Source organism: Rhizobium sp. SVR5-9E (assembly GCF_056755095.1).
On record NZ_JBNDHS010000053.1, the window covers coordinates 1 to 44,588 of the forward strand.

Genomic DNA, 44,588 nt, shown 5'->3' on the forward strand with positions numbered 1-44,588 from the left:
GTGTCAGCACCGTTCCGAACGCCATGGAGACTGCGCCTGCAAGGCCTGCGGCAACACCGATCGGATCGAGCGAAGCCTTGGGTGTCAGCACCAAGAGCGCCACGCCGGCCATGCCCACCAGCCCTGCACCGACTGCCAGCAGCCGTACCGGCCGTCCAAGAAGAAGGCGAGAGAGCGCAATGACGATCAACGGCTGCACAGCACCGACCGTCGCTGCCACGCCGCCGGGCAAGCGGTAGGCCGAAACGAAAAGCATCGCCCAGAAGAACGAGAAGTTCAGCGCGCCGAGAATGAAGGCCCTGCCCCACCAGATGCCGGATGGCAGGCGGCGGACGATGGCAAGCAGCAGAAGACCGGCAGGCAAAGCGCGGAGCATTGCGACAGTCAGCGGATAACCGGCAGGCAGGAATTCGGTCGTCACGAAGTACGTGCTTCCCCAGATTGCCGGTGCAAGGGCGGTCGCCAGGACATCGGCCGCATACAGGCTGCTTTTCTTCATCTCAAGAATCTCTACGTCAAGATAAATATAGAATAGCGTCATTTATCTTGACGTCAAGAGATGTCGTGCTATCGCTTTTCCATGAATGAAAAAGCAACAGACCGCGTCGATAAAATCCTGTCGCAATGGCGTCACGAGCGGCCGGACCTGAATGTCGAGGCCATGGGCATACTGGGACGGCTGAATCGGCTGACGACGCATCTTGGCCGCGAGGTCGAGCAAGTCCTGCTGCAGTATGGGCTCTCATCGTCCGCCTTCGACGTGCTGGCGACGCTTCGGCGTTCCGGCGAGCCTTATCGCCTTTCGCCAGGCGATCTGCTGGCGATGACGATGGTGAGCTCCGGAACGATGACCAACCGCATCGATCAGCTCGAGAAAGCGGGTTTCGCCGAACGCATTCTCAATCCGGACGACCGGCGAAGCGTGCTGATTGCATTGACGGATAAGGGTTTCGCAGCGGTCGAGGCCGCGGTTGGCGCGCATGTCGCCAATCAGCAGCGGCTCACGGAAAACCTGAGCGATGAAGAAAAAGCGGCGCTCGACGCCCTGCTCCGCAAATTTCTGGCGAAATTCGAATAGTCAGGCGGCGTGCAGCCCCTTGCGAACAGGGTCCTGACGCTAGAAAAGGCTGCCCTGCTTCGGCGGAGCGGATGGCTCTTCCGATTTCGGAGAACGCTTCCGCGCTGCGGGTGGCGCGCCGCCTTCGGTCGTGACGGCACCGACGCTCCCGTCGGCGAACTCGATCGCAATGGCGGCCCCGGGCGAAAGCGCTGCGGCCTGGGAGACCGGCCGGTTTTCATCGTCCCGGATGACGGCATAGCCGCGTTTCAGGACATTCTTATAGGACAGCGACTGCAGCACGCGATCGTGTGCCGCAAGCTCTCCCTTCGCCCGCACCAGCTGATGGCGGACGGCGGTGTCAGCGTGACGGGAAAGATTTGCGAGGTGGTCGCGCACCCGCGCCGTCTGAGTCCGCAGGCGCCCCGGTAGCGAAACAAAGACGGCATCGGCGCGGGCAACGCGGGATTTCGAACGATCGATCAGCCTCTCGACCATGCGCTCGGCTCGCGTCATCCGCTCTGCAAGCACCTGGCGGCGCTCAACGATGCGGCTGGAAAGAACCTCCGGCCTCAAATGCGACCCGATCCGCTCGAAGCTGCGGCGCTTGTTGATGGTATTCAATTCCAGCCCGCGGCCAAGGCCTGCGGCCGCCTCGTCAAAACGACGGCGCGGCAGCGCAAGCAGCTGGTCAAGCGATGGAAACGCCCGCATAAGCGCGCGAACGGACTGACGCCGGTGGTCCATCTGCCGGCTTGTGCAGACCTGCAGACGGGCTGAAAGCGCCGAAACCTGCGCTTCGAGTTCAGCCCTGACGGGAACGGCCATTTCCGCGGCCCCGGTCGGCGTAGGCGCCCGTACATCCGCGGCATAATCGATCAGCGTCCAGTCCGTTTCATGCCCGACCGCGGAGATAAGCGGAATGTCGCTTTCTGCCGCTGCGCGTACGACGATTTCGTCGTTGAAGGACCACAGATCTTCAAGGCTTCCCCCGCCGCGGGCAACGATCAACACGTCCGGCCTCGGCATCTCGCCACCCGACTGAAAACCATTGAAGCCGCGGATGGCGTTCGCCACTTCCGCGCCGGAACCGTCGCCCTGCACCTTGACCGGCCAGACGATGACATGGACCGGGAAGCGATCGGAGATGCGATGTAGGATATCGCGAATGACGGCGCCGGTGGGCGAGGTCACGACGCCGATGACCTGCGGCATGAATGGCAAACGCTTCTTGCGCGTTGCGTCGAAGAGACCTTCGGCGCCGAGCTTGCGCTTGCGCTCCTCGAGCAATGCCATCAGTGCGCCGGCACCCGCGGGCTCCAGCGTTTCGATGACGATCTGATACTTCGATGAGCCCGAAAAGGTCGTGACCTTGCCGGTGGCAATCACTTCCATGCCCTCTTCCGGACGGAACCTCAGCCGCGAGAACGTGCCCTTCCAGACGACGGCATCGATGCGCGCGCGGTCATCTTTCAGCGAAAAATACGCGTGACCGGATGAATGCGGCCCACGGTAACCGGAGATTTCGCCCCGTACCCGCACCTGATCGAAAGCAGTTTCGACGGTGCGCTTGATCGATCCCGAAAGTTCGGAGACCGAATATTCGGTCAGGTTCGTGGGCGAATCGGTATCAAAGACGTTGCTCATCCCTTCTTTCTAGCGAAAGCGAAGGGAAAGATCAGCAAGCATCGGATTGCCGATCAATTTTCCGGTTTAAAAAGGAAGAACTGCACACCGGAACCCTCGGCCTTGGGAACCGGCTGAAGGTACGATGGCACATTCCCCTTCGCCAATTGCGAATAGAGGCCCTCCGGCTTCAGTTTCGCAAACTGCATGGTCGGAATGTCGCTCGGGCAGAAAGCCAATACACTGACACCTGCCCCTTTCAAAAAGGCCTCCGCATCGTGCGGCTCGGAGAGGCCGATATGCATCTCCGTCAGCATGCCTTGCGGATTGCGATGGTACGGAGCGGTCAGAACGTGCTGGCCGGTGAAGCGAAGAATCGGCACGCCGAGTTCAGATGAGGCCGCCACCATGCCGACAGGCATTGCATTGAGCGGCGCAAGAGCCTCTCTCGATCTGCATGAAGGCTTGTTTTCGTCCTCTTTCGCCTCCTGCGTTTGCCTCTGCATTTCGATGAGGGCTCCGCCGACGGCCCAGACGGCCGGCACGCTCGCAAGTACCAGCGTGATGTAGCAAAACGCGACCACGACATTTTCGCGGTCGTTGTTCGAAATGCGGCGGATATCGATGACGAGCAGCGCGAGCGGCAGAATCGCGATCAGGTTTGCAAAAGGGACCCCCCGCACCTGCACGAGACCGATGCCCCAGCAGACGGCAAGCAGGAAAAGCAGAATGGCGTGGACTCGCACCCTGTCGCGATAGAGAATCCTGAACGCGCAAACAGCAATGCCCAGGAGGCCGACCGCATAAAGGGCGCCGACGCCAAACGGCTCGGCGCGGGTCATGGCAACAACAGAGCGCGCCTCGGAGATATTGTTCAGCCAGAGCTTGACCAGCATCGGGTCAAGATCATCCAGCGGATTATGCAGGCACTGGGGTGCAATCACGACGGCGGAGGCCGCGACCGCGATGCCGATGCCGCCGAGCGCAACGAAACGGCTCGTTCGTGATGACCGGCTTGCCAAGGTTGCGGCAACCGCAAGGAGGCCGCCCCCGATTGCCGCAAGGCTATAGAATCCAAGCGAAAAATTGTCGCAAGTCACGGTCGAGTACAGATGCGGCGCTACTGTTGAAAAGAACAGGACGCTGATGGCCAGCGCAAGCGTCAGTCCGAAAGCGCTGGCCGCATTGCGGAAGGCTTGTCCTTCTACGGCCCAATGAAGAGCGACGACGATGCAGACCGCAGCGACGAAAGGCGTTGTCTCGACCCCGATGGCGATCGCCAGCGCCGCAGTCAGGCCGGCGATGACATAGCTCCGGATGCGATGCCTCTCATCGAGAAGCATTGCCGTCATCATCGCAACGAGCCCGATCTGCGCGTTGTGATGGTCGATCGCGCCTGGCATGAAGCGGCTGGTGGTCCAGACCCCCAACGCTGTCATCCCCAGCGAAATGTGCATGGCAGGCGCACCGCCAATCCGGCGGCCCGCAATTGCCATTGCAAGCATGAGCGGGATGATGAGCGACACGGGCCAGATCGCAAGTGCGACAGCTTCTGCCTGCTCGCCAGCCAAAAACAACCCGAAGAATTTGATGAGTGCCGCGATCGGCAGATCGATGAGCCGCGACCAGTGCATCGGCGTCCCGTCGACACCCAGGCGGTATTGCATCAAATCAAACCAGCCTTGGCCGGAAAGAAAATCCCGCACTTCGACGAGCCGCATGCCATCGTCATTGTCCGGTCCAACATAGTCCTTCGCGCCGATCAGCTTCACCGGCAAAATGCTTGCGATCAGCACGGCACTGTAGATGAACACTGACGGGCACAGGCGCGTGAGCAGCTTGCGCGCAGTTGCAAGCCACCCGACGGACGGCGGAGTTCTGGAAGTTGAATTGCCGGTCATTCCTGCGACGTTCGCCATTCAAGCTCATCCCGCCCTAAGCCGCGCGAAACTTAGCTCTTGCAGATCAAGAAAGTGTAAAGCGTGCGGTCTGGCAGCCGACTTCTTTCTGGACCGTAGGGTCTTATTAACGCCGTGTGTTTTAGACTATGTGCCAACCAATAGTGGCGAGCACGACAATGACGCGATCGCAGACCCTGAACATTGCCGTACTGCTGCCTTGCTACAATGAAGCGGCGACGATCGGCGCGGTCGTTCGCGGTTTTAAGGCAGCACTGCCCCATGCGCAGATCCACGTCTACGACAACAATTCGACTGATGGAACCGCGCTCCACGCCATGCTGGCCGGTGCTTCCGTCGTGCGCGAACGGCGGCAGGGGAAGGGTCATGTCGTGCGCCGCATGTTCGCCGATATCGACGCAGACGTCTATCTGATGGCCGATGGCGACGGCACCTATGCGCCGGAGGACGGCGAAGAACTGATCCGCACACTGGTGACAGAACGCGCCGATATGGTGATCGGAACGCGACGCGGCGTTCACTCGGATGCAGGACGCAACGGGCATGCTTTCGGCAACCGCATCTTCAACATTCTCTACCGCACGATCTTCGGGCCGGATTTCACCGATATTTTCTCAGGTTACCGGGCTTTCTCGCGTCGTTTTGTCAAAAGCTTCCCGGCCGTTTCCGGTGGTTTCGAGATCGAGACCGAAATGTCCGTGCATGCATCCCGGCTCAAACTGCCGGTCGCTGAATTGGAACTCGATTACGGCCGACGTCCCGATGGCTCGCACTCGAAACTATCGACCTTCAAGGACGGCGGCAAAATCCTCTGGATGTTCGCCATGCTGATGAAGGAAACGCGGCCCTTTGCGTTCTTCGGCCTCATCAGCGCGTTCTCCATGTTGTCGAGCCTTGGCTTCATGGCGCCGGTGCTGGCGGAGTATTTCGAAACGGGCCTTGTCAACCGCATGCCGACATGGGTTCTTTCCATGGCGCTGATGATGATCTCTTTCATGGTTTTCACGGCAGGCCTGATCCTTGATTCAGTCGCGCGCTCGCGTGCCGAGCAGCTGCGGATCCACTACCTCGACATTACCGCGCCGAGCCAGAGTACAAAGCCAGAAAAGCCCATTGATGCTGCGCAAGGCGGCCGGGCCGCCCGTATCGCATAGTTGATTCCGCTTAAAGGTGACGCCGTTTCCATGAACAGAGAAACCACAAACCGCATTCGTTTCGTGCTGGAAGACATTCTGCCGCCGTTTGCGCGCGATTCCGGAGCTTTCCGCTGGGCCGCGCAGCGTGTCTGGGGCGACCACATCAAGCATCTGGCGAGGTTTCGCGAGCGTGCGCCGTTCCTTTCGGCAGAGGAATATGCTGAGCTTTACCGCAACCACCCTCGCGTTCACGAAGGCACCGACAATTCGGCGGCGTGTATCAGCCGCATTCTCGGATCTATCGCGGGAGAGAGTGTCTGCGACATCGGCTGCGGCACGGGCGCACTGCTCAGCCGCATTCAATCGGCGCATTCGAAGCTCCGCCGGCTCACGGGCGTCGATTTCGTGATAGACGACGCATCCCGCCTGTCCGGCATCGAGTATGTTGCGGCCAAGGTCGAAACCCTCCCCTTCGCCGACGCGGAGTTCGACACGGTTATCTGCACGCATGTCATCGAACATATTCTCGACTACCGGCAGGCAGTCGCAGAACTACGACGGATCGCAAGACGCCGCCTCATCATCGTCGTGCCGCGGGAACGCGAGTACCGCTATACGTTCAATCCACACTTCAACTTCTTCCCCTATACGCATTCGTTCCTGAGAGCGGTTCAGCCCGTGCCGCCAGTTTACGTCTGCGAGGATATCGGCCGTGACATCTTCTATTTGGAAGAGAGGGACACAGCCGATTGAAGGACGGTTCGATGCTTTCCACATTTTCAGCGGGTACCTGGATTGGGCTCGTCGGCACACCGCTTCTGATCGCTTCGGGTCAGGTGCTGTTCAAACTGACGAGCGCCACTGCAGGTGAGCTCAGTGCCCGTAATATCCTCGCGCTGCTTCTCAATCCCGTGCTGCTCGCAGCACTGCTCCTCTATGGGCTTGGGACAGTTATCTGGATTTACGTTCTGAAAGCCGTCCCGCTGACGATCGCCTATTCCTTCATGGGATTGACATTCTGCTTCGTGCCTCTGCTGGCGCAAGTTTTTCTTGGGGAAGCCCTCACTGTGCGTTACGTCATTGGCGCGGCTTTCATTGTTGCCGGCATGCTGGCGATCAATGGCTGATGATATCTCTGCCAACCGAAGTGAGTTGCTTCTGCGCTTTGCCGCATTGTTGCTGCTCGGACTGACGGCAGATGCGCTATTCTTCCATTTATTACTGAATGCTGCGTTCGGCCCGCTCCTGACGCGGACAGTGAGCCTTCTTGCGAGCCTTTGCATTATGCTTGCGATGCTGCAACGCATCGATCTCACGCTTGGAAAGCGGCTGTCGATCGGACGCCCCGGCATCTTCGCGATCCTGCTGATTGCGGCTGTCTTGAACTATGGCCTCTACGCCGCCCTGCTGCTCTTGCTTCCGGCCCTGCAGCCGCTGGCGGCGATGGTGCTAGCCACCGCCGCATCGATGGTCTTCAGCTTTTTCGGTTATTCGCGCTTCGTCTTTCGCAGCGAATAATCAGACGGGTTCCCAGCCGTCCTTCTCGCTGGCGCGGTAGATCGCGTCGATCACCTTCTGGTTCAGCTTCGAGCTTTCGAGCGTTACAACCTCTTCCTTTTCGCCTTTTGCAGCGCGGGCGAAAGCTTCGGCCTCACACTTGTACTGGCGGCTATCGGGGAAACGGAAAATCTGCGACTCCGAATGGTTGCGGTTGGTGAGTTCGATTTCCTCGGCGCCATAGCGGTCCGCATTGAAGGGCGACTTGACCTCGATGAAGCCATCCGTGCCGTGGAAGACCATGACCTGACGCGCTGCCATCTGGGTGGAAATATAGAAGCTCTGCTCGAAATCGCCGAAATCGGCCTTCACGCTCGAATAGATATCGGTACCGAAGTCCGGATCGCGTTCGGTCACGGCCTGGATGCGCAGCGGCTCCTTGCCGGTGACGAAGCGCGTGCTGATCGTCGGGTACACGCCGATATCGGGCAGTCCGCCGCCACCGAGCTCGGGAATGTTGCGCATGTTGCCGGCATCGCGGTTGAAATAGGTGAATGCGCCCTGGACATGGCGCAGGCGGCCGATGGCGCCGTCGGCCAGCAGAGCACGAACCTTCCGCCAGACCGGCGTGTAGGTGACCATATAGGCCTCGGTGATCAGGACCTTGTTGCGATCGCGGGCGGCGATCAGGCTGTCGATCTCATCGGCCTTGAGTGCGATCGGTTTTTCGCAAAGCACGTGCTTACCGGCGTCGGCCGCCTTGATCGTCCATTCGACATGCTGCGACGTCGGCAGCGGAATATAGACGGCATCGATCGCGTCGGAAGCGAGCATCTCTTCATAAGAGCCGAAGGCGTGCGGTACGGAAAAACGATCGGCCATTTCCCGCGCCTTTTTAAGGTCGCGGCTGGCAATGGCGGTGACAACACAGTTTTCCGCATCCTGAATGGCGGGAACGACAAGTTCGCGGCCGATCTTTGCCGTCGAGATGATACCGAAACGTAGCATGGCTTGAGCCTCCCTGAGCTTGAATGAGGGCAACCTTATTCAGCGGGTTGAGTTCACGCAATGGCGCTGGCGCAATTCACGGAAGTTTGGTTTCGCGCGCTTCGAAACTGCGCTAGTTTACTCCCGGCGGCGTTCTGTCGCGTCTGCACTTTCAGTTAAATCAGTAATTTAGGAGCGCGCCATGGAAATGCGCCGGCTTGGAAAAACAGGTCTTTCAATCTCCCCGATCGTCTTCGGCGGCAATGTCTTCGGATGGACGGCGGACGAGAAGACCTCCTTCGATATTCTCGATGCCTTTTTCGACGCGGGTCTCAACACCATCGATACGGCCGATGTCTATTCCTCCTGGGTGCCCGGAAACAAGGGCGGCGATTCAGAGGAGATCATTGGCAAATGGCTGAAAGAGAAAAAGGGCTCGCGTGACACAGCGATCATCGTCACCAAGGTCGGCTCCGACATGGGGCAAGGCAGGACGCTCAAGGAACAATATATCCTTAAGGCCGTCGAGGATTCTCTCCGCCGCCTGCAGACGGATTATATCGACCTCTATCTGTCCCATTGGCCCGACGAGAATACGCCTTATGAAGAGACGCTTGGCGCCTTTGCCAAGCTGAAGCAACAGGGCAAGATTCGCGCGATCGGTTCTTCAAACCTCGATGCCAGCCAGCTTCGAGCCTCTCTTGATGCCGCCGAGAAGGCCGGTGTTCCGCGCTACGATGTGCTGCAACCTGAATACAATCTCTATGAGCGCTCAAGCTTCGAGGGTCCGCTTGCCGATCTCTGTGTCAAGGAGGACATCGGCGTCATCACCTATTTCAGCCTGGCAGCCGGGTTCCTCTCCGGTAAATATCGCAGCAAGGCCGACACGGAAGGCAAGGCGCGCGAAAACCGCGTCTCGCAATATCTCGATGACAAGGGCGTGCGCATCCTGGCCGCCCTCGATCAGATCTCCGCTGAGACCGGCGCCAAGCCTGCGGAAATCTCGATCGCCTGGCTTCTCAACAAGAAAGGCGTGACGGCGCCGATCGCCAGTGCTACGAGCCTTGCGCAGCTTGAGAGCCTTGTGAAGGCGGCAACGCTTCAGCTTTCAGAGGAAGCGATGAGGGTGCTCGACAAGGCGGGAGCCTGAGGAGTGACGCGATGACCGTGACGATCCGTGATGCGAGGAGAGACGATGAAGCGCGCTGGCGCGAACTCTGGAAGGACTACCTCGCGTTCTACGAAGTCGCGGTCGACGAGGCCATCACCGATTCGACATGGCGCCGGGTTTTCGATCCGGCGTCGGCAATCTTCATGCGCGTTGCGGAAGTCGACGGCAAGGTGATGGGCTTCACATTGTCACTGACGCATGAGGGCACATGGATTCACGGCAAGGACTGCTATCTCGAAGATCTCTTCGTCGATCCCGCCGCCCGCGGCAGAGGGGCGGGCCGGGCTTTGATGGATGACCTCGTTTCGCTTTCCAAGAAGAACGGCTGGTCGCGGCTTTACTGGCATACGAGCGAAGAGAACAAGACGGCGCGCGCGCTCTACGACAGCTACGTCGAGAACGACGGGCACATTCGCTACCGCATCAATTTCTGACCGTCGGAAAGCCCTCGTAGAATTCTGAATGGTCGCCTTCCCAGTTCGCCATGCCGGGCTTGGTCAGGATGCCTCGCGGCCGGACGTAGCTTTGGATCACACGCTTCGGCCGTTCATGCCACTGAATGTTGAAGGCCCATAGCTTCGGAAAGAAGCAGAGCGCGGCATAAGGCAGGTGGTCGTGGATCCACCACGCAAGCTTCTGCCAGTCCTCCTCATTGCTGTAGTTATCGACCATCCACGGCACGACAATACAGGCTGTCGCACCCATACAGCCATCGAAGTCGCGCAGGTCCCAGATATGGTCCGCGGCTGTCGAGGCATTGGTCGAGCAATTGAGCTTGTTTTTGTTTCCGAACGCATTGACGGCGGCAGCGCGGTAGCCGGAGCGGATATGCAGCCGGCCGAAGGTCGCCTGTAACGGCTCCAGCAGTTCCTCGCACAGCCGTTTTCCTGCCTCGACCGCAAGCTCCGGCTCGTCCGGAATGTTCGGGATGCGATAGAAATCCGCGATCTCCGAATGCAGAAAATCGCGGAAGAAAAAATTCTTTGAGAGCCGCACTCGCCCCATGTCCTCGAGAGATTTCATCGATCCCGGCTTCTTCATCCGACTCTCCTCATCGCCGGCACGAGCCTACCTCGCCGCTCGGCCGGAGCCACCCGGAAATTGCGCACTTTACGGAACAATTTCGAAGCCGATCGCTTCTTTTAGGGTTCCTCAAACCCCACACAGCAAGGATCGAAGAAATGGCCAAGGAAAAAACACTCGAAGATCTCTTTCACGATACCCTGAAGGATATCTACTATGCCGAGCGGCAGATCCTGCGCGCCTTGCCGAAGATGGCACGAGCCGCCCAATCCGCCGAGTTGAAGGCGGGCTTTGAAAAGCACAAAGAACAAACCGAGGGCCACGTCGAGCGCCTGCAGCAGGTGTTCGAGATGGCTGGCAAGCGTGCCCAGGGCAAGACCTGCGAGGCGATCCAGGGCATCATCGCCGAAGGCGAAGAGATCATGGACGAATTCAAGGGGACGGCCGCCGTCGATGCGGGGCTCATCTCTGCGGCACAGGCCGTCGAACATTACGAAATCGCCCGCTACGGCACGCTGAAGACCTGGGCGCAGACCCTCGGCTACAAAGACGCCGTCGCCCTGCTCGACCAGACGCTGCAGGAAGAGACGGCAACCGACAAGACGCTCACGAAACTCGCCGTCACCGCCGCGAACCAGAAGGCCAATCGCGCGGCGTGATGCAAATGGAAGAGCGCTCTTTTTCCGGAGCGACAATTGTAAAAAGCCGGCAATCGCCGGCTTTTCTTTTTATGGGAGCAATCAGCTTCGCAGCACGCCACCGGTGAATTTCGTGACATTCGCCACGATCTTCTCAGTCAGGGCTTCGAAATCCTCGTCCGTCAGCGTCCGCTCGACCGGCTGGATCTGCACTTCGACAGCGACCGATTTCTTGCCTTCGCCAAGCGAAGCACCCTCGAATATGTCGAAGACGTTGACTGCCGTCACCAGCTTGCGGTCGGCGCCGGAAGCGGCCTTGATGATGGAACCGGCTTCCACCGACTTGTCGACGACGAACGCGAAGTCGCGCTTGACTGCCTGGAAGGGCGAAAGCTCCAGCGCCGGCTTGGTCCGCGTCGCCTTCTGCTTCGGCTCGGACATCGCGTCGATATAAACTTCGAAGCCGCAGAGAGCGCCGGACACATCGAGCGCTTCGAGCGTCGACGGGTGGAACTCGCCGAAATAGCCGAGGATGACCTTGGGTCCCATCTTGATCGTGCCGGAGCGTCCGGGGTGGTACCATTCCGGTCCACCTTGCTCGATCTGGATATTGCTCATCGGCAGGCCGCAGGCTTCTATGACAGCCAGCGCATCCGCCTTGGCGTCGAAGACATCGACGGGCTTGCCGCCGCCCTTGCCATTGTTCGACCACATGCGGCCTGCGCCTGAAAGCGAGGCGGTTCCACGGCGGACACCGCCGGCGACGCGGCGCTGGCCTTCGAGACGGTCGCTCTCATAAGCGCCGGAGACTTCGAAAATCGCGACGTCGCCATAACCCTTGTCGGCATTGCGCTGAGCGGCCGTCAGCAGACCCGGCAGCAGCGACGGGCGCATGTCGGACATTTCAGCCGCAATCGGGTTCGCAAGCTTCAGCGCCGACGATCCGCCGCCGAAGAGCTTCGCCTGCTCTTCGGAAATGAAGGACCAGGTGACTGCCTCCAGCATGCCGCGCGAGGCAAGCGCACGCTTGGCAGTGCGGGTGCGGATCTGCAGCGTCGTCAGGATCTTGCCGTTGACGGCGGCATGGCTCTCCAGCGGCGCAGGCTTGATGTTGTCGACCCCGTGGATGCGCATGATTTCCTCAACGAGGTCGGCCTTGCCATCCACATCCGGGCGCCAGGAAGGAACGGCGACAGAAACGCGCTCGCCCGAACCGGACACCTTAAAGCCGAGACGCGTCAGGATCTCGGTGCTCTCTTCAGTGGAAACCTCAAGACCTGTCAGGCGTTTGACCTCGGAGAAGGGGAAGTCGACGATCTTGGGCTCATAGCCCTTATAACCGACGACATCGGCCTTGGCGGCCGTACCGCCGCAGAGTTCGAGCACCAGTTCCGTCGTGCGCTCCAGACCAGGTCGCATGTATTCCGGATCGACGCCGCGCTCGAAGCGGTAGCGGGCATCGGTGATGATGCCGAGCCCACGGCCGGATTTCGCAATGTTCATCGGATCCCAAAGCGCGGACTCGATCAGCACGTCCGTTGTGGCCTCGTCGCAGCCCGAATGCTCGCCGCCCATGATGCCGCCGATCGACTCGATACCATCCGCATCGGCGATGACGACATTGTTCGGTCCAAGCTTGTATTCACGCTGGTCGAGCGCCAGCACGGTCTCGCCTTCCTTCGCGCGGCGGACGGTGAGATTACCGCTGACCTTGGCGGCGTCGAAGACGTGCATCGGCCGGCCTTGGTCGAAGGTCATGTAGTTGGTGATGTCGACCAGCGCATTGATCGGGCGCAAGCCGATCGCCAGCAGACGCTGCTGCATCCAGCGGGGGCTCGGACCATTCTTGACGCCGCGCACGAGGCGAAGCGCAAAGCCCGGGCAAAGCTTTTCGTCATCGAGATCGAGCTTGACCCTGACAGGCGTCTCGCCGTCGACGGCAAAAGAGGGGGCTGCCCGCGTCTTCAGCGTGCCGAGGCCGGAAGCGGCCAGATCGCGCGCGATGCCGTAGATGCTCGTGCAGTCCGGACGGTTCGGCGTCAGGTTGATCTCGATGACCGGGTCGTCGAGATGGGCGTATGCGGCGTAGCTCGTGCCGACCGGCGCATCTTCTGGCAGGTCGATGATCCCATCGTGGTTGTCGGAGATCATCAGCTCCTTCTCGGAACACATCATGCCATGGCTTTCGACGCCGCGGATGTTGCCAACCGAGAGTGTAACATCGATGCCGGGAACGTAGGTTCCGGGAGCCGCAAACGCGCCGACGAGCCCCGCGCGCGCATTCGGCGCCCCGCAGACGACCTGGATCGGCGCGCCCTTGCCGGTATCGACCGAAAGAACCTTCAGGCGATCGGCCTGCGGATGCTTTTCCGCCGACAGGACCCTTGCAATGACAAATGGCTTGAAGGCCGCCTTGTCATCGACGTCCTCGACCTCCAACCCGATCGCCGTAAGGCGCTCGCAGATCTCGTCGAGTGTGGCGTCGGTTTCCAGATGATCCTTCAGCCAGGAAAGCGTGAATTTCATGATCTCAATCCTCCCTTAAGCGCTCAGGCCGCCGAACAGCGTCGGCATGTCGAGCGGGCGGAAGCCGTAATGGGTCATCCAACGGATATCGGCGTTGAAGAAGTCGCGCAGGTCGGGCATGCCGTATTTCAGCATGGCGATGCGGTCGAGCCCCATGCCCCAGGCAAAGCCCTGATATTCGTCGGGATCGAGACCGCCATAGCGGAGCACGTTCGGGTGAACCATGCCGCAGCCGAGGATTTCCATCCAATCGGTGCCCTCGCCAAACTTGACGATCGGACCGGAGCGGTCGCACTGGATGTCGACTTCGAAGGACGGCTCGGTGAACGGGAAGAACGACGGGCGGAAGCGCATCGTCACGCTGTCGACCTCGAAGAACGCCTTGCAGAACTCCTCGAGGACCCAGCGCATATTGGCGACATTCGCCTTCTTGTCGATCACGAGGCCCTCGACCTGGTGGAACATCGGCGAATGCGTCGCATCCGAATCCTGGCGGTAGGTCTTGCCGGGGATGATGATGCGGATCGGCGGTTTTTGCGCCTCCATGGTGCGCACCTGCACCGGCGAGGTATGCGTACGCAGCACCCTGCGCTCGCCGTTCTCATCCGGATTGAAGAAGAAGGTGTCGTGCATCTCGCGGGCGGGGTGGCCCTCGGGGAAATTCAGCGCCGTGAAATTGTAGTAGTCGGTTTCGATGTCCGGGCCTTCGGCAATGGAGAAGCCCATATCGCCGAAGATCGCGGTAATCTCGTCCACGATCTGGCTGATCGGGTGAATGCGTCCGCGCTCCGCCGGAGAGGACCGGACCGGCAGGCTGATATCGACCGTCTCGGCCTTCAGACGGGCATTGACGGCCGCTTCCTTGAGCGTCGCCTTGCGGGCGGCGATCGCATCCGTCACCTCGTTCTTGAGGCTGTTGATCGCAACGCCTTTGGTCTGGCGCTCTTCGGGGGTCATCGCACCAAGCGTCTTCAGGAGCTCGGAAACAGAGCCCTTTTTGCCGAGGGCGGCGACGCGTACGGCCTCGAGCGCTGCTTCGTCATTGGCGGCAGCAATTTCCGCAAGCAGCGATGATTTGAGCTGGTCGATATCTGACATCGTCAATTCTTTCCGTCCAGGATCAGGCGGGCAATTGGAGGCTGGCGGACGCCGGCCGGGCAAAGGAGTACAGAGAAAGAAAAACCCGCGCCAGCCCAAACCAGCGCGGGTTTCCCAAAATCATTGAAGCATAAAGCCTGGGAAGCGCTGGTTACTTGACCGCGCCTTCAAACTCGTTCTTCGTACCGGCTTCCTTAAGGTATTCGAGAGCCTTCTTGGAGGCTGCGACGAGCGCGCCGAATGCTTCCGGCTCATGGATCGCCATGTCGGAGAGAACCTTACGGTCAACTTCGATGCCAGCCTTGTTCAGGCCGTCGATGAAGCGGCCGTAGGTCAGGCCGAATTCGCGGACGGCAGCGTTGATGCGCTGGATCCAGAGAGCGCGGAAGTTGCGCTTGTTAATCTTGCGGTCGCGGTAAGCGTACTGCTTGGAACGATCGACAGCGGCCTTCGCGGCGCGGATGGTGTTCTTGCGGCGGCCGTAGAAGCCCTTAGCGGCCTTCAAAACCTTCTTGTGCTTGGCGTGGGCGGTGACGCCTCTTTTTACACGTGCCATTTCATGATCTCCTTAATCTAAAGCGTTCGCGGAATAGTCTTAGAGACCGTTCGGCAGGTAGTTCTTGACGACCTTGCGGCCATCGGGTTCTGCGAGAACCATCGTGCCACGTGCGTCGCGAATGAACTTGTTGGTACGCTTGATCATGCCATGGCGCTTGCCAGCAGCGGCAGCCTTGACCTTGCCGGTCGCGGTGATCTTGAACCGCTTCTTGGCAGAGGACTTCGTCTTCATCTTGGGCATTTTGCTACTCCGTTTCTGTCCTCCCTGCGCGCTTCTTCAAAAAAGCCCTCCTGCGATGTCCGGTCATCCGGCCGTCGCAACAAGGCGCGGGAGCGTTTGTTGTTGATCCGCGGCTCCGGTGACGAAACCGGTCCGCAAGCATTCGAAACTGCCACGGCATGCCCTGCCGGTCAGTTCGGACGCGCGCTTATACCCGCAGTGCCGTGAAAGTGCAACGGGGCGGGAAAGGAATCTTCGGCCTCACTGAAACACGAAAGCCGCCCTTGCGGACGGCTTTGATGTATCGACGAGGACCGCGCTCACTTCGGCGCGAGCACCATCATCATCTGGCGGCCTTCGAGCTTCGGTTCGGCCTCGACCTTGGCAAATTCGGTCGTATCGGCCTTCACCTGCTGAAGCAGCTTCATGCCGAGTTCCTGGTGGGCCATTTCGCGGCCGCGGAACTTCAGCGTCACCTTCACCTTATCGCCGTCCTCGAAGAAGCGACCCATCGCCTTCATCTTCACCTCATAGTCATGGGTGTCGATGTTCGGACGCATCTTGATTTCTTTGACTTCGACAATCTTCTGCTTCTTGCGCGCCTCGGCGGCCTTTTTCTGGTTGGCATATTTCAGCTTGCCCAGATCAAGGATCTTGCACACAGGCGGTTCGGCGTTGGGAGAAATTTCCACGAGGTCCAGGCCGGCTTCTTCAGCCATTCTCAGGGCCTGATCGGTGGGCACCACGCCCAAATTCTGTCCTTCAGCATCAATCAACTGAACCTTAGGAATACGGATTTCCCGGTTCGAACGCGGCCCTTCCTTCACGGGCGCGTCGGTTTTAAAAGGTCTGCGAATGGTCGTACTCTCCTCGAGTTGTTTCGGATTGCTGCAGTTTCGCACTCCCGTCGGGGGGCACAAACAAGGTCTTGTTATTGCTGCAACGGAGTCATTAACACGCTTTAGCGGAAAAATCACCTGCTGTCAGCCTGTCAAGAATCTGTTTTATAGGCGCAAAGCAACAGGAGTTTCCGCATATGTCTGAAGCAAGTTCCACAACCGAGCCGCAGTTCCTGGCGGTGGGCGAAGGCGATGCTGAGCGGAAGATTGCTTTCATCATCCGGGAGGCGACGTCGAACAATCCGGGCACGACCTTCGTCTGGCTCTCCGGCTACCGGTCGGACATGAGTGGCACGAAGGCGGTCGAGCTCGATCGGCTGGCGGGCGAACTTGGACTCGCCTGCATTCGTCTCGACTATTCGGGCCACGGACTTTCCGGGGGCAAATTCACCGACGGAACGATCTCACGCTGGCTGGAAGAGGCAGTCGCCGTCATCCTGCATGCAAAGCCGGAGAGCATCATCGTCGTCGGCTCCTCGATGGGTGGTTGGATCGCCCTGCGGTTGGCGCAGGAACTCGCAAAATTGCAGAATGCGCCGAGGCTTGACGGCATGGTCCTGATTGCGCCGGCGCCTGATTTCACTTCTGAACTCATCGAGCCGCACCTCAAAAAGAAGGACCGCGCGTCGCTCGCCGAGCGAGGCTATTTCGAAGAAAAGTCCGAATACAGCCCGGAACCGAACGTCTATACCCGTGCGCTGCTCGAGGACGGCCGTGAGAACCGGGTTCTGACCGGGATCATCGAAACAGGCTGCCCCGTTCATATTCTGCAGGGAATGAAAGACGCGGACGTCCCCCACTCTCACGCTCTGAAGCTGACCGAACACCTGCCCGCCGATGATGTCGTGCTGACCTTCATTCGCGACGGCGACCACCGGCTTTCCCGGCCGCAGGATATTGAGCAGATGCTGTCCGCGGTCAAAGGCCTTATTCGTTAACCCAAAATCCCCATCAGCCGCTTCAACAAGCGCTTCGAAGTTGAATATAGGCCGCAAACTCCGGTTTGTGTGCCATTTTAACCATGTCAATGAGTCGCACGATCCTAAGGATTGACACCTCAAGCCCCCGTCCGTTAACTCTTTGTTAAGAATTAAAGGGCGATGCAAGGAATAGGGCGTGCGGATCAAGGGTTACCTGGTGGCCATGATGGCCACCTTTGCGATGTCTTCGGCCGCCTTACCGGCCCCAACCAAAAATCTCTCGATGGTCACCGGCGGCGCCACCTCGCAGCCCATCGGCCATTATGATTTCTGCCAGGTACACCGTGCTGAATGCGGCGCCGACCGCAATGCGGCGCCGATGGAAATGACTGATGCCAAGTGGGCTCTCGTCCGCTCCGTCAATTCTACCGTCAACAACACCATCACCCCGATGACCGACAAGGAAATCTACGGCAAGGACGAAGTCTGGGCCTATCCGACAACGGCGGGCGACTGTGAAGACTTCGCCCTCTTGAAGCGCCGCATCCTGATTCAGCGCGGCTTTGAGCCGGCGAACCTTCTGATGACGGTGGTGCGCAAGCCGGATGGCGAAGGTCACGCCGTGCTGACGCTGCGCACGGGCGAAGGCGACTTCCTCCTCGACAATCTCGCTTCGACTGTGAAGCCCTGGTTCGATGCGCCCTATTCCTTCGTCAAGCGCCAGTCGAGCTACAATGCCGGCCGCTGGGTAACCATCGAAAACGGCCGCGACGTTCTGGTCGGCGCTCTGCGATAGGAAATCTCGTTATTCGAATGGAAAAGGCCGGCTCGATGCCGGCCTTTTTGTTTGAGGCGTTACTCCTGGGTGTCCTGGGAAAGACTGCGCTCACCCATTGCCGATCAGGATGCCGGCAGCGAGCACCAAACCGCCGCCTACCACCACCTGGAAGGCAGCGCGCAGGAATGGCGTTTCCATATATCTGTTCTGGATGAAAGCGATCGCCCACAGTTCGAAGAAGACGATGACGGCTGCCGTGATCGTCGCGGTCCAGAATTGTGGAATGAGATAGGGCAGCGCATGACCGAGACCCCCAAGCGCGGTCATGACGCCGCAAGCGAGACCGCGCTTGATGGGCGAGCCACGGCCTGAAATCTTGCCGTCGTCATGTGCAGCCTCCGTGAAACCCATGGAAATACCCGCGCCTACCGAGGCTGAGAGGCCAACCAGGAAGGTCTGCCACGTGTCCTGCGTCGCAAAGGCGGCCGCGAAGATCGGAGCCAGTGTCGAGACGGAACCATCCATCAGCCCCGCAAGACCGGGCTGCACATAAGTGAGCACGAATTGCCGCCGCGCGGTTTCGTCTTCCGCATGCTTGACGTCCTCCGGCGTATGTTTGTCGCCGAGCATTTTGGCAATGTCTTCATGGCCTTGTTCAGCAAGCGCCAGATCGCCGAGCAACTGGCGCGTCGAGGCGTCCGAGGTCTGCTTTGCCGCCTCGACATAGAAGCGATAGGCCTGCTCCTCCATCGCTTCGGTTTCCTGCCGCATGGCTTCCAGCGACTGGTTGGCGCGCAGCCAATCCGGTTTGCGGTCATAGAAGCCGTCGACATGGTCGCGGCGAATGAGCGGAATGCGCTCGCCAAAGCGCTGCCGATGGAGCTCGATCAACGACTTGCGATGCGTGTCTTCGACCTCCGCCATGTCCTCGAAAACTTTGGCCGAAGCGGGATACGCCGCCTTCAACTGGTCGGCGTAGGCGAGATAGATGCGGGCGTCGTCCTCTTCAGATGCGATTGCGAGCGCCAGGATTTCCTGCTCCGACAATGACTTGAATGAACGTTTGGATGACCTGAAAAACCGGGGCAGCATGACGAAACTCCATTTTAGAATAATTCTAAATCTAAAGAGCGCGCTGCAAGGCGTCAAGGACACTGGCAGCTGATGTAACAGATTGCTGCGAGACGAATTGCCCCTTTGGCCTGAAGCAGCGGATGCCTATATGAGGGTCTGCCGTAAGAGGCGGCGAAGCCGGGGTTAGATATGGATCATGAACTACAGGGACGGGCGGCGCATGTCGCCGCAATCCGCGAGCGCGCGGAAGCGGACATGAAAGCCATGGGAATCGACCACGCCTTCATCGACAGGCTGGTTGAGACCTTTTACGGCCGTGTTCTTGCGCATCCTGAACTCGGTCCGGTTTTCGATGCGAGGCTCGCCGGCCGCTGGCCGGAGCATATGGCGAAGATGAAGAGTTTCTGGTCGTCGGTCGCCTTCCGCAGCGGCGCCTACGGCGGCAAGCCGGTCCAGGCGCATCTCGGCGTCGCCAACATCACACCAGGGCTCTTCCCGCAGTGGCTGGAGCTATTCGCCGCAACCCTCGACGATATTGCCCCCAATGGCGAGGCAAAGGCGTGGTTCATGGCAACGGCGGAACGCATCGCCAAAAGCCTGACGCTATCGCTGTTCTACAACCCGGCACTCGACGATCCGGCGCGCAAGCCCGTTTAAGTCAAGCTTTTTCCGCCGAGAAGGTCGCACCTGCGCTTGCCGCAACCACGAGAGCGGTGCCGAGTATCTGCAACAGCGTCATGGCCTGCGCCAGGATGAGGAAGCCCGCGAGCGCGCCGATGGCCGGTTCCAGGCTCATGAGGATGCCGAAGGAGGCCGTCGTCATCCGCCTGAGCGCGATCATTTCCAACGTGTATGGCAGGAGCGGAACCAGGATCGCCAGGCCCGCCATTTCGATAAGGCCGTAGCCATCAAGATTCGGGACCGCGCCGGCAAAACCGAAAGGAGTTGCCACGACCGCTGCGACGATCAGCGAAATCGAGAGGCCTTCCAGCCCCTTGAACGCCGCTCCGACTTTCTTCGTCAACAGGATATAGCAGGCCCAGCCTGTGCCGGCACCAAAGGCGAAGAGCACACCCGGCAGATTGCCTACCCATTCCTCTCCATCATAGGCAAGGAAGAGAACGCCCGCCGCGGCGATCACCGGCCACACAAGGCGGCGGGTCAGGCCGTAACCGAATGTCGCGAGCGAAAGCGGGCCGAGGAAATCGATCGCGACCGCAAGCCCCAACGGAATCCGCTCGATCGCGGCGAAAAAGGATATGGTCATCAGCGCCGTCGTCGTGCCGAGGACCAATGCGCCGACCCACTGCTCGCGGCTGTAGCGGAGCAGCGGCGGACGGACGACGATCGCGAGGATGACGGCCGCGAAAGCAAGCCGCAACCAGGACGCGCCGGCAGCTCCGTAAGTCGCGATCGCGCCAGAGGAGAATGCCGCGCCGAACTGAACGGACGACATCGACAGCAGGCACATCAGCGCGCCGCCGGCAACACCGCCGGACAATGCGGGTGCCGCTGCAGTCAGCGCCGCAGCACTTGCGTTCGCCACTGGTTCGCACGTCTTCTGGTCCATTTGCCCGCTCCGAAATTTGCGCCATTGATATGGTCGCAACACCAAAGCGGCAAATGCAAACTTCTGATCCGGGCATAAGCAACCTTGATGACGGAAGACGCTAAAGCGCCCGCCTGGCTTCGAGCACCTCATCCGCTTCGTCGAGGCTCATGTCAAAGACCTTCTTGCCGATTTCGAAGCTGAAGCCGTTCCGGGCGAAGGCTGAGAGCTCCTTGGCCTTTCGCTTCTCATCGAGCTCGCCGCGCCGATACGGCCCAAACGCCCGTTTACGCGCAAAGACGACGGCGGCGAACAGGTCGTCGGCATGCTCGAGTGCGGTCTCGACGATATCGCTTGCCACTCCCTTCAGGGAGAGTTTCTGGGCAATAAGCCGTTTCGACTTGCCGCCACGCACGGCCGAGCGGGTACTCACCGCCGCGTAAGCCACATCGTCAAGAGCCTGCTGATCGTAAGCGAATTTGACAGCCGAGTCGGCAAGCGCTTTCAGCTGCGCCTGGCTGATGTCTTCGAACTTCTGCTTGGCCTTTCGCGTAATCGCATCGAAAAGCTGCTTTTCGGTCATCATGCGGCGTTCGAGACGATAGATCGTCGAGTTGCGTGCCCAGGAGAGCATGCGCTGCGTCGGAACGTCCGATTGCTGGATTTCGTCTTCCACTGTGAGAGCCAGCCTTTAAGCTTCCAGCCCCATCAGCACATTGGCGACATTGAGCCCGATTTCCGGCACGCCGTAGCCACCCTCCATGCAGGTCAGAACCGGGAGACCCGCCTCGGCAATCATTGTGCCCATGCGGGTGAAGTCGTCGGAATTCAGCCTGAAGAAGGAGATCGGATCGCGCTCGAACGTATCGACGCCGAGTGACACGACGATCGCTTCGGCGCCAAATGCCTTGATGCGGGACAGCGAATCCTGCAGCGCGGCCGCCCACTCGCTCCAGAGCGTGCCGCGCGGCAGCGGATAGTTGGCGTTGCAGCCTTCCCCTTCGCCCTCACCGGTCTCGTCGGCGTAGCCCCAGAAATAGGGAAAGGCATCGGCGGGCTCGCCGTGCAGCGAAGCGAAGAAGATATCGCCGCGGCGATAGGTAATGTCCTGCGTGCCGTTGCCGTGGTGGAAATCGACATCGAGGACCGCGACCTTCCGTGCACCCAGATCCAGCAGGCGTTGTGCCGCGACGGCGGCGTTGTTGATGAAGCAATAGCCGCCGAAAAGATCGATGCCTGCATGATGGCCGGGCGGGCGGCAAAGCGAGAAGGCGAAGCGATTGCCGGCATTCAGCCAGTCGGCGCCGGTGACCGCGCACTGCATCGAGGCGACCGCTGCCTGATAGGTGCCACCCGTAATCGCCGTCTCCGCCGCATTGGCATAGTAGCCAAGCAGCGCATCGATATCGTTCGGCACGCGCAAGGTCGAACGGCGAACAGGGAAGGATGCGGGGATTGCCTCACCCTCTGCGCCCGTCGCTTTCCACATGTCCCAAGCCTTGGACAGAAAATCGAGATAACCGGAATCATGTACTTTGAGAGCCGTTTCCAGACCATGCCGCTTAGGCGCCACCACGTCCGAAAAGCCGGCCTGCTTGACCGCTTCCAAGATCCACTCCGCGCGGAAAGGACCTTCGAACGGGGTCACCAGCTGGCCGTTATGGAGCTCGGTCTTCGCATCGCGCAGCTTGTGGTCCTCGGAATAGATAACGCGCATCGCGGTGCTCCCTGATTTGCTTTGTCCGGATAAGGCGTGGCGCGTCCGGTCCTTGTCAATGGCTTAGGCAGCGACCCGCTTGTAGAACAGCGTGGTCGCGCAATAGCCGCCCTCCGGCCACATCGCATAATCCGGGATGACCCCGGCCTTCTCCCACCCGAGGCGAGGATAGATCGCCTCCGCGTCGCTGCCGGTTGCCGTGTCGAGCACGAGCAGGTGTTTGCCGTGCCGTGCGGCTTCACGTTCGATCGCCTCCATCAACAGCCGCGCCAGGCCCTTTCCGCGCGCCGAACGATGCACGAGCAGTTTCTTCAAATCGCCGCGATGCGGTTGGTTCGGCATGGAGGCAAAGCCGACCTGTACCGTTCCAACGATCTTTCCGTCGACTTCTGCCACCGCCAGCAGATTGACGCCTGCCTCGACGGCTTCGGCGACGCTTCGCCAGTAAGGCTCCGCGTCCGCCGTCTCGTAAGGCTGCATGAAGCCGACGGACGCGCCGCCTTCCACGCAGTCGGCGAGTATCTCACACAGATCGGCAATTGCCGCGCGAGCCTCTTGTGCATCGAGAATACGAATGACGGTCATGATCTGCTCCTGAAATGAATTCAGCGGGTGCTGCGGTTCAGCACGACGCAATAGCGGGCCGGCTTGCTGGTGGGATTGTGGAAGACATGCCCCTCGCCGACCGGCATGAAGAGGCAATCTCCTGGAAAGAGATGGTGGACCATTTCGCCCGTGGTCATCTCCATCTCACCCTCGAACACCCAGACATGCTGCGTCATGCCGTGGCTTGCCGCATGCGGCGGAAAGCTGACGCGGCCGCCAGCCGGAAACTCGACCTCTACGATATCGACTTCGGAGGATGTTCCGGGCGGCGAGACGGAGCGGCGAACATAACCGGTTTCCGGATCGCGCCAGACCTGCTGCTCATGGCGCCTGGCGAGCGGGGAAGCTTCCCGCTCCTCCTCGGCGAAGAAGGCCGAAAGCGACAGCCCGAGCGCCGCACAGACCCGTGCGAGCAGCGAGGCCGTCGGGCTCGCTTCCGCCCGCTCGATGCGCGATATCATCGCCCGGCTCACGCCGGAGGCGCCGGCAAGGTCATCCAGCGTCAGGCCCTTCTCGATCCTGAGCTTGCGGATGCGGATTCCGATCGCCGCTTCGAGTTCCTGTTCCATCATCAGCCCTGTTTCTACTATACCTGTTTCTACTATAATAGAAATGCATAGTCCAATGATGGAATCAAGTCCAATGTTTCCGGCTGCGGAGCCGCGATCTATCGTAAACGAAACCCTGCTTTTCCGCTTTGCGGCAGGGGAAGGCGCTGCTATATGGCGCGCATGAGCACCAATCCCACAACTCCGCTTTCGCATATCCGCAATTTCTCGATCGTGGCCCACATCGACCACGGCAAATCGACGCTTGCCGACCGCCTGATCCAATCGACCGGCGGTCTTGCCGACCGCGAAATGTCCGAGCAGGTGCTGGACAACATGGAGATCGAGCGCGAGCGCGGTATCACCATCAAGGCGCAGACCGTTCGCCTGCACTACAAGGCGCAGAACGGCGAGACCTACATCCTGAACCTCATCGACACGCCCGGCCACGTCGACTTCGCCTACGAGGTCTCGCGTTCGCTGTCGGCCTGCGAGGGTTCGCTGCTCGTCGTCGATGCGTCGCAGGGCGTCGAAGCGCAGACGCTCGCCAACGTCTATCAGGCGATCGACAACAACCATGAGCTCGTCACCGTCCTCAACAAGATCGACCTGCCGGCGGCCGAGCCCGACCGTATCAAGGAGCAGATCGAGGAGGTGATCGGCATCGATGCCTCCGAAGCGGTGCTGATCTCGGCCAAGACCGGCCTCGGCATTCCCGATGTCCTCGAGGCGATCGTCCACAAGCTGCCGGCGCCGAAGAGCCCGGGCGGCGAAAAGGCGCCGCTGAAGGCGTTGCTCGTCGACAGTTGGTATGACACTTATCTCGGCGTCATGGTTCTCGTGCGCGTTATCGACGGCGTGCTGACCAAGGGCCAGACGATCCGCATGATGGGCACGGATGCCAAGTATCAGGTGGAGCGCGTCGGCGTGCTGACGCCGAAGATGGTCAATGTCGATTCACTCGGCCCAGGCGAGATCGGCTTCATCACCGCTTCGATCAAGGAAGTGGCCGATACCCGCGTCGGCGATACGATCACCGAAGACAAGCGCCCGACGGCGCAGGCCCTGCCGGGCTTCAAGCCGGCACAGCCGGTGGTTTTCTGCGGCCTCTTCCCGGTCGACGCCGCCGATTTCGAAGATCTGCGCGCCGCCATGGGCAAGCTTCGCCTCAACGACGCCTCGTTCTCCTTCGAGATGGAATCGTCGGCGGCTCTCGGCTTCGGCTTCCGCTGCGGCTTCCTTGGGCTTCTGCACCTCGAAATCATCCAGGAGCGCCTGGAGCGCGAATTCGACCTCGACCTGATCGCCACCGCGCCCTCGGTTGTCTACCAGCTGACGATGACGGATGGCAGCGAGCGCGAGCTGCACAATCCGGCCGACATGCCTGACGTCGTCAAGATCGCCGAGATCCGGGAGCCCTGGATCAAGGCGACGATCATGACGCCGGACGATTATCTCGGCGGCATCCTCAAGCTCTGTCAGGACCGCCGCGGCATCCAGACGGAACTCACCTATGTCGGCACGCGCGCCATGGTGACCTACGAGCTGCCGCTCAACGAAGTGGTCTTCGATTTCTACGACCGGCTGAAGTCGATCTCCAAGGGCTATGCCTCCTTCGACTATCACCTCGAAGGCTATCGCGAAGGCAACCTCGTCAAGCTGTCGATCCTCGTCAACGGCGAGCCTGTCGATGCGCTCTCCATGCTCGTCCACCGCGCGTCTGCTGAAAAGCGCGGCCGCGACATGTGCGAAAGGCTGAAGGAGCTGATCCCGAAGCACATGTTCAAGATCCCGATCCAGGCAGCGATCGGCGGCAACGTCATTGCCCGCGAGACCATCTCTGCCCTGCGCAAGGACGTGACGGCCAAGTGCTACGGCGGCGACGCCACCCGCAAGCGCAAACTTCTGGACAAGCAGAAGGAAGGCAAGAAGCGCATGCGCCAGTTCGGCAAGGTGGAGATTCCGCAGGAAGCGTTCATCGCCGCGCTGAAGATGGGGGATGAGTGATCCATTGCTTCTCCAGACTATGCGCATATAATTTGCGCATAGCTGGAGCATTGTCATGTCACAGTCTGCGCGGAAGGCCGCGAATCTTTCTCTTAATGCGGAGCTGGTTTCCTCCGCTCGGGAACTCAACATCAATATTTCCCGCGCCGCTGAGGAAGGCATTGCCCGTGCGGTTAAAGCCGAGCGCGAACGCCGGTGGCGGGAAGAGAACGACGAGGCGATACGCCTCGAAAATGAGTATGTCGAGAAACACGGATTGCCGTTCGCAAAATACAGGCAATTCTGATGACGCGGTTTATGGTCTACCGGTTGCGATCCGATGACCAGTTGGCCGTCGATCTACAGAGTACGACGCTGGAAAGCTTGCCCTCTCGTGTGATGGCTCCCCTTTACCCTATTCGCGAGATGTCCTGGTCCATTTCGCGCTTGAATCCGCGGTTCTCCATTGATGACGAGCCTTATGTCCTCGCCACACAAAGGATGGCCGCGATTCCGGTCGCCGAAATAGGGGACGCGGTTCTGAGCTTGGGAAGCGAGGCCAATCAGATCAGCGCAGCGCTGGATTTCCTGTTCCTGGGCTTGTAGGCCTTACGCCTGCTGCGCCATGTACTCCTTCACCAGCCCCTCATAGGCAGCCATTTCGGGCAGGGTTTCATAGCTATACACGGCGCCCGTTTCCGCAAACGGCAGCTTCTCCCGCGTCCAGGTCTCGATAAAGGGCGTGAACCAGCTCGCATCGTCCAGCATGGTCGGGCGCAGGTTGACGAACCAATCCATGCCCTCGGGCCGCGTAAACATCCAGCTCATACAATGCGGGCAGAAATAGTGCTTCGTCAGGCCGTGCAGCCCGCCGATGACGGGTTCGCCTCGCGTCACTTCGAAGCTTTCCGCAGGGATGGCAGCGCTCAGCGAATAGGCGCTGGACGACATTCTCTGGCAGCCGGTGCAATGGCACGCCATGGTCAGCAGCGGCCTTGCGCTGATCTTCAGCCTGACCCGGCCGCAACGGCAGCCGCCCTCCCAAGGCAGGTTATCTTTGCTCATTTTTTGATGCTCCCTTTCGCAACGGAATCTAGCGGAGCAAGGGACTCTGTCAAAGCAAGGTGGATGGTTTCACCAGTCGCCGCAAATGAAAACTCCATCCCTGCTGCGAAGCAGGAATGGAGTTTCTGGGAGCACCAATTTGTTCCGCTTCGCGCTTATGCCACGTGACGCAGCGGGACGGCATAGCGGTTTGTGGCCGAAGCGGTGCGGAAGCGTTCGACCTTGTGGGCAAGATCGTCGGTTTCGCGGGCGAGCGATTGGGCAGCGGTCGTGGTCTCCTGAACCATGGCAGCATTCTGCTGCGTGACCTTGTCCATCTGGTCGGCTGCAGCGGAAACTTCGCGCAGGCTCATTGCCTGATCGCGCGCCGAGCGGGCGATTTCGCCAACGACGCCGCTCATTTCAGCAACCTGCGAGACAATTTCCTGCAGCGAGGTGCCGGAATCAGTGACCAGCTTCACGCCTTCATCCACCTGACGGCTTGACGTCGAGATCAGGTCCTTGATCTCCTTGGCGGCCTCGGCAGAACGCTGGGCAAGGCCGCGAACTTCCTGGGCGACGACGGCAAAGCCTCTACCGGCTTCGCCGGCGCGTGCCGCTTCAACGCCGGCATTCAGCGCCAGGAGGTTCGTCTGGAAGGCGATCTCGTCGATCACACCGATGATCATGCCGATCTGATTGGACGACTGCTCGATCGCGGTCATCGCCTTGACTGCGCGTGCAACGATTTCGCCGCCCTTTTCCGCATTTTCCTGTGCGGTGGTCGCGGCACCCTGGGCGCGTCCCGCACCATTTGCGGTATCGTCCACGCCGCGCGTGGCGTCCGAAAGTGCGGCAACCGTTTCCTCGAGGCTTGCGGCCTGCTGCTCGGTCCGGTGCGCCAGATCGTTGGAAGCGGCCGAAATCTGGGTCAGGCCTGAACGGATGGCGCCGATCGAGGCAACGACCGAACCGAGGATTTCCTCCATCGAGGTGACCGTCTGGTTGAACTTGTTGCGGATCGGCTCGAATTCCGGAGCGACGGCATCGTTCATGCGGATGGTCAGATCGCCCTGGGAAAGCGCATCGAAGCCCTGCTCGACCGCATGGACGAAGCTGCGCAGGTCTTCCGCCTTGGCACCGTCGATCGCGATCTGGCGTTCGCGCTGCGATTCCTGAGCCTGGCGGGCCGCCAGGGCTTCGGTTTCCAGACGCTTGTTTTCATGGGCTGCGTCCTTGAAGACCTGCACCGCGCGGGCCATTCCGCCGATCTCGTCAAGCCGGTCGGCATTGGCAAGCTCGATAGAGGTATCGCCGCCTGCAAGCTTCAGCATCAGGTCGGTCATTGCCGTGACCGGTTTGCCGATCATTCGCGTCAGCAGCAAGGCGAGCACGAGCGACGCAAGGATGAGGAAGCCGATGCCGAGTGCGAGCGTGATCTTCGTCGCGGTATTTGCAGCGGCAACTTCGGCGACGGCTTCTTCGGTCAGCTTCTTCTCGTGCTCGCGCAGATCATCAACGACCGCCTGCGCCGGATCCATATAGGTATCGGCTTCGTCCGACATGGCGAACTTAACGGCGTCATCGTGGGTCGCATCCTTGCTTGCCTTGGCAATGACGGGATCGAGAACGTTCTGGCGCCATTCGTTGACCTGGCCGACCATGTCGTCCATCTTTTTCGTGATCGCGGGATCATCTGCCGCCGTCTTCTTCACAGTCTCGATGTTTTCAAGAAGGCCGTTGTAGTGTTTCTGAATGCTGTCGACGTAATGGTCATCCTTGGTGATGAGCAGGCCGCGTACAGCGCTTTGAAGGCGTGCCAGCGACAGGCGAATGTCCGTCGTGGCACTCACGATGCGTCCATGCAATTCGCTTTGCTGCCCGACATCCTCGACGATACGAACATTCTTGTAAACGGCGGCGCCCATGCATGCGGCACCGATCACAAGAACGGCAAAGCCGAGAGTCAGCTTCTGGGCAATCTTTAGATCACTTATCCGTATCATTGAAAAAATCCCTTACCGAAACAGTATTTAAGCGCAATTGCGGCTCAACCCATTGTTGCAGGGGAGAATGAATATTGCCGGTAAAAAACCTGTTAAGCATGAAGGGCGCAATCCAGCTTGATTTTAGCTGGCTACCAGACGACTAACCCATGGGCCGCGCTCGTCTGTTGCATCAGCCATTCGGCATTCGCCTCGGCATGCCCGATGACGAGGATTGGGGTATCAGCGATTCGGATTCCGTTCGGGTGAGTAGTGCGGCCGATCGCGATTGCGCGAGATGCGGCGAGGTCTTAAATCAGTCGAACGAAAGGAAATTTCCGATGTCTGAGAAAGCCCGTGTGACGATCCTCTACTGCACCCAATGCAACTGGCTGCTGCGCGCCGGCTGGATGGCGCAGGAGCTGTTGCAGACCTTTTCTGACAGTCTCGGCGAAGTAGCGCTCATCCCGGGCACCGGCGGCAATTTCGAAATCCGCGTCAATGGCGAGCTCATCTGGGAGCGCAAGCGAGACGGCGGGTTCCCCGGCCCCAAGGAGCTCAAGCAGCGCGTGCGCGATATCATTGAACCCGGCCGCGACCTCGGCCATACCGACCGGGCCTCGCCGGAAAGCTGACGCCTAGTCAAAGGGCGAATTGCAGGTCTTGTACCAGCCCTGGTAGGTCACGAAGCGATCGGTCTTCGGATTGTACGTCCGGTACTGATTCCGGCACCATTCGACGTGCTTGCTGCGATCGGCGGTGGGGCGGATCCGCTGGACCGGCGGTGGATCACCGTAGGTAAGCCGTGGCTGGGCCTGCGCGCGTGGCTGATAATAAGTCGGCCCTCTTGCCTCCGGCGGGCGATAGTTCGGCTGGATATAGGCAGGGCGGTGCCACTGCTGGGGCCCGAAGCCGAAGCAGCCGCGGTAGTCGCAATAGGTCGATTGCACATTGATGATCGCAGGATTGCGCAACTGAAGCGGTGCGAGCGGCGGTGCGGCGCTGGCCGCAAGCGGCAGGAGACCAATGGCAAGGCCGAAGACAATCGTTCGACGGGTGGACATCGCTGATTCCTTTCTGATCCTTCCGATGTAGGACTGCGCGCGCAGCAGAGCATACACGACCGGCACAAACTTGTTCAGTTCTGTGTGATCCTGCTGGGCGGGACCGGCCCTAGCACGGGATATCTGCTGTTTTTCACAGACTGTCAGGAAAACTTCAAAATGTCAGTTGACAGCAAAGAGCCACCCCCTTACATGGCTCTCCGTCGCCCAGATGGCGGAATTGGTAGACGCGCAGGTTTCAGGTACCTGTGCCGCGAGGCGTGGAGGTTCGAGTCCTCTTCTGGGCACCATTCCCTTACGATCCTATTGAGATCGTTGAATTAGCTGTTATCGCCGATATTTTTTCGCCCGATGTGGAAGCAACGAAACTTGCAGCGGCGGGCTTGTGCTGCCGCTTAGCCACTTGCTCAGCAATTGCCTCGGACCGGCTTAGGCGTGAGCTTGGGGGTGGTTGACGTCCCAGACTGCCCACAGCGATACGGCGCCGATGAGCACGCCCATAACCACGCTGGTCCACATCGCGTTCGCATTGGCCGCAAAACCGAGCAGCCAGGGAGACACAATCAACCAGAGGCCGAGCACCAGGTTTGCCCATTCCTCCCATTCGGCAAAAACCGACAGCGCGGCGATCGTCAACGCACCGAGAGCGATAGCGACGATCCAGGCGTTCCAAGTGGGTACGGTATCAGCTGCAAAGCCGATGACCCATGGTGAGATGAACAAGCATACCGCCAGGACCAGATTAGCCCAATCCTGCTTTCTTTTTCCTTCCATCAGAGTGTTTGGCATGACAACCTCCCAGGTGACTAACCAAACCATCATCTCGCGTGCACCGCACGCAGATGAATATAAGTAATTTCTTAAAAGAAATCGTTCAAGAGCCTTGCCGAACAGTATCTTAGCCTGGTTGGCCGGACATATCAGTCTAACCTTCACCGGGTGGGCTTCTCGGAGCCACCCAGCGACGGCGGGAGGTTCTCCGGTCGAGCCCGAGAGACTGCGGCGCCTCGCGTGACAAGGTCCCCGGCGTCACGAGGCTTGTCCTACATAATGTTAGAATTTTCTCACGATAGTCGAATGTGTTCAAATCAAAGATTTGGCATGAAAGTCACCGCACCGGCTGAAAATGGCCTCTCGCGGGCACGCGCGTACCCTGGCTCACATAACCGTTGCGATCGCACACATAAACAGTCGTGGGCATGCCGCCGGACCGGAAAATCCAATCTCCGTTACGGCGGATGCCGCGCGTTTCCGTGTGGCAGACATATTGCTCCTCATCCTTCTTGTCGGGCTGAGCCTTGACGCCGGGGAGATCGGGATAGGGATAGAGCGCCTGAACGTCGGCCTTGCCTGCACTCTTCCAATCGGTTGCAAGGGAAGGCCCAGCGACCAGACTGCCGGCGATGGAAAGCGCCGCGAATAGAATCTGCAGGGATCGCATATCGGTCGCCTTTCGCTCGCCGGACGGCACCAGTGGCATTCGCGTTGAAATTTAGGAAGCGGCGTGGCAGCCATCAAGCAGCTGACAGGGCGAGCCACGGCAAAGTGATTGTTCAAGCCTCTTTCGGCTGGGGCTCTCTGCGAAAGTACCCCCGGATAACCGGATGAGCAAAGAGGCTTGCGAGGATTGCAAAGGCTGCGCCTGCCGCAAAGCCCGCAAAGAGCCCGCCGATCACGCCCGCCACCAGCAGAACCTTCTTGCCCGGACCATCAGGTTTTGCCGGCGGTTCTGCTTCTGAAATGATGCGGATGTTGTTCTGAGGAAGGTTCTGTTCCTCCGTGGTCTGGCTGGAGCGCTTCAGAACGGTCTCGTAGATCTCGCGCGCAGCCGTTGCCTTGCGCTGCAGCTCGTTGAGTTCGACTTGTTTGTCGGATGTGGTTGCCTGCAGTGCCTTTTGTATATTCAGCTCCTTGGCGATCGCATCTTCGGCTTTCTTCGCCTGGTCGTAGTCGGCACGCGCCGAAGTCACCATGCGTTGCAACTCACCCTTTATCTCGTCGGAGATGCTCTGCAGCGATGAGCGGGCTGCCTGCAATCGCGGATGGCGCGCACCCATCTGGCTCTCGAGGCTACCGACGATCGCGGCCTGGGTAGCATACTGCTGGCGAAGGCTGGCGAGCGAAGAACTCACCGTGCTACCATCCGTCTGGCTGTTGGCGACAACATCCTCGAAGCTCATGTTCGCGGCCGCATCCGCGCGGGCCTTGGCCTGGATCGACTTCTCCTGCGCTGTCAGCAAAAGCGTATTCAATGAGGCGAGGCGCTGGTCGGAGATCAGATTGCCTTCTGTCGCGGCCATATCATTATCGGCACGGAAGGTTTCGACGGCCTGTTCGGCCTCCTGCACCTTCTGGCGCAGATCATTCAGACGTCCATCGAGCGTCGCAGTGGTATTTTCGTACAGCCCCGTCGAGGCGCTGCTTTCCTCCTGGATGAACGAGGAAACGACCTGGTTGGCAAGCTTGGCGGATTTCTCCGGATCGTTTGTCACGGCCGTCAGCGACACGACATAGGTGCTGCTCTGGCGGGTAATCGTGAGCGCCTTTTGCAGGGCGGCGACGACGGCTGCGTCGTCGCTCCGACCGCCGTTGAATGCGGGATCCTGCGCGAGTTTCATGGTGTCGGCGACCCGGCGCAGCACATTGCCTGACATCAGGATCTGCACCTGACTGTCGATCAACGATGAAATCATCTCGGGCGAGATCGTCGATGATTGCGTCGTGGGATCCGCAAGGCCGATCTGGCGCGGATCGAAATAGAGGCTGGTGGTCGCCGTGAATTTCTGCGGCAGCAGCGGCAAGACTGCTCCGCCGGCCAGAGCGCCCAGCGCGGCCAGCCCGAGAACGATCAGCCGCCTGTTCCAGATCGCAAAGATGATCGAGCGGACGTCGAGTAGCGGCGATGACGGGTCGAATACCGGGGCGGCGACAGGGCGTTCCGGCTGCCGCGGTGGAGGCGGCGTCAATTCTCGGATGCGTGTCTCGGCAGCCGGCACCGCTTCCGGCTCTGGTACAGGCTTTGCAAAGTCGCTGGGCCTCAGGACAGGCGTGCGCGCGCCCGAGCTTCCCGGCGCCGCTGGCGCAGGCTCGTAGCTTCGCCAGCTCGGCAGCCGACTGACCCTGTTCCTGTCGAATTGACTCATAGACACACTCGTGACCCGCCGACGCAGACCTTGGCGGAGGTATGCCCGACTTTAGAAATCCTTAGCTAACGGAGCGTTAAGATGCGCCGACTGATATTCGCCCGAACACGTCAGATACGCCCGAAAGCGAGAACGATGAAAGCCGCCTTTTCCCCTTGGCGCCAGATGCTGACGCTCGCCGCGGCAATGCTGCCGTTGTACGCCGGCTTTGCGGAAGCAGCAGCCCCCTGCTTTCGCGGCATCAACCTTTCCGGTGCCGAATTCGGCAAGCCGGATGGCGAGATCTTCAAAGACTACGCCTATCCATCCGAAGAAACCGTCACCTACTTCGCAAGCAAGGGCATGAATATCGTTCGCCTACCATTCCTATGGGAGCGGCTTCAGCCCGAACTCGGGCAGGCGCTGAACGACGAAGAACTCCAGCGCATCAAGGATACGGTGGCGCTTCTGCGCAAACATAAGGTGACCGTCATCCTCGACCCGCATAACTATGCCGAATACAGGCAAACCCAGATCGGCACGCCGCCGGTGACGACGCTTGCATTCGCAGATTTCTGGGCGCGGCTTGCCGTCGAATTCGCCAATCAGGACGATGTCATTCTCGGGCTTATGAACGAGCCACACGATATCGCCAGCGACAAATGGCTGAGCGCTGCCAACGCTGCGATCAGGAGCATTCGGGCGGTCGGCGCCGGCAATCTCATCCTGGTGCCTGGCACCAAATGGACGGGAGCGCACTCCTGGGAATCTGATGGTCCGGGTGGGCCGAACGGCACCGTCATGCTCGGCGTCAAGGATCCGCGCAAGAACTATGCCTATGAGGTTCACCAGTATTTCGACAGCGATTCGTCAGGTACGCATGATGAATGTTCCGGCAACGACAACGCCAGAAACGCCATTGTCCGCGTGTCCGACTGGGCGCGAAAGAACGGCGCGAAGGTGTTGCTTGGCGAATTCGGCGTCTCGCAGGCGCCGGAATGCGTCGCCGGATTGAAGACGGTGCTCGATGCGATGCAGGAAAACGGCGATGTCTGGCTTGGCTGGACCTATTGGGTCGCAGGCGATTGGTGGCCGGAAAGCGAACCGCTCAATGTGCAGCCGCATGAGGGCCGGCAGCGAAAGCAGGTCGAAGCGCTGGAAGCTGCCGCAACAGCGCCTTCTCCTCCAGCGGCCGCGTGCCGGACAATCGGCAGGGAGCGCTAATGGCACGGCGCGACACAGTGACCAAGGAACCAATCGACTATGGCATCCTGGCCGTCGGTGTGCTGTCGGTTACCTATAATTGCATCCTTGCCTTCATCAACCACAACATCACGCCGCTTGCACCGTCACATGTCGCCCTTTGTGAGATTCTGCTGCTGATCTACAGCTTCGGCTACCTGTTGAAGCGGGGACTTTTCCAAGAGGACCTCGCCCCGCTCGCCTACTTGTTGGCGACAATTTTCCTCACCGTTTACGTGATGGCGGTCAACCGGGCGGGCTACATCGACCACCTTCGCAACGTGCTGATCATCTTCGCCTTCGTCATCATGGGTCGATGGACGAACGAACGAACGCTGAAGCTGGTCTTCAAGATCTGCTGCGCCGTCGTGCTGGCGGTCCTGGTCTGCGAGATCGTCTCGGTGCAGGCTTACGTGGCACTGTTTCATCCGGCAGAGTATTTCGAAAACACCCGCGGCGTGCCGCGCGCCACCTATAGCGATCTCGGGCTTTTCCGTGGTGCGCTCGGCTTTCCGTCCCGCTTCTCCTTCGGCATCATCGATCACCGGTCGTCGTCGATCTTTCTGGAACAGGTGTCGCTGGCCAACTTCTGCGGCGTGATCGTCATCTATCTCGTCAGCTTCTCCAATCGCCTGAAACCGTTCGACCGGCTGCTTTTTATCTTCACCGTCGTTTTGATCCTCGTCACCAACGATACGCGGACCATGCTTATCTTCACCGTGGTCTGCCTTGGCGGCTATTTTATCTACCCGTGGGTTCCGAAGATCTGCGATTTCCTGATGATGCCTGGGATCGTCGTCATGGGCTTCATCATTCATTCGTTCCGTCCCGATGCCCATGACGACGATTTCGTCGGCCGCATCAGCGGCACCGTCAGAAACATCATCGCCATGGACATTCCGGCGACGCTGGGCCTTGAACTCGAGAAGGCCACGACATTCGTCGACAGCGGCTATGTTTACATAACCTATGGCGCGACCATCTTCGGCCTCATTCTCTTCTGGCTCTTCGTCTCCTTTTTTCCGGCAGGAGAGACGCCGAACCAGAAGCGCCTTGCCCATTCACTGTCGCTCTTCATGTTCCTCAACCTCATGATCGGCTCGACCGCAATTTTCTCGATGAAGACGGCGGGGCTCGTCTGGCTGCTTGTCGGCTTCCTGAAGGTCGACGAGGGCGCCCGTGGAAAACGTGCCGCCACTCAGACTGCGGCAACGGTCTCGGCCTGAAACGCTGCGCGGCGGGGATATGCGACGGCGCAGGCGGGACGAAATTTTGCGCCAGTTTCCGTAAGCTCGTCCTATGCGGCGTGACCGCTTTGATCTAAGCAGGCCTGCGGCCATTGCCGCGAGAGGGAAGAGGGACATGACGAACTACGTATTGACGGTATCGTGCAAATCGACGCGCGGGATCGTGGCTGCGATTGCGAGTTATCTCGCCGGTCAGGGCTGCAACATTGTTGACAGCTCGCAATTCGACGACCTCGACACCGGCAAGTTCTTTACCCGCGTCAGCTTCATTTCCGAAGAAGGCGTCTTGCTTCCCGCGCTGAAGGAAGGTTTCCAGCCTATCGCCGAGACGTTCGGCATGGATGCGGAAATCCACGACGGAGCCAGCCGCATGAAAGTGCTGCTGATGGTCTCCCGCTTCGGCCATTGTTTGAACGACCTCCTTTACCGCTGGAAGATCGGAGCACTTCCGATCGAGATCGTTGGTGTCGTCTCAAATCACTTCGACTATCAGAAGGTCGTGGTGAACCACGACATCCCTTTCCATCACATCAGGGTCACCAAGGAGAACAAACCGCAGGCGGAAGCGCAGCTGCTCGAACTCGTCGAGCAAACCGGCACGGAACTCATCGTGCTGGCCCGCTACATGCAGGTTCTCTCCGATGCCCTGTGCCGCAAGATGTCCGGCCGGATCATCAATATTCATCACTCCTTCCTGCCGAGCTTCAAGGGCGCGAATCCCTATAAGCAGGCCTATGAGCGCGGCGTGAAACTGATCGGCGCCACCGCCCACTACGTGACGGCTGACCTCGACGAAGGTCCGATCATCGAGCAGGACACCGCGCGTATCACCCATGCGCAGAGCGCCGACGATTACGTCTCGATCGGCCGCGACGTCGAAAGCCAGGTGCTTGCCCGCGCGATCCATGCGCATATCCATCGCCGCGTCTTCCTGAACGGCAATCGGACGATCGTCTTCCCGGCCAGCCCCGGCAGCTACGCCTCCGAACGTATGGGGTGAACCTCATCCCAATGGGCAGCACCGTCGCGCTTGCCCATGACAGGCATGCGATTATCTGCTTAATGTGGAAGATCGAAGCATGCGGGGGATTCCATGACCGATGATGTGCGTGCCGATCGTATGGACCTGCCGCGCCCGGACGTGACGCCGGCGGAAGCGGAAAACATCCTGCAATCCCGCTACGGCCTCCAAGGCACAGTCTCCGAACTCGGCAGCCAGCAGGATCGCAATTTCCGGATCGATACGGGCATCGGCAGCTATGTGCTGAAGATCTGCCACATGGCCTACGACACGCTTGAGCTCGAGGCGCAGAATGCGGCAATCCGGTATCTGACCAGCAAGGAAGGAGCACCGCGCGTCCCCAGGGTCATGAGTTCTACGGATGGCCAGGAGATCATCGCCGTCACGCTTCGCGACCAGACCTACAAAGTGCGCCTGCTCGAATATCTTGAAGGCGAAGGGCTGACGAACCGCAAACACCTGCCGAAAGCCACCGTCGCGGCCCTTGGCGCGCTCAGTGCCCGGCTGGCACAGGCACTCGCCGACTTCGACCATTCGGGTCTCGACCGCAATTTGCAATGGGATCTGCGCCGGGCTGGCCCCGTCGCGGTACAGCTTCTCTCGGCAATCACCGATAGCGCTGCACGCGACCGGATTGCCAAGACCATGGTGCTTGCCGTGCGGCGCATCCAGCCGCTCGCGCCATCGCTGCGTGTCCAGCCCGTGCATCATGACGTAACCGGCGACAATGTCGTTTGCGAGAGCGATGCGAACAGGCATCCGATACCCACCGGCGTCATCGATTTCGGCGACATCATTCGTGGCTGGCTCGTCGGCGATCTTGCCGTCACCTGCGCCTCGCTGCTGCACCAAGCCGACAGCGATCCCTTTTACATCCTGCCCGCCGTGAAGGCCTATCATGAGATCTACCCCCTTTCGGACGAGGAGTTGAAGGCGCTCTGGCCGCTGATTGTGGCCCGCGCCGTCATTCTGGTCGCGAGCAGCGAGCAGCAGATTTCGATAGATCCCGAAAACGACTACGTCCGCAATAATCTCGAGCTTGAACGGCGGATCTTCGACACGGCCATGTCCGTTCCCTTCGAACTGATGGAGGCGGCCATTCTCGGGGCCGCGGGTGTCGGAACGACCTCCATCGATATGTCCGGCTGGCATGCGCTTATGCCGGAGGTCGATTCTGCGAACATCGCCGATGTCGACCTGGGGGTGCAAAGCCCGCATTTTGCGGCTGGAAACTGGCTGAACGCGGAAATGGACTGGCGGCTTCTGGCACGCTCGGCCAATGAAGCCGGCACAGCGGCGACCCGCTATGGCGAATACCGGCTTTCACGCGCCAATCTGCGGAGCGCCAAACAGCCGTCGACCTTCGCGCTGCATAACGATATCTGCCTGCCCGCAGGAAGCACCGTGGCTGCCCCCTTTGAAGGACGCATCGACTCCAAGAACCATCATCTCGTCCTGATCGGCGAGGGCATCAGTCTGCATCTCGATGGCGTGGACCTGTCGGTCGAGGACGGCGTGGAGGTGACGCAGGGACAGATCATGGGAACGGTCTCGGGCGAGCCGTCTTCGCTTGGTGGTTTGCGCGTCCAGCTGTGCACGGTGCCCGGCCTCGAACCGCCGCTCTTTGCCTCGCCATCGCAGGCAGCAGCTTGGTCCGTGCTTTGCCCCTCGCCTGCGCGCCTGCTCGGGCCAGGCGCGAATGCGCCCAAGCCCGAGACGGACGAACTCCTCGCCAGGCGCCAAGCGCATCTCGCAAAGCCTCAGAAGAATTACTACGAGAAGCCCCCCCAGATGGAGCGCGGCTGGAAGGAGCACATGTTCGATGTCGAGGCCCGCGCCTATCTCGACATGGTCAACAACGTCACCATTCTCGGCCACGGGCATCCGCGCTTTTCGGAAGCGATTGGCGAACAATGGTTGAAACTGAACACCAATTCGCGCTTCCACTACGCGGCAATCAGCGAGTTTTCAGAGCGATTGGCTGCGCTGGCGCCCGAAGGGCTGGATCGTGTCTTCCTCGTCAATAGCGGCTCTGAGGCGAACGATCTGGCGATCCGGCTTGCCTGGGCGCATACCGGCGCGCGTAACATGCTCTGCCTACTGGAGGCCTATCACGGCTGGTCGGTGGCGAGTGACGCCGTCTCCACCTCCATTGCGGACAACCCTCAAGCGCTGACCACGCGGCCCGACTGGGTGCATCCGGTCGTTTCACCGAATATCTATCGCGGCGAGTTCCGCGGACCGGACTCCGCCGGCGCCTATATCGAGGCCGTGGCGCCCGTGCTCCAAAAGATCGAAGACCGCGGCGAGGGGCTCGCAGGCTTCATCGCCGAATCGGTCTACGGGAACGCCGGCGGCATCTCCTTGCCGGACGGCTATCTGGCGGAAATCTATGCGCAGGTTCGCGCGCGCGGCGGGGTTTGCATTGCCGATGAGGTGCAGGTTGGCTACGGCAGGCTCGGCCACCACTTCTGGGGCTTCGGACAGCAAGACGTGGTGCCGGATATCATCACTATCGCCAAAGGCATGGGCAATGGCTACCCGCTCGGCGCCGTCATCACCACGCAGGCGATCGCTGACTCGCTTGAGAAGGAAGGCTATTTCTTCTCCTCTTCCGGCGGTAGTCCGGTCAGTTGCGTGGCCGGCATGACGGTGCTTGATATCGTGGCGGACGAAAAGCTGCTGGATAATGCCCGCGAAGTGGGCGACCACCTGAAGGGCCGGCTTGCGGCGCTGATCGACAAGCATCCGCTCGCAGGTGCCGTTCATGGCATGGGGCTTTATCTCGGGCTCGAATTCGTGCGCGACAGAACGACGCTGGAGCCCGCGACGCAGGAGACCGCCGCAATCTGCGAGCGTCTTCTGGAGCTCGGGGTCATCATGCAGCCGACCGGCGATCACCTGAATGTGTTGAAGATCAAGCCGCCGCTTTGCCTGACCATCGAAAGCGCCGATTTCTTCGCGGACATGCTGGATAAGGTGCTTTCCGAGGGCTGGTGAGTGCCTGCTCCAGCATTAATCAATTTGGGCCATTTTCGGGCTTTCGGTTTTTTAATCAAAAGCCCCATTGCCGGAATCAAAACCGGTTCCTATGTCTGTCCCGATGATCGGAAACGGCCCCCGCCGTCATGCAATTTGCACAAAGACTTGGTAAGGTTCTTCCGGCAGATATGATGATGGTGGAATTATTTTTTTCGGATCGTCGATATTTTGACACGTTTCGGAATATGTTTCTGACAGGCTCTCCTCTATTCTCTACCAATAAAGTAGATTATAAAGGCAGTCGTCGCTGGGTTCCGAATGGTTCGAGACCCCTCAAAAGTGCAACGCCAACACAAGGAACGAGACATGATTGATATCAATATTCTCGCCACCCTCCTTGGGCGAATTGCGCTTGGCAATGACCGTCCGGGCGCCCTCTCCCGCCCGAACTGTCGAATGTGACCTTCGTCCTCCCTTTCAACGGTACCAGACAAGTCAATTCGTCATCGCCTCGCAATCCGCGCGGCAGGAGTTCTACGCATGAAAAAGCAAGTAATCGAATATGCAGGCGTTCCCGTCGGGATCGTCATCCCGGATGAAGACCGGCTGAAGTTCATCGCCGTGAAATTTCACGTGCACGACCTCGACGAGCAGCGTTTCAGCTCGCCGGACGAGGTGAAGCTCGCGATCCACGACCTGATGACCCGGCGCCATCCGAAACCAATCCATGCCTGACGACAGGCGGAGATTTCCGCGCTGCGTCACTTTCGAGGATTTATGACCGGTCCCGCCAAGCGGGGCCGGTCTTGTTTTTTGATCCGGCTTGCGATCCTATTCGGCATCCACGAGGGACGACGCGTTTGCTCAATCTCATTACCGATATCGATGGCGTTTCGATCGGCCACGCCACGGATCTCCAACTCGGTTCCGGCGTCACCGTAATCGTCTTCGACGAACCGGCGACGGCTTCGGCGACCGTTCTCGGCGGGGCACCCGGTGGCCGGGACACTGCGTTGCTCGATCCCGCGATGACGGTCGAGAAGGTCGACGCCTTCGTTCTTTCCGGCGGCTCGGCCTTTGGATTGGATGCGGCAGGCGGCGTCCAGGCTGGCCTGAGGGAAGCAGGACGCGGTTTTCAGGTCGGTGCGGTGCGTGTGCCGATCGCACCGCAAGCGATTCTGTTCGATCTGTTGAATGGCGGCGGCAAGGATTGGGGCCTGCATTCGCCCTACCGGGACATGGGCCATGCGGCATTCGAGGCGGCGGCGAAGGGCAGATTTCCGCTCGGAACCGTGGGTGCCGGAACCGGAGCGACCACGGCAACGTTCAAGGGCGGCCTCGGCTCGGCAAGCGCAATCAGCAGCGCGGGGCATCGGATTGCGGCAATCGTCGCGGTCAATGCGCTCGGCTCGGCAACGATCGGCGACGGTCCGCACTTCTGGGCAGCGCCCTTCGAGCGCGATGACGAATTCGGCGGCCTCGGAATGCCGCCTGAGATCGACGATCGCCTGCGGCTGAAGGGCATGATGGCCCCTGCGACCACGATCGGTGCCGTCGTCACCGATGCGGTACTGTCGAAGGCAGAGGCGCATCGTCTATCGATCGGTGCACATGACGGTCTTGCCAGAGCGCTGCTTCCCGCGCACCTGCCGCTCGACGGCGATACCGTGTTTGCTGCCTCGACCGGCGCACGGCCGCTGACGGACATGCGCGCACTGATGGAGCTTTGCCATCTCGCCGGGATAGTCATGGCGCGTGCCATCGCGCGCGGCGTCTATGAAGCGACCGCGCTCCCGCACGAGGGAGCTCAAAGCGCCTGGCGGGACCGCTATCTGGACCGGCGCTGATCGCCTAAATAAAGTCCGCAATCCAAGCCGCGGAGAGAGACGATGCAGATTCGGGCCCTGATGTATTTCGACGAGCTGGTCAGGACCAATTCCATGCGCCAGGCAGCCGAGAACCTGGGCGTTGCGCCAACTGCTGTCAGCCGGCAGATCGAGAATCTCGAAGAGCATTTCGGCACAACGCTGGTCGAGCGCAGCGCCCGGGGCGTGACGCTGACGGCGGCAGGCGAGCTGCTTGCCGCACGGGCGGGGCGGACGCTCCGGGAACTCGAACATGTGCAGCAGCTGATCGAGGATCTGAAGGGACTCGAGTGCGGACGGGTGACCATCTACGCCAACGGTGCGATCGTCACCAGCCTGCTTGCGCCCGCACTCTCGGAGTTCAGCCGCAGCTATCCCAACATCCATTTCGACGTGATGATCACCAGCGCCCGCCAGGCTGTCGAGGCGGTCAATTCCGCGCGGGCGGACATGGCGCTCACCCTCTTTGCACCGCAGATGCCGGATGCAAAGGTCATCGCGCGATCGGAGATCGCTTATGACGTCATTGTCTCAACGCGGCATCCGCTCGCCGGACGCAAGGAAGTGACGCTTCGCGAACTCGCCCGTCACACGCTGGCACTGCCGGAAAAATCCTTCGGCTTCCGGCAGAACTTTGATGCCGCGGCCGAGCGTCAGGGGCTGACGATCGAGCCTGCCTTTACGGTCAGCGCGCTGGAGATGCTGAAGGAACTGGTGCTGAACGACATGGCGGCAACGCTGCTGCCGCGACTTTCCGTTCGCCGCGAGATCGAGGCCGCTTGGCTCGCCGCCATTCCGCTTGCCAGCGAAAGTTCGATCCGTACCCATGCCGAGCTTTCGATCGCCCCCGACCGGCAACTTTCCTTTGCCGCATCAAAGCTCAGCGGTTTCATCGAGGAGTTCATGCGCACAAGCCTCAGGCGCCGCTAACCCCCTTGCGTTTGGAGCCGTTTTAGTGTGTATCGATTTTCGATACACAGCGAACACAAATCGTGTTCATAACGACTGACGGAAAACCATGAGCCGCATTCTCGATTCCGCCCGCCGCATTTCCTTTCTCGCTATATCCTGTGCCACGCTGACAGCCGTGGCCGTGCCTGCACATGCAGCAAAGACCTCGCTCAATCTCGGCATGAGCGTGGAGCCGACAGGGCTCGATCCAACGATCGCTGCACCGGTGGCGATCGGCCAGGTGACCTGGCAGAATGTCTTTGAAGGGCTGGTTTCGATCGATGAGAGCGGCAAAGTTGAGCCGCAGCTAGCCAAGAGTTGGGACATTTCGCCGGACGGCCTAACCTATACATTCAAGCTTCAGACGGGCGTCAAGTTCCACGACGGCGAGGCCTTCGATTCGGCCGCAGCCAAATTCACGCTCGACCGGGCACGCGGCAAGGATTCCGTCAATCCGCAGAAGCGCTTCTTCGCCTCGATCGCCTCGATCGATACGCCGGATCCCGAGACGCTGGTGCTGCATCTCTCCCAGCTGGCGGGAAGCCTGATTTACTGGCTCGGCTGGCCAGCCTCGGTCATGGTCAGCCCGAAGTCGGCGGCGGACGACAAGACGAAGCCGGTCGGCACCGGCCCGTTCAAATTCGTCAACTGGGCAAAAGGCGACAAGGTCGAGCTTGCGAAGAACGAAGCCTATTGGAACAGCCAAGCGTCCGTGAAGCTCGACAAGGTGACCTTCCGCTTCATCGCCGACCCGCAGGCACAGGCGGCCGCGCTGAAGGCCGGCGACGTGGACGCCTTCCCGGAATTCGCGGCACCCGAGCTGATGAGCTCGTTCGAGGGCGATCCGCGGCTGGTGACGAAGATCGGCGACACCGAACTCAAGGTCGTTGCGGGCATGAACAATGCCAAGAAGCCTTTCGATGACAAGCGGGTGCGCCAGGCCCTGATGATGGCGATCGACCGTCAGACGGTGATCGATGGCGCCTGGTCCGGTCTCGGCACGGCAATCGGCAGCCACTACACGCCGAACGATCCAGGCTATGAGGACATGACCGGCGTGCTGCCCTACAATCCCGAAAAAGCCAAAGCGCTGCTTGCAGAAGCCGGCTATCCGAACGGCTTCACCTTCACGATCAAATCGCCTCAGATGGCCTATGCGCCACGCAGCGCCCAGGTGATGCAGGCAATGTTGGCCGAGATCGGCGTCACCATGAACATCGAGCCCACGGAATTTCCGGCAAAATGGGTCCAGGATGTGATGAAGGATCGCGCCTACGAGATGACGATCGTCGCGCATGCCGAGCCGATGGACATCGACATCTATTCGCGCGATCCCTACTATTTCAACTACAAGAACCCGGCTTTCGACGCGCTCATGAGGAAGGTGCAGGAGACAACCGATCCGGCCGTGCAGAACAGGGTCTACGGCGAGGCGCAGAAAGTCCTCGCCGAGGACGTGCCGGCACTCTATCTTTTCGTCATGCCGAAGCTCGGCGTGTGGGACAAAAAGCTGAAGGGCCTGTGGGAAAGCGAGCCGATCCCGTCGAACGTTCTGACGAATGTTTCCTGGGAGGAGTGAGGCTGGGGCGGGATATGCAGAAGGCGTGAATAGGTGACATGATCGCGATTCTTGGCCGTCGCCTCGCCGGGCTTTTCCTGACGCTTGCAGCCGTCTCCCTCCTGATATTCGCGATCATGGATCTTCTGCCCGGCGATCCCGCGTCGATTATGCTCGGCACCTCGGCAACGCCGGAGACGCTGGCCGCCCTTCGCCATACGCTCGGGCTCGATCAGCCCCTGCTGTTTCGCTACGGGCAATGGGTAGCCGGGGTGTTTTCCGGTGATCTCGGGCAGTCCTACACCTATGGCGTTCCAGTTACCGGGCTGATCCTCGAGCGGCTCGCGGTGACACTGCCGCTGGCTGTGCTCGCGATCCTTCTTTCCATCGTCGTCGCCGTGCCACTCGGCACTCTGGCGGCTGCACGGCGAAACGGCATTGCCGACATCGTCGCGACACTCTTTTCGCAGATCAGCATTGCCGTGCCGGCCTTCTGGGTGGCGCTACTGCTCATCATCCTGTTTTCCACCACGCTTCGCCTCATGCCGGCCGGCGGGTTTCCCGGCTGGAGTGCCGGCTTCTGGCCGGCGCTGCACGCACTGCTGATGCCTGCCGTGGCCTTGGCGCTGCCGCAGGCTGGCGTGCTGACGCTCGTCACCCGCTCAGCCGTCCTGGAAACCTTGCATGAGGATTTCACGCGGACAGCGCGCGCGAAGGGGCTTTCGGCGCGCGCGGTCTTGTGGCGGCACGCGGTACCGAACGCGCTGGTACCGATCCTGACTATCCTGGGATTGCAGTTTACATTCCTCGTGGCGGGCGCGGTGCTGGTCGAGAATGTCTTCAACCTGCCGGGCCTCGGGCGACTTGCCTTTCAAGCGCTGTCGCAGCGCGACATCATGGTCATGCAGGACGTCGTGCTGTTCTTTGCCGCGCTTGTCATGCTCATGAATTTCCTGGTCGATATGTCCTATCTC

46 protein-coding genes and 1 tRNA gene are annotated in these 44,588 nt (G+C 60.1%); 25 read left to right on the forward strand and 22 right to left on the reverse strand.

Annotation, left to right across the window (positions count from 1 at the left end; translation table 11 throughout):
- On the reverse strand, window positions 1-499 hold a 499-nt coding region (locus tag ACPYOJ_RS21710; RefSeq protein WP_481418089.1), incomplete at its 3' end, for an EamA family transporter.
- An 81-nt stretch (window positions 500-580) separates the two neighbouring features.
- On the opposite strand from ACPYOJ_RS21710, the gene ACPYOJ_RS21715 reads away from it, so the two are divergent.
- Window positions 581-1,078: a MarR family winged helix-turn-helix transcriptional regulator gene (locus ACPYOJ_RS21715; RefSeq protein WP_481418090.1), complete on the forward strand. Its 498-nt coding sequence runs from the start codon at window positions 581-583 to the stop codon at window positions 1,076-1,078.
- A gap of 39 nt (window positions 1,079-1,117) precedes the next feature.
- Here the strand turns inward: ACPYOJ_RS21715 and xseA are convergent, their stop codons facing one another.
- Both xseA and ACPYOJ_RS21725 read right to left on the reverse strand, forming a co-directional pair.
- On the reverse strand, window positions 1,118-2,704 hold the full coding sequence (xseA, locus tag ACPYOJ_RS21720; RefSeq protein ID WP_481418091.1) for an exodeoxyribonuclease VII large subunit: 1,587 nt from the start codon (window positions 2,702-2,704) through the stop codon (window positions 1,118-1,120).
- Window positions 2,705-2,757: 53 nt separating this feature from the next.
- Window positions 2,758-4,584: a hypothetical protein gene (locus ACPYOJ_RS21725; protein WP_481418125.1), complete on the reverse strand. Its 1,827-nt coding sequence runs from the start codon at window positions 4,582-4,584 to the stop codon at window positions 2,758-2,760.
- Between the two features lie 176 nt (window positions 4,585-4,760).
- Here ACPYOJ_RS21725 and ACPYOJ_RS21730 point away from each other — a divergent pair, with 176 nt between their 5' ends.
- From ACPYOJ_RS21730 to ACPYOJ_RS21745, 4 genes are read left to right on the forward strand one after another with little or no spacing between them, the layout of a single operon-like run.
- Window positions 4,761-5,756, forward strand: coding sequence for a glycosyltransferase (locus ACPYOJ_RS21730; protein WP_481418092.1), 996 nt, complete (start codon window positions 4,761-4,763; stop codon window positions 5,754-5,756).
- Window positions 5,757-5,786: 30 nt separating this feature from the next.
- A complete protein-coding gene (locus tag ACPYOJ_RS21735) occupies window positions 5,787-6,491 on the forward strand; it encodes a class I SAM-dependent methyltransferase (RefSeq protein WP_481418093.1) in 705 nt (234 codons plus the stop codon).
- Between the two features lie 11 nt (window positions 6,492-6,502).
- The gene (locus tag ACPYOJ_RS21740; RefSeq protein ID WP_168827981.1) at window positions 6,503-6,865 is read left to right on the forward strand and encodes a DMT family transporter; all 363 of its coding nucleotides are present in this window, start codon (window positions 6,503-6,505) and stop codon (window positions 6,863-6,865) included.
- A complete protein-coding gene (locus tag ACPYOJ_RS21745) occupies window positions 6,858-7,256 on the forward strand; it encodes a GtrA family protein (protein ID WP_481418094.1) in 399 nt (132 codons plus the stop codon). The genes ACPYOJ_RS21740 and ACPYOJ_RS21745 overlap by 8 nt, the downstream gene beginning before the upstream one ends.
- Here the strand turns inward: ACPYOJ_RS21745 and ACPYOJ_RS21750 are convergent, their stop codons facing one another.
- Entirely contained in the window at window positions 7,257-8,243 is a 987-nt protein-coding gene (locus tag ACPYOJ_RS21750; protein ID WP_481418095.1) for a Gfo/Idh/MocA family protein, read from the reverse strand. It lies immediately after the preceding gene.
- 181 nt (window positions 8,244-8,424) lie between these two features.
- Here ACPYOJ_RS21750 and ACPYOJ_RS21755 point away from each other — a divergent pair, with 181 nt between their 5' ends.
- Both ACPYOJ_RS21755 and ACPYOJ_RS21760 read left to right on the forward strand, forming a co-directional pair.
- On the forward strand, window positions 8,425-9,372 hold the full coding sequence (locus tag ACPYOJ_RS21755) for an aldo/keto reductase (RefSeq protein ID WP_481418096.1): 948 nt from the start codon (window positions 8,425-8,427) through the stop codon (window positions 9,370-9,372).
- A gap of 11 nt (window positions 9,373-9,383) precedes the next feature.
- Entirely contained in the window at window positions 9,384-9,827 is a 444-nt protein-coding gene (locus ACPYOJ_RS21760; RefSeq protein ID WP_481418097.1) for an N-acetyltransferase family protein, read from the forward strand.
- Here the strand turns inward: ACPYOJ_RS21760 and ACPYOJ_RS21765 are convergent.
- Window positions 9,817-10,434, reverse strand: coding sequence for a hypothetical protein (locus tag ACPYOJ_RS21765; RefSeq protein WP_481418098.1), 618 nt, complete (start codon window positions 10,432-10,434; stop codon window positions 9,817-9,819). The two genes, ACPYOJ_RS21760 and ACPYOJ_RS21765, sit on opposite strands and share 11 nt — an antisense overlap.
- Window positions 10,435-10,574: 140 nt before the next feature.
- Here ACPYOJ_RS21765 and ACPYOJ_RS21770 point away from each other — a divergent pair, with 140 nt between their 5' ends.
- Complete coding sequence (locus ACPYOJ_RS21770; RefSeq protein ID WP_481418099.1) at window positions 10,575-11,075, forward strand: YciE/YciF ferroxidase family protein; 501 nt, start codon at window positions 10,575-10,577, stop codon at window positions 11,073-11,075.
- Window positions 11,076-11,156: 81 nt separating this feature from the next.
- On the opposite strand, the gene pheT is transcribed toward ACPYOJ_RS21770, so the two are convergent.
- The 5 genes from pheT to infC form a co-directional block, all read right to left on the reverse strand.
- Window positions 11,157-13,580 carry a phenylalanine--tRNA ligase subunit beta gene (pheT, locus tag ACPYOJ_RS21775; RefSeq protein ID WP_481418100.1) on the reverse strand — a complete coding sequence of 808 codons (2,424 nt, stop codon included), beginning with the start codon at window positions 13,578-13,580 and terminating at the stop codon, window positions 11,157-11,159.
- A 15-nt stretch (window positions 13,581-13,595) separates the two neighbouring features.
- Window positions 13,596-14,678 carry a phenylalanine--tRNA ligase subunit alpha gene (pheS, locus tag ACPYOJ_RS21780; protein ID WP_481418101.1) on the reverse strand — a complete coding sequence of 361 codons (1,083 nt, stop codon included), beginning with the start codon at window positions 14,676-14,678 and terminating at the stop codon, window positions 13,596-13,598.
- Window positions 14,679-14,829: 151 nt separating this feature from the next.
- Complete coding sequence (rplT, locus tag ACPYOJ_RS21785) at window positions 14,830-15,234, reverse strand: 50S ribosomal protein L20 (RefSeq protein ID WP_168827973.1); 405 nt, start codon at window positions 15,232-15,234, stop codon at window positions 14,830-14,832.
- A 39-nt stretch (window positions 15,235-15,273) separates the two neighbouring features.
- Window positions 15,274-15,477, reverse strand: coding sequence for a 50S ribosomal protein L35 (rpmI, locus tag ACPYOJ_RS21790; RefSeq protein ID WP_004108077.1), 204 nt, complete (start codon window positions 15,475-15,477; stop codon window positions 15,274-15,276).
- A 299-nt stretch (window positions 15,478-15,776) separates the two neighbouring features.
- Entirely contained in the window at window positions 15,777-16,313 is a 537-nt protein-coding gene (infC, locus tag ACPYOJ_RS21795; protein ID WP_168828734.1) for a translation initiation factor IF-3, read from the reverse strand.
- 179 nt (window positions 16,314-16,492) lie between these two features.
- Here infC and ACPYOJ_RS21800 point away from each other — a divergent pair, with 179 nt between their 5' ends.
- Together ACPYOJ_RS21800 and ACPYOJ_RS21805 are read left to right on the forward strand one after the other, a co-directional pair.
- Window positions 16,493-17,293: an alpha/beta hydrolase gene (locus ACPYOJ_RS21800; RefSeq protein ID WP_481418102.1), complete on the forward strand. Its 801-nt coding sequence runs from the start codon at window positions 16,493-16,495 to the stop codon at window positions 17,291-17,293.
- A gap of 178 nt (window positions 17,294-17,471) precedes the next feature.
- The gene (locus tag ACPYOJ_RS21805; RefSeq protein WP_481418103.1) at window positions 17,472-18,071 is read left to right on the forward strand and encodes a transglutaminase-like cysteine peptidase; all 600 of its coding nucleotides are present in this window, start codon (window positions 17,472-17,474) and stop codon (window positions 18,069-18,071) included.
- Between the two features lie 90 nt (window positions 18,072-18,161).
- Here ACPYOJ_RS21805 and mbfA read toward each other — a convergent pair whose 3' ends face one another.
- Window positions 18,162-19,145, reverse strand: coding sequence for an iron exporter MbfA (mbfA, locus tag ACPYOJ_RS21810; RefSeq protein WP_481418104.1), 984 nt, complete (start codon window positions 19,143-19,145; stop codon window positions 18,162-18,164).
- Between the two features lie 171 nt (window positions 19,146-19,316).
- Between mbfA and ACPYOJ_RS21815 the strand changes: the two genes are divergently transcribed.
- Complete coding sequence (locus ACPYOJ_RS21815) at window positions 19,317-19,784, forward strand: group III truncated hemoglobin (RefSeq protein WP_481418105.1); 468 nt, start codon at window positions 19,317-19,319, stop codon at window positions 19,782-19,784.
- A 1-nt stretch (window position 19,785) separates the two neighbouring features.
- On the opposite strand, the gene ACPYOJ_RS21820 is transcribed toward ACPYOJ_RS21815, so the two are convergent.
- From ACPYOJ_RS21820 to ACPYOJ_RS21840, 5 genes are all read right to left on the reverse strand, one after another.
- Window positions 19,786-20,697 (reverse strand): EamA family transporter, encoded by a 912-nt coding sequence (locus ACPYOJ_RS21820; protein ID WP_481418106.1) that lies wholly within the window; start codon window positions 20,695-20,697, stop codon window positions 19,786-19,788.
- Between the two features lie 100 nt (window positions 20,698-20,797).
- Window positions 20,798-21,352, reverse strand: coding sequence for a recombination regulator RecX (gene recX, locus ACPYOJ_RS21825; protein WP_481418107.1), 555 nt, complete (start codon window positions 21,350-21,352; stop codon window positions 20,798-20,800).
- A gap of 15 nt (window positions 21,353-21,367) precedes the next feature.
- A complete protein-coding gene (locus ACPYOJ_RS21830) occupies window positions 21,368-22,393 on the reverse strand; it encodes a histone deacetylase family protein (RefSeq protein WP_481418108.1) in 1,026 nt (341 codons plus the stop codon).
- A 63-nt stretch (window positions 22,394-22,456) separates the two neighbouring features.
- Window positions 22,457-22,978, reverse strand: coding sequence for an N-acetyltransferase family protein (locus ACPYOJ_RS21835; RefSeq protein WP_481418109.1), 522 nt, complete (start codon window positions 22,976-22,978; stop codon window positions 22,457-22,459).
- A gap of 20 nt (window positions 22,979-22,998) precedes the next feature.
- Window positions 22,999-23,568 (reverse strand): helix-turn-helix domain-containing protein, encoded by a 570-nt coding sequence (locus ACPYOJ_RS21840; RefSeq protein ID WP_481418126.1) that lies wholly within the window; start codon window positions 23,566-23,568, stop codon window positions 22,999-23,001.
- Between the two features lie 153 nt (window positions 23,569-23,721).
- Here ACPYOJ_RS21840 and lepA point away from each other — a divergent pair, with 153 nt between their 5' ends.
- The 3 genes from lepA to ACPYOJ_RS21855 are packed head-to-tail and all read left to right on the forward strand — an operon-like array spanning window position 23,722 to window position 26,139.
- Entirely contained in the window at window positions 23,722-25,554 is a 1,833-nt protein-coding gene (gene lepA / locus ACPYOJ_RS21845) for a translation elongation factor 4 (RefSeq protein WP_168827965.1), read from the forward strand.
- Between the two features lie 55 nt (window positions 25,555-25,609).
- The gene (locus ACPYOJ_RS21850; RefSeq protein WP_481418110.1) at window positions 25,610-25,840 is read left to right on the forward strand and encodes a type II toxin-antitoxin system CcdA family antitoxin; all 231 of its coding nucleotides are present in this window, start codon (window positions 25,610-25,612) and stop codon (window positions 25,838-25,840) included.
- On the forward strand, window positions 25,840-26,139 hold the full coding sequence (locus ACPYOJ_RS21855) for a CcdB family protein (RefSeq protein ID WP_481418111.1): 300 nt from the start codon (window positions 25,840-25,842) through the stop codon (window positions 26,137-26,139). Before ACPYOJ_RS21850 ends, ACPYOJ_RS21855 begins: the two co-directional genes overlap by 1 nt.
- Before the next feature lie 3 nt (window positions 26,140-26,142).
- Here the strand turns inward: ACPYOJ_RS21855 and ACPYOJ_RS21860 are convergent, their stop codons facing one another.
- Both ACPYOJ_RS21860 and ACPYOJ_RS21865 read right to left on the reverse strand, forming a co-directional pair.
- Window positions 26,143-26,598 (reverse strand): GFA family protein, encoded by a 456-nt coding sequence (locus tag ACPYOJ_RS21860; protein ID WP_481418112.1) that lies wholly within the window; start codon window positions 26,596-26,598, stop codon window positions 26,143-26,145.
- A gap of 155 nt (window positions 26,599-26,753) precedes the next feature.
- Window positions 26,754-28,583, reverse strand: coding sequence for a methyl-accepting chemotaxis protein (locus ACPYOJ_RS21865; protein WP_481418113.1), 1,830 nt, complete (start codon window positions 28,581-28,583; stop codon window positions 26,754-26,756).
- Window positions 28,584-28,903: 320 nt separating this feature from the next.
- Here ACPYOJ_RS21865 and ACPYOJ_RS21870 point away from each other — a divergent pair, with 320 nt between their 5' ends.
- Window positions 28,904-29,197 carry an Rdx family protein gene (locus ACPYOJ_RS21870; RefSeq protein ID WP_168827960.1) on the forward strand — a complete coding sequence of 98 codons (294 nt, stop codon included), beginning with the start codon at window positions 28,904-28,906 and terminating at the stop codon, window positions 29,195-29,197.
- A gap of 3 nt (window positions 29,198-29,200) precedes the next feature.
- On the opposite strand, the gene ACPYOJ_RS21875 is transcribed toward ACPYOJ_RS21870, so the two are convergent.
- Complete coding sequence (locus ACPYOJ_RS21875; protein WP_481418114.1) at window positions 29,201-29,626, reverse strand: BA14K family protein; 426 nt, start codon at window positions 29,624-29,626, stop codon at window positions 29,201-29,203.
- Window positions 29,627-29,831: 205 nt separating this feature from the next.
- Here ACPYOJ_RS21875 and ACPYOJ_RS21880 point away from each other — a divergent pair.
- Window positions 29,832-29,916 (forward strand) — tRNA-Leu (locus ACPYOJ_RS21880).
- A gap of 139 nt (window positions 29,917-30,055) precedes the next feature.
- Here ACPYOJ_RS21880 and ACPYOJ_RS21885 read toward each other — a convergent pair.
- The 3 genes from ACPYOJ_RS21885 to ACPYOJ_RS21895 all read right to left on the reverse strand — a co-directional run bounded on the left by ACPYOJ_RS21885 (window position 30,056) and on the right by ACPYOJ_RS21895 (window position 32,769).
- A complete protein-coding gene (locus ACPYOJ_RS21885; protein WP_168827958.1) occupies window positions 30,056-30,415 on the reverse strand; it encodes an SPW repeat protein in 360 nt (119 codons plus the stop codon).
- Window positions 30,416-30,734: 319 nt separating this feature from the next.
- Window positions 30,735-31,067, reverse strand: coding sequence for a hypothetical protein (locus ACPYOJ_RS21890; RefSeq protein WP_481418115.1), 333 nt, complete (start codon window positions 31,065-31,067; stop codon window positions 30,735-30,737).
- A 112-nt stretch (window positions 31,068-31,179) separates the two neighbouring features.
- Entirely contained in the window at window positions 31,180-32,769 is a 1,590-nt protein-coding gene (locus ACPYOJ_RS21895) for a GumC family protein (protein WP_481418116.1), read from the reverse strand.
- A 135-nt stretch (window positions 32,770-32,904) separates the two neighbouring features.
- Here ACPYOJ_RS21895 and ACPYOJ_RS21900 point away from each other — a divergent pair, with 135 nt between their 5' ends.
- The 9 genes from ACPYOJ_RS21900 to ACPYOJ_RS21940 form a co-directional block, all read left to right on the forward strand.
- A complete protein-coding gene (locus ACPYOJ_RS21900) occupies window positions 32,905-33,972 on the forward strand; it encodes a glycoside hydrolase family 5 protein (RefSeq protein WP_481418117.1) in 1,068 nt (355 codons plus the stop codon).
- Window positions 33,972-35,216, forward strand: coding sequence for a hypothetical protein (locus ACPYOJ_RS21905; protein ID WP_481418118.1), 1,245 nt, complete (start codon window positions 33,972-33,974; stop codon window positions 35,214-35,216). Before ACPYOJ_RS21900 ends, ACPYOJ_RS21905 begins: the two co-directional genes overlap by 1 nt.
- 136 nt (window positions 35,217-35,352) lie before the next feature.
- The gene (purU, locus tag ACPYOJ_RS21910; RefSeq protein WP_481418119.1) at window positions 35,353-36,237 is read left to right on the forward strand and encodes a formyltetrahydrofolate deformylase; all 885 of its coding nucleotides are present in this window, start codon (window positions 35,353-35,355) and stop codon (window positions 36,235-36,237) included.
- A gap of 93 nt (window positions 36,238-36,330) precedes the next feature.
- Window positions 36,331-39,258 (forward strand): aminotransferase, encoded by a 2,928-nt coding sequence (locus ACPYOJ_RS21915; protein ID WP_481418120.1) that lies wholly within the window; start codon window positions 36,331-36,333, stop codon window positions 39,256-39,258.
- Between the two features lie 522 nt (window positions 39,259-39,780).
- A complete protein-coding gene (locus ACPYOJ_RS21920) occupies window positions 39,781-39,975 on the forward strand; it encodes a hypothetical protein (RefSeq protein ID WP_027510551.1) in 195 nt (64 codons plus the stop codon).
- Between the two features lie 125 nt (window positions 39,976-40,100).
- Window positions 40,101-41,087 carry a P1 family peptidase gene (locus ACPYOJ_RS21925; protein ID WP_481418121.1) on the forward strand — a complete coding sequence of 329 codons (987 nt, stop codon included), beginning with the start codon at window positions 40,101-40,103 and terminating at the stop codon, window positions 41,085-41,087.
- A gap of 42 nt (window positions 41,088-41,129) precedes the next feature.
- Window positions 41,130-42,035: a LysR substrate-binding domain-containing protein gene (locus ACPYOJ_RS21930; RefSeq protein WP_481418122.1), complete on the forward strand. Its 906-nt coding sequence runs from the start codon at window positions 41,130-41,132 to the stop codon at window positions 42,033-42,035.
- A gap of 88 nt (window positions 42,036-42,123) precedes the next feature.
- Window positions 42,124-43,635 (forward strand): ABC transporter substrate-binding protein, encoded by a 1,512-nt coding sequence (locus tag ACPYOJ_RS21935; RefSeq protein ID WP_481418123.1) that lies wholly within the window; start codon window positions 42,124-42,126, stop codon window positions 43,633-43,635.
- A 38-nt stretch (window positions 43,636-43,673) separates the two neighbouring features.
- On the forward strand, window positions 43,674-44,588 hold a 915-nt coding region (locus ACPYOJ_RS21940; protein ID WP_481418124.1), incomplete at its 3' end, for an ABC transporter permease.

Coding starts and splice junctions, on each gene's coding strand:
- ACPYOJ_RS21715 (WP_481418090.1), top strand. CDS start 581: ATGAATGAAAAAGCAACAGACCGCGTCGATAAAATCCTGTCGCAATGG.
- xseA (WP_481418091.1), bottom strand. CDS start 2,704: ATGAGCAACGTCTTTGATACCGATTCGCCCACGAACCTGACCGAATAT.
- ACPYOJ_RS21725 (WP_481418125.1), bottom strand. CDS start 4,584: ATGACCGGCAATTCAACTTCCAGAACTCCGCCGTCCGTCGGGTGGCTT.
- ACPYOJ_RS21730 (WP_481418092.1), top strand. CDS start 4,761: ATGACGCGATCGCAGACCCTGAACATTGCCGTACTGCTGCCTTGCTAC.
- ACPYOJ_RS21735 (WP_481418093.1), top strand. CDS start 5,787: ATGAACAGAGAAACCACAAACCGCATTCGTTTCGTGCTGGAAGACATT.
- ACPYOJ_RS21740 (WP_168827981.1), top strand. CDS start 6,503: ATGCTTTCCACATTTTCAGCGGGTACCTGGATTGGGCTCGTCGGCACA.
- ACPYOJ_RS21745 (WP_481418094.1), top strand. CDS start 6,858: ATGGCTGATGATATCTCTGCCAACCGAAGTGAGTTGCTTCTGCGCTTT.
- ACPYOJ_RS21750 (WP_481418095.1), bottom strand. CDS start 8,243: ATGCTACGTTTCGGTATCATCTCGACGGCAAAGATCGGCCGCGAACTT.
- ACPYOJ_RS21755 (WP_481418096.1), top strand. CDS start 8,425: ATGGAAATGCGCCGGCTTGGAAAAACAGGTCTTTCAATCTCCCCGATC.
- ACPYOJ_RS21760 (WP_481418097.1), top strand. CDS start 9,384: ATGACCGTGACGATCCGTGATGCGAGGAGAGACGATGAAGCGCGCTGG.
- ACPYOJ_RS21765 (WP_481418098.1), bottom strand. CDS start 10,434: ATGAAGAAGCCGGGATCGATGAAATCTCTCGAGGACATGGGGCGAGTG.
- ACPYOJ_RS21770 (WP_481418099.1), top strand. CDS start 10,575: ATGGCCAAGGAAAAAACACTCGAAGATCTCTTTCACGATACCCTGAAG.
- pheT (WP_481418100.1), bottom strand. CDS start 13,580: ATGAAATTCACGCTTTCCTGGCTGAAGGATCATCTGGAAACCGACGCC.
- pheS (WP_481418101.1), bottom strand. CDS start 14,678: ATGTCAGATATCGACCAGCTCAAATCATCGCTGCTTGCGGAAATTGCT.
- rplT (WP_168827973.1), bottom strand. CDS start 15,234: ATGGCACGTGTAAAAAGAGGCGTCACCGCCCACGCCAAGCACAAGAAG.
- rpmI (WP_004108077.1), bottom strand. CDS start 15,477: ATGCCCAAGATGAAGACGAAGTCCTCTGCCAAGAAGCGGTTCAAGATC.
- ACPYOJ_RS21800 (WP_481418102.1), top strand. CDS start 16,493: ATGTCTGAAGCAAGTTCCACAACCGAGCCGCAGTTCCTGGCGGTGGGC.
- mbfA (WP_481418104.1), bottom strand. CDS start 19,145: ATGCTGCCCCGGTTTTTCAGGTCATCCAAACGTTCATTCAAGTCATTG.
- ACPYOJ_RS21815 (WP_481418105.1), top strand. CDS start 19,317: ATGGATCATGAACTACAGGGACGGGCGGCGCATGTCGCCGCAATCCGC.
- ACPYOJ_RS21820 (WP_481418106.1), bottom strand. CDS start 20,697: ATGGACCAGAAGACGTGCGAACCAGTGGCGAACGCAAGTGCTGCGGCG.
- ACPYOJ_RS21830 (WP_481418108.1), bottom strand. CDS start 22,393: ATGCGCGTTATCTATTCCGAGGACCACAAGCTGCGCGATGCGAAGACC.
- ACPYOJ_RS21835 (WP_481418109.1), bottom strand. CDS start 22,978: ATGACCGTCATTCGTATTCTCGATGCACAAGAGGCTCGCGCGGCAATT.
- ACPYOJ_RS21840 (WP_481418126.1), bottom strand. CDS start 23,568: ATGGAACAGGAACTCGAAGCGGCGATCGGAATCCGCATCCGCAAGCTC.
- lepA (WP_168827965.1), top strand. CDS start 23,722: ATGGCGCGCATGAGCACCAATCCCACAACTCCGCTTTCGCATATCCGC.
- ACPYOJ_RS21850 (WP_481418110.1), top strand. CDS start 25,610: ATGTCACAGTCTGCGCGGAAGGCCGCGAATCTTTCTCTTAATGCGGAG.
- ACPYOJ_RS21855 (WP_481418111.1), top strand. CDS start 25,840: ATGACGCGGTTTATGGTCTACCGGTTGCGATCCGATGACCAGTTGGCC.
- ACPYOJ_RS21860 (WP_481418112.1), bottom strand. CDS start 26,598: ATGAGCAAAGATAACCTGCCTTGGGAGGGCGGCTGCCGTTGCGGCCGG.
- ACPYOJ_RS21865 (WP_481418113.1), bottom strand. CDS start 28,583: ATGATACGGATAAGTGATCTAAAGATTGCCCAGAAGCTGACTCTCGGC.
- ACPYOJ_RS21870 (WP_168827960.1), top strand. CDS start 28,904: ATGTCTGAGAAAGCCCGTGTGACGATCCTCTACTGCACCCAATGCAAC.
- ACPYOJ_RS21875 (WP_481418114.1), bottom strand. CDS start 29,626: ATGTCCACCCGTCGAACGATTGTCTTCGGCCTTGCCATTGGTCTCCTG.
- ACPYOJ_RS21885 (WP_168827958.1), bottom strand. CDS start 30,415: ATGCCAAACACTCTGATGGAAGGAAAAAGAAAGCAGGATTGGGCTAAT.
- ACPYOJ_RS21890 (WP_481418115.1), bottom strand. CDS start 31,067: ATGCGATCCCTGCAGATTCTATTCGCGGCGCTTTCCATCGCCGGCAGT.
- ACPYOJ_RS21895 (WP_481418116.1), bottom strand. CDS start 32,769: ATGAGTCAATTCGACAGGAACAGGGTCAGTCGGCTGCCGAGCTGGCGA.
- ACPYOJ_RS21900 (WP_481418117.1), top strand. CDS start 32,905: ATGAAAGCCGCCTTTTCCCCTTGGCGCCAGATGCTGACGCTCGCCGCG.
- ACPYOJ_RS21905 (WP_481418118.1), top strand. CDS start 33,972: ATGGCACGGCGCGACACAGTGACCAAGGAACCAATCGACTATGGCATC.
- purU (WP_481418119.1), top strand. CDS start 35,353: ATGACGAACTACGTATTGACGGTATCGTGCAAATCGACGCGCGGGATC.
- ACPYOJ_RS21915 (WP_481418120.1), top strand. CDS start 36,331: ATGACCGATGATGTGCGTGCCGATCGTATGGACCTGCCGCGCCCGGAC.
- ACPYOJ_RS21920 (WP_027510551.1), top strand. CDS start 39,781: ATGAAAAAGCAAGTAATCGAATATGCAGGCGTTCCCGTCGGGATCGTC.
- ACPYOJ_RS21930 (WP_481418122.1), top strand. CDS start 41,130: ATGCAGATTCGGGCCCTGATGTATTTCGACGAGCTGGTCAGGACCAAT.
- ACPYOJ_RS21935 (WP_481418123.1), top strand. CDS start 42,124: ATGAGCCGCATTCTCGATTCCGCCCGCCGCATTTCCTTTCTCGCTATA.